At 71.6% G+C, this 54,814-nt stretch carries 56 protein-coding genes and 1 pseudogene; 30 read left to right on the top strand and 27 right to left on the bottom strand.

Translation table 11 applies throughout. The features are described 5' to 3' along the window. Positions 1–148: 148 nt before the first annotated feature. The 3 genes from J7F03_RS07005 to J7F03_RS06995 all read left to right on the top strand — a co-directional run bounded on the left by J7F03_RS07005 (position 149) and on the right by J7F03_RS06995 (position 1,630). Complete coding sequence (locus J7F03_RS07005; RefSeq protein WP_308379189.1) at positions 149–634, top strand: ATP-binding protein; 486 nt, start codon at positions 149–151, stop codon at positions 632–634. 321 nt (positions 635–955) lie between these two features. Beyond that, the gene (locus J7F03_RS07000; protein WP_214947778.1) at positions 956–1,204 is read left to right on the top strand and encodes a hypothetical protein; all 249 of its coding nucleotides are present in this window, start codon (positions 956–958) and stop codon (positions 1,202–1,204) included. A 72-nt stretch (positions 1,205–1,276) separates the two neighbouring features. Next, positions 1,277–1,630 carry a hypothetical protein gene (locus J7F03_RS06995; protein WP_214947777.1) on the top strand — a complete coding sequence of 118 codons (354 nt, stop codon included), beginning with the start codon at positions 1,277–1,279 and terminating at the stop codon, positions 1,628–1,630. A gap of 98 nt (positions 1,631–1,728) precedes the next feature. Here the strand turns inward: J7F03_RS06995 and J7F03_RS06990 are convergent, their stop codons facing one another. Beyond that, entirely contained in the window at positions 1,729–2,310 is a 582-nt protein-coding gene (locus J7F03_RS06990) for an HD family hydrolase (protein ID WP_214947776.1), read from the bottom strand. Positions 2,311–2,328: 18 nt separating this feature from the next. Then, a complete protein-coding gene (locus tag J7F03_RS06985) occupies positions 2,329–3,408 on the bottom strand; it encodes a DNA-binding transcriptional regulator (RefSeq protein ID WP_214947775.1) in 1,080 nt (359 codons plus the stop codon). A 201-nt stretch (positions 3,409–3,609) separates the two neighbouring features. Here J7F03_RS06985 and J7F03_RS06980 point away from each other — a divergent pair, with 201 nt between their 5' ends. From J7F03_RS06980 to J7F03_RS06955, 6 genes are all read left to right on the top strand, one after another. After that, complete coding sequence (locus J7F03_RS06980) at positions 3,610–3,768, top strand: hypothetical protein (protein ID WP_214947774.1); 159 nt, start codon at positions 3,610–3,612, stop codon at positions 3,766–3,768. A 204-nt stretch (positions 3,769–3,972) separates the two neighbouring features. Beyond that, the gene (locus J7F03_RS06975; RefSeq protein ID WP_214947773.1) at positions 3,973–4,992 is read left to right on the top strand and encodes a radical SAM protein; all 1,020 of its coding nucleotides are present in this window, start codon (positions 3,973–3,975) and stop codon (positions 4,990–4,992) included. Continuing rightward, positions 4,989–5,636 (top strand): thymidylate kinase, encoded by a 648-nt coding sequence (locus J7F03_RS06970; RefSeq protein WP_308379186.1) that lies wholly within the window; start codon positions 4,989–4,991, stop codon positions 5,634–5,636. Before J7F03_RS06975 ends, J7F03_RS06970 begins: the two co-directional genes overlap by 4 nt. After that, positions 5,629–6,108, top strand: a complete 480-nt coding sequence (locus J7F03_RS06965; RefSeq protein ID WP_214947772.1) for a hypothetical protein — start codon at positions 5,629–5,631, stop codon at positions 6,106–6,108. Before J7F03_RS06970 ends, J7F03_RS06965 begins: the two co-directional genes overlap by 8 nt. Then, positions 6,105–6,896 (top strand): STM4013/SEN3800 family hydrolase, encoded by a 792-nt coding sequence (locus J7F03_RS06960; protein WP_214947771.1) that lies wholly within the window; start codon positions 6,105–6,107, stop codon positions 6,894–6,896. Before J7F03_RS06965 ends, J7F03_RS06960 begins: the two co-directional genes overlap by 4 nt. A gap of 20 nt (positions 6,897–6,916) precedes the next feature. Beyond that, a complete protein-coding gene (locus J7F03_RS06955; protein ID WP_251071536.1) occupies positions 6,917–7,354 on the top strand; it encodes an NUDIX hydrolase in 438 nt (145 codons plus the stop codon). 195 nt (positions 7,355–7,549) lie between these two features. Here J7F03_RS06955 and J7F03_RS06950 read toward each other — a convergent pair whose 3' ends face one another. After that, positions 7,550–8,476 (bottom strand): cyclase family protein, encoded by a 927-nt coding sequence (locus tag J7F03_RS06950; RefSeq protein ID WP_214947817.1) that lies wholly within the window; start codon positions 8,474–8,476, stop codon positions 7,550–7,552. Positions 8,477–8,608: 132 nt separating this feature from the next. Here J7F03_RS06950 and J7F03_RS06945 point away from each other — a divergent pair, with 132 nt between their 5' ends. From J7F03_RS06945 to J7F03_RS06935, 3 genes are read left to right on the top strand one after another with little or no spacing between them, the layout of a single operon-like run. Then, entirely contained in the window at positions 8,609–9,529 is a 921-nt protein-coding gene (locus J7F03_RS06945) for an SDR family oxidoreductase (RefSeq protein WP_214947770.1), read from the top strand. Positions 9,530–9,582: 53 nt separating this feature from the next. After that, entirely contained in the window at positions 9,583–10,785 is a 1,203-nt protein-coding gene (locus J7F03_RS06940; protein ID WP_214947769.1) for an acyl-CoA dehydrogenase family protein, read from the top strand. Continuing rightward, positions 10,782–11,849, top strand: a complete 1,068-nt coding sequence (locus J7F03_RS06935) for a Zn-dependent alcohol dehydrogenase (RefSeq protein WP_214947768.1) — start codon at positions 10,782–10,784, stop codon at positions 11,847–11,849. The genes J7F03_RS06940 and J7F03_RS06935 overlap by 4 nt, the downstream gene beginning before the upstream one ends. 308 nt (positions 11,850–12,157) lie before the next feature. Here J7F03_RS06935 and J7F03_RS06930 read toward each other — a convergent pair whose 3' ends face one another. After that, positions 12,158–12,775, bottom strand: coding sequence for a flavin reductase family protein (locus J7F03_RS06930; protein ID WP_214947816.1), 618 nt, complete (start codon positions 12,773–12,775; stop codon positions 12,158–12,160). 113 nt (positions 12,776–12,888) lie between these two features. On the opposite strand from J7F03_RS06930, the gene J7F03_RS06925 reads away from it, so the two are divergent. Beyond that, complete coding sequence (locus J7F03_RS06925) at positions 12,889–13,770, top strand: hypothetical protein (RefSeq protein ID WP_214947767.1); 882 nt, start codon at positions 12,889–12,891, stop codon at positions 13,768–13,770. Between the two features lie 140 nt (positions 13,771–13,910). After that, complete coding sequence (locus tag J7F03_RS06920) at positions 13,911–14,687, top strand: VOC family protein (RefSeq protein WP_214947766.1); 777 nt, start codon at positions 13,911–13,913, stop codon at positions 14,685–14,687. A gap of 40 nt (positions 14,688–14,727) precedes the next feature. On the opposite strand, the gene J7F03_RS06915 is transcribed toward J7F03_RS06920, so the two are convergent. The 4 genes from J7F03_RS06915 to J7F03_RS06900 form a co-directional block, all read right to left on the bottom strand. Beyond that, positions 14,728–15,528, bottom strand: coding sequence for an enoyl-CoA hydratase/isomerase family protein (locus J7F03_RS06915; protein ID WP_214947765.1), 801 nt, complete (start codon positions 15,526–15,528; stop codon positions 14,728–14,730). A 128-nt stretch (positions 15,529–15,656) separates the two neighbouring features. Further along, a complete protein-coding gene (locus J7F03_RS06910) occupies positions 15,657–17,891 on the bottom strand; it encodes an acetate--CoA ligase family protein (RefSeq protein ID WP_214947764.1) in 2,235 nt (744 codons plus the stop codon). Positions 17,892–18,175: 284 nt separating this feature from the next. Further along, positions 18,176–18,517, bottom strand: coding sequence for a DUF5713 family protein (locus J7F03_RS06905; protein WP_214947763.1), 342 nt, complete (start codon positions 18,515–18,517; stop codon positions 18,176–18,178). A gap of 92 nt (positions 18,518–18,609) precedes the next feature. Continuing rightward, positions 18,610–19,881: an NAD(P)/FAD-dependent oxidoreductase gene (locus J7F03_RS06900; protein ID WP_214947762.1), complete on the bottom strand. Its 1,272-nt coding sequence runs from the start codon at positions 19,879–19,881 to the stop codon at positions 18,610–18,612. A 283-nt stretch (positions 19,882–20,164) separates the two neighbouring features. On the opposite strand from J7F03_RS06900, the gene J7F03_RS06895 reads away from it, so the two are divergent. Continuing rightward, positions 20,165–20,575, top strand: a complete 411-nt coding sequence (locus tag J7F03_RS06895; RefSeq protein WP_308379200.1) for a Zn-ribbon domain-containing OB-fold protein — start codon at positions 20,165–20,167, stop codon at positions 20,573–20,575. A 123-nt stretch (positions 20,576–20,698) separates the two neighbouring features. Here the strand turns inward: J7F03_RS06895 and J7F03_RS06890 are convergent, their stop codons facing one another. Together J7F03_RS06890 and J7F03_RS06885 are read right to left on the bottom strand one after the other, a co-directional pair. Continuing rightward, positions 20,699–21,409: a pyridoxal 5'-phosphate synthase gene (locus tag J7F03_RS06890; protein ID WP_214947760.1), complete on the bottom strand. Its 711-nt coding sequence runs from the start codon at positions 21,407–21,409 to the stop codon at positions 20,699–20,701. Positions 21,410–21,571: 162 nt separating this feature from the next. Then, entirely contained in the window at positions 21,572–22,822 is a 1,251-nt protein-coding gene (locus J7F03_RS06885; protein ID WP_251071535.1) for an acetyl-CoA acetyltransferase, read from the bottom strand. 139 nt (positions 22,823–22,961) lie between these two features. Between J7F03_RS06885 and J7F03_RS06880 the strand changes: the two genes are divergently transcribed. Then, on the top strand, positions 22,962–24,167 hold the full coding sequence (locus J7F03_RS06880) for an acyl-CoA dehydrogenase family protein (RefSeq protein WP_214947759.1): 1,206 nt from the start codon (positions 22,962–22,964) through the stop codon (positions 24,165–24,167). Then, positions 24,167–24,652 carry a nitroreductase family deazaflavin-dependent oxidoreductase gene (locus J7F03_RS06875; protein WP_214947758.1) on the top strand — a complete coding sequence of 162 codons (486 nt, stop codon included), beginning with the start codon at positions 24,167–24,169 and terminating at the stop codon, positions 24,650–24,652. Before J7F03_RS06880 ends, J7F03_RS06875 begins: the two co-directional genes overlap by 1 nt. 119 nt (positions 24,653–24,771) lie before the next feature. Here J7F03_RS06875 and J7F03_RS06870 read toward each other — a convergent pair whose 3' ends face one another. Then, positions 24,772–25,419: a TetR family transcriptional regulator gene (locus J7F03_RS06870; RefSeq protein ID WP_214947757.1), complete on the bottom strand. Its 648-nt coding sequence runs from the start codon at positions 25,417–25,419 to the stop codon at positions 24,772–24,774. A gap of 281 nt (positions 25,420–25,700) precedes the next feature. Between J7F03_RS06870 and J7F03_RS06865 the strand changes: the two genes are divergently transcribed. The 3 genes from J7F03_RS06865 (at position 25,701) to J7F03_RS06855 (ending at position 29,819) form a co-directional block, all read left to right on the top strand. Further along, positions 25,701–26,510 carry a VOC family protein gene (locus J7F03_RS06865; RefSeq protein WP_214947756.1) on the top strand — a complete coding sequence of 270 codons (810 nt, stop codon included), beginning with the start codon at positions 25,701–25,703 and terminating at the stop codon, positions 26,508–26,510. Between the two features lie 252 nt (positions 26,511–26,762). Further along, on the top strand, positions 26,763–29,210 hold the full coding sequence (locus tag J7F03_RS06860; protein WP_214947755.1) for a serine/threonine-protein kinase: 2,448 nt from the start codon (positions 26,763–26,765) through the stop codon (positions 29,208–29,210). Positions 29,211–29,324: 114 nt separating this feature from the next. Beyond that, positions 29,325–29,819, top strand: coding sequence for a peptidylprolyl isomerase (locus tag J7F03_RS06855; RefSeq protein WP_214947754.1), 495 nt, complete (start codon positions 29,325–29,327; stop codon positions 29,817–29,819). 89 nt (positions 29,820–29,908) lie between these two features. Here J7F03_RS06855 and J7F03_RS06850 read toward each other — a convergent pair whose 3' ends face one another. Beyond that, positions 29,909–30,427, bottom strand: coding sequence for a hypothetical protein (locus J7F03_RS06850; RefSeq protein WP_251071534.1), 519 nt, complete (start codon positions 30,425–30,427; stop codon positions 29,909–29,911). A 191-nt stretch (positions 30,428–30,618) separates the two neighbouring features. Here J7F03_RS06850 and J7F03_RS06845 point away from each other — a divergent pair, with 191 nt between their 5' ends. Next, positions 30,619–31,545, top strand: a complete 927-nt coding sequence (locus J7F03_RS06845; protein ID WP_251071533.1) for an endonuclease/exonuclease/phosphatase family protein — start codon at positions 30,619–30,621, stop codon at positions 31,543–31,545. A gap of 109 nt (positions 31,546–31,654) precedes the next feature. Here the strand turns inward: J7F03_RS06845 and J7F03_RS06840 are convergent, their stop codons facing one another. Further along, complete coding sequence (locus tag J7F03_RS06840; protein WP_214947753.1) at positions 31,655–31,870, bottom strand: DUF6243 family protein; 216 nt, start codon at positions 31,868–31,870, stop codon at positions 31,655–31,657. 421 nt (positions 31,871–32,291) lie between these two features. Here J7F03_RS06840 and J7F03_RS06835 point away from each other — a divergent pair, with 421 nt between their 5' ends. Then, positions 32,292–32,801 (top strand): hypothetical protein, encoded by a 510-nt coding sequence (locus tag J7F03_RS06835; RefSeq protein WP_214947752.1) that lies wholly within the window; start codon positions 32,292–32,294, stop codon positions 32,799–32,801. Between the two features lie 136 nt (positions 32,802–32,937). Here the strand turns inward: J7F03_RS06835 and J7F03_RS06830 are convergent, their stop codons facing one another. From J7F03_RS06830 to J7F03_RS06820, 3 genes are read right to left on the bottom strand one after another with little or no spacing between them, the layout of a single operon-like run. Then, entirely contained in the window at positions 32,938–33,726 is a 789-nt protein-coding gene (locus tag J7F03_RS06830) for an enoyl-CoA hydratase/isomerase family protein (RefSeq protein ID WP_214947751.1), read from the bottom strand. After that, complete coding sequence (locus J7F03_RS06825; RefSeq protein ID WP_214947750.1) at positions 33,723–34,187, bottom strand: Zn-ribbon domain-containing OB-fold protein; 465 nt, start codon at positions 34,185–34,187, stop codon at positions 33,723–33,725. Before J7F03_RS06825 ends, J7F03_RS06830 begins: the two co-directional genes overlap by 4 nt. A gap of 13 nt (positions 34,188–34,200) precedes the next feature. Next, the gene (locus J7F03_RS06820; protein WP_214947749.1) at positions 34,201–35,352 is read right to left on the bottom strand and encodes a lipid-transfer protein; all 1,152 of its coding nucleotides are present in this window, start codon (positions 35,350–35,352) and stop codon (positions 34,201–34,203) included. Between the two features lie 95 nt (positions 35,353–35,447). Here J7F03_RS06820 and J7F03_RS06815 point away from each other — a divergent pair, with 95 nt between their 5' ends. Further along, positions 35,448–37,139 carry a FadD3 family acyl-CoA ligase gene (locus tag J7F03_RS06815; protein ID WP_214947748.1) on the top strand — a complete coding sequence of 564 codons (1,692 nt, stop codon included), beginning with the start codon at positions 35,448–35,450 and terminating at the stop codon, positions 37,137–37,139. Between the two features lie 160 nt (positions 37,140–37,299). On the opposite strand, the gene J7F03_RS06810 is transcribed toward J7F03_RS06815, so the two are convergent. From J7F03_RS06810 to J7F03_RS06790, 5 genes and pseudogenes are all read right to left on the bottom strand, one after another. Further along, positions 37,300–38,220, bottom strand: coding sequence for a helix-turn-helix domain-containing protein (locus J7F03_RS06810; RefSeq protein ID WP_251071556.1), 921 nt, complete (start codon positions 38,218–38,220; stop codon positions 37,300–37,302). 544 nt (positions 38,221–38,764) lie between these two features. After that, a complete protein-coding gene (locus tag J7F03_RS06805) occupies positions 38,765–39,232 on the bottom strand; it encodes an NUDIX hydrolase (protein ID WP_214947747.1) in 468 nt (155 codons plus the stop codon). Continuing rightward, positions 39,219–39,980, bottom strand: a complete 762-nt coding sequence (locus J7F03_RS06800; RefSeq protein ID WP_214947746.1) for a helix-turn-helix domain-containing protein — start codon at positions 39,978–39,980, stop codon at positions 39,219–39,221. Before J7F03_RS06800 ends, J7F03_RS06805 begins: the two co-directional genes overlap by 14 nt. Before the next feature lie 511 nt (positions 39,981–40,491). Then, positions 40,492–41,346: pseudogene (locus J7F03_RS06795) on the bottom strand (IS982 family transposase); the annotation flags it as partial. A 32-nt stretch (positions 41,347–41,378) separates the two neighbouring features. After that, positions 41,379–41,933, bottom strand: coding sequence for an ABATE domain-containing protein (locus J7F03_RS06790; protein ID WP_214947745.1), 555 nt, complete (start codon positions 41,931–41,933; stop codon positions 41,379–41,381). Positions 41,934–42,037: 104 nt separating this feature from the next. On the opposite strand from J7F03_RS06790, the gene J7F03_RS06785 reads away from it, so the two are divergent. The 3 genes from J7F03_RS06785 (at position 42,038) to J7F03_RS06775 (ending at position 43,750) form a co-directional block, all read left to right on the top strand. Beyond that, positions 42,038–42,331 carry a hypothetical protein gene (locus J7F03_RS06785; protein WP_214947744.1) on the top strand — a complete coding sequence of 98 codons (294 nt, stop codon included), beginning with the start codon at positions 42,038–42,040 and terminating at the stop codon, positions 42,329–42,331. 26 nt (positions 42,332–42,357) lie between these two features. Next, positions 42,358–43,443 (top strand): DNA alkylation repair protein, encoded by a 1,086-nt coding sequence (locus J7F03_RS06780; protein WP_214947743.1) that lies wholly within the window; start codon positions 42,358–42,360, stop codon positions 43,441–43,443. Between the two features lie 148 nt (positions 43,444–43,591). Next, positions 43,592–43,750, top strand: a complete 159-nt coding sequence (locus J7F03_RS06775) for a hypothetical protein (protein ID WP_214947742.1) — start codon at positions 43,592–43,594, stop codon at positions 43,748–43,750. A gap of 78 nt (positions 43,751–43,828) precedes the next feature. On the opposite strand, the gene sigJ is transcribed toward J7F03_RS06775, so the two are convergent. Next, positions 43,829–44,686 (bottom strand): RNA polymerase sigma factor SigJ, encoded by an 858-nt coding sequence (gene sigJ, locus J7F03_RS06770; protein ID WP_251071532.1) that lies wholly within the window; start codon positions 44,684–44,686, stop codon positions 43,829–43,831. 210 nt (positions 44,687–44,896) lie between these two features. Between sigJ and J7F03_RS06765 the strand changes: the two genes are divergently transcribed. Then, on the top strand, positions 44,897–45,301 hold the full coding sequence (locus tag J7F03_RS06765) for a hypothetical protein (protein WP_214947741.1): 405 nt from the start codon (positions 44,897–44,899) through the stop codon (positions 45,299–45,301). 37 nt (positions 45,302–45,338) lie between these two features. Here the strand turns inward: J7F03_RS06765 and J7F03_RS06760 are convergent, their stop codons facing one another. Next, positions 45,339–46,067, bottom strand: coding sequence for a class I SAM-dependent methyltransferase (locus J7F03_RS06760; protein ID WP_214947740.1), 729 nt, complete (start codon positions 46,065–46,067; stop codon positions 45,339–45,341). Positions 46,068–46,205: 138 nt separating this feature from the next. On the opposite strand from J7F03_RS06760, the gene J7F03_RS40870 reads away from it, so the two are divergent. Further along, complete coding sequence (locus tag J7F03_RS40870; protein ID WP_214947739.1) at positions 46,206–46,787, top strand: IclR family transcriptional regulator; 582 nt, start codon at positions 46,206–46,208, stop codon at positions 46,785–46,787. A gap of 237 nt (positions 46,788–47,024) precedes the next feature. Here the strand turns inward: J7F03_RS40870 and J7F03_RS06750 are convergent, their stop codons facing one another. Together J7F03_RS06750 and J7F03_RS06745 are read right to left on the bottom strand one after the other, a co-directional pair. Continuing rightward, positions 47,025–47,213 carry a hypothetical protein gene (locus J7F03_RS06750; RefSeq protein WP_214947738.1) on the bottom strand — a complete coding sequence of 63 codons (189 nt, stop codon included), beginning with the start codon at positions 47,211–47,213 and terminating at the stop codon, positions 47,025–47,027. 187 nt (positions 47,214–47,400) lie between these two features. Next, positions 47,401–50,475, bottom strand: a complete 3,075-nt coding sequence (locus tag J7F03_RS06745; RefSeq protein WP_214947737.1) for a BTAD domain-containing putative transcriptional regulator — start codon at positions 50,473–50,475, stop codon at positions 47,401–47,403. A 153-nt stretch (positions 50,476–50,628) separates the two neighbouring features. Between J7F03_RS06745 and J7F03_RS06740 the strand changes: the two genes are divergently transcribed. Next, positions 50,629–51,849 (top strand): amidohydrolase family protein, encoded by a 1,221-nt coding sequence (locus J7F03_RS06740; RefSeq protein WP_214947736.1) that lies wholly within the window; start codon positions 50,629–50,631, stop codon positions 51,847–51,849. A gap of 112 nt (positions 51,850–51,961) precedes the next feature. Here J7F03_RS06740 and J7F03_RS06735 read toward each other — a convergent pair whose 3' ends face one another. Beyond that, positions 51,962–53,056 (bottom strand): alpha/beta hydrolase, encoded by a 1,095-nt coding sequence (locus J7F03_RS06735; protein ID WP_308379180.1) that lies wholly within the window; start codon positions 53,054–53,056, stop codon positions 51,962–51,964. Between the two features lie 235 nt (positions 53,057–53,291). On the opposite strand from J7F03_RS06735, the gene J7F03_RS06730 reads away from it, so the two are divergent. Then, complete coding sequence (locus J7F03_RS06730; protein WP_214947735.1) at positions 53,292–54,152, top strand: serine protease; 861 nt, start codon at positions 53,292–53,294, stop codon at positions 54,150–54,152. Between the two features lie 115 nt (positions 54,153–54,267). Here J7F03_RS06730 and J7F03_RS06725 read toward each other — a convergent pair whose 3' ends face one another. Next, complete coding sequence (locus J7F03_RS06725) at positions 54,268–54,708, bottom strand: NUDIX hydrolase (RefSeq protein ID WP_214947734.1); 441 nt, start codon at positions 54,706–54,708, stop codon at positions 54,268–54,270. Positions 54,709–54,814: the final 106 nt, after the last annotated feature.

Below are 54,814 nucleotides of genomic sequence, written 5' to 3'. Positions count from 1 at the left end.
CACCACGCCTACTCCTTCACGCTGGAATATGCCCGAAGCGCTTGTTGTCGTGACTGTATGTCAACCATGCTGCTCCTCAAGGGGGTCACGCTCGGTGACCCCGTCCTGTCGCGAGGCGAAGTGTCCGCCGGTTCGGATGGTGTGAGCGGTGCAGGGGCTTCAGGTGCAGCTGGAGGTAGGACCGGATCCCGCCGAGGTCGGGCGGGCCCGGCGGTGGGCCCGCTCGCGGCTGGCGGGGTCCGGCATAGGGGATGACGAGCCGCTCGCCGAGACGCTGATCCTGCTGATCTCCGAGCTGGTCACCAACGCCGTCGTGCACACCGGCTGTCCGGCCGTGCTGCGCATGCTGTTCGGGGAGCCGGGGGTCCGGGTCGAGGTCGCCGACGCGAGCGACCGGGCTCCGGCCCGGCGGCGGGCCGCCGGGGACGATACGGGCGGGCGCGGCCTGGAGCTGGTGGACGGGCTGGCGGACCGGTGGGGCTGGCAGCCCGAGGGCGCGGGGAAACGGATCTGGTGCGAGGTGGACCGCGCGGAGAAGGCGGCGTCGGGCCTGGCGGCGGACGGAGTCACGGACGGGCCGGAAAACCATGACCCGATCCATAACCCGAGCCGGGAACCGCACGTGTACCTCTAACGAGGTGTTGACGGTTCGTCAACTAGTGATCACCCTTGTCCTAGCGATTCGTCGCGAGGGGACGCCAAGGGTCCTGCCTTGACGAGTGCGGGTCGCGGGGTGGCGGCTGCCGTGCCGCGCTCGGGGCGTGCATGCGCGCACGCCGCCACCCGCAGAACCGGAGGTCCCGAGGCGCCGCAGACTGTGCCTGCGGAGCAGCCCTGGGCGTGCAGGGCTGTGACCTGGGACTTCTCGACGGCAGCCTCGGTCGGCCGGGCCGGGAAGACGAGTGCGCGCTCTGTCGACTCGGCGAGTCTCCCCGTAGCCGCTTACCGTCGAGGTATGAGCGGGATTGTCGTGGTGTACGAGATGTCGGGTGACGACGAACGGTCCGTCCTGCGTGTGCACGCGGCGCCTGCCGCCCCGGGAATGACCACGGTCCCGGGCCCGAGGACCTTCTGCGGCAAGGACACCTTCGCCATGGAAGCGGCCTCGTGGACGCCGTCCGCAGACCCCGGTTCCCCGTGGTGCGCCCCGGAGGACGAGAGCCGGCGATGCCCCGCCTGCGATGACGCGGTCGGCAGCGGCTGAGCACCACCCCTGAACCAGCTGCTTGCCGGAGATGGCGACGGAGGGGCGGGCGTCACGGAAAAGAGGATCGTGATGAGCAATGAGGTCCTGAGGATCGACAGCCTTCTCTGCGAACGGTCCAGCGTGGATACCGGCGATGAAGTGTTGTTGCGCGTCGACGGAGATCGGGTCTGGCCGGGCGTCGGTGAACGCACGTACGTATTGAAGAGCGGGCAGGAGATCGGGTTGTTGAAGGACGTCCTGTTCCACACGTACGCACACGTGGTCGTCACCCTCTACGACCAGGACGATCTCAGCGCCGACGACGATCTCGGCAGCGTCAGCATCCCCGCCGTCGAGGCGGGCACGGGGCAGCACACCCGGGACATCCTCGGCCCCGATTCGCACTACAAGCTGACCTACCGGGTCGGGAAGATCCAGTTCTGAGGTTCGCGGGTGCGCGGCCGTCCTGGGGGCGGGTCGCTCAGAGGATGGCCACCGGGGCCACCGGGGCCACCGGGGTCTGCGGGGCGCAGCCCTGCCCGCTACTGCCCCAGGAAGGTCTTTCGCCATTCCAGCGGCGACATGGTCAGCGCGGCCTCCGCGAGGGCCTGCGCCGACGCGGTCTTGAGGCTGTTCAAGGACGTGTCGATCCAGTCCTGTACGAGGGTGTAGCCCTGGGCTCGGTACTCCACCGCCTGTACCAGGCACTCCAGCTTGTCCGCGTCCTTCGCCACGATCGCCTCGGGGGTGTCGCCGCTCTCGTACTCGCCCACCACCCGCTTCACCCCGGCCCTGACCGCCGGGTGTGCGGCGGAGACCTGGTCGGCCGTGACGGTCTCGTTCGTGGCCGCGTCGATGTAGCGGCGGCCGATGTGCGGGATGTCCCCGATCCGGGTCTCCTGTGTGTCGTGGAACAGGCACATCAAGGCGACCTTGGCGGGGTCCACCCCCTCCATCATGGCCAGGACGGCGCCGACGATTCCGACGCGGAACGAGTGCTCGGCGATGCTCTCCGGGTTGTTGTTCCCGGTGAACCACCAGCCGGTTCGCTTCGCGTTCTTGAGCACACCCATCTCGAAGAGGAACCCGGCCGTTCCCTGCGCGTTCGCCGTCTCGTCTGCCATGTGGTGACCTCCGGTCTGTCAGGTTCGATCACGAAGAAGGTAATGCACGCTGGCGAGTTCGCGGCGGGATCTTTCGGAGATGCCGCCGCCGTCCAGCAGGCGCTCGGTACGCTCCACCAGGTCCCGGACGAGAAGGCCCGACGCCTGTGGCAGCCATGGGTGGGCCGTCATCAGGGCCCACATGGTGTGGGCGTACAGGTCGACGTACCCAGGGGCGTGGTGCAGGCCGTAGGTCAGCCCGCGCAGCAGCGTGACGGGGTCCCATCCGGTCAGCCGCCGGTCCCGCATGAACCGGTCATCGGACTGCGGCAGAGGGGTCCCACCCAACCAGTACGCCCAGTAATTCAGGTTGGCGGCCTCGCCCGTGTCGTCGTCAACCATCGCCCGCTCGATGAAGTCCAGCAACGGCACGGGGTCGCCGAGCCGTGCGAGGGCAGTAGCCGTCGAACGCGCCTCGGCCCATTGTGGTGTCCACCCCCGCCGGGCGAGCAGGCCCCGCCGGGTGTGCAGGGCTTGCGCCGTCCACGCCACGGCTTCCGGGTTCTTGTCGTACGAGGTCAGATACAGCGCCTGCCGGTGCAGGAGCACACCCTGAGTGTCGTTCCGAGGTGCCGCTTCCGCCGTGGTCCGCAGCTGTTCGAAGAACATCGCGCGGTCCTGTGCAGGCAGGAGCGGAGACGCTGCTGCTGGGCCCCTCCTGCGCGGGGAGGGGAACCCGGCAAGGGACGGCGGCCGAGTCCCCGTAAGTGCCCAGGCAAGCATGTGGGCGGTGTCCCGGGTGTGCACCCACTCGGCCAGTGGGTGCACACCTTCGGTACAGGTGAGGGTGGCACCGATGATCCGGTCCGCGTCCATCGCAGCGTCGAGTAGGGCGACGATCGCCGCGTCCGCGCCGAGGCTGGCCAACCGCCGCCGCAGACCGAGCAGATCCACCGCCTTCATGTTCGCGACCGGACGCCGACCCGACTCCCAGCCCTGCACCGTGGCCAGGTCCACCCCGAGCGCCTCGGCCATCGCCACCTGCGTATGCGGGACCGACTCCCGTGCCGTACGCAGCACAAACCCTGTGATCGTGCCGGTGGTTGGTCGCGTAGTCATTGAGCGCTCCCCGGTGCGGCCTCTTACGTAACCCGTACCCGCAGTCAGTCCTACCGCACTCAGCGCGACCGTAGGTTCGTCACACGGAATCAACCGACCCGTACGTGGGACCAGTGTTGACGTCACTCCCCCGTACCAGCTGGCCGCAGCCGCCCCAGGTCCCCTGCGGCCAGCTGCTCCCTTCAGCCCTAGGAGTTCGCCATGACCGAGCCACTGCCTTGCCGCCGTCCGCTGGCCCGTCAGCTCCAGGACCAGCCCGCGTATGGCAGCTTGAGCCCGCGCCTGCGGGAGGTCGCCGAAGAGGGGTGGGAGAAGTTCCTGGAGGGACTGGACGACGGCGCCCGGCAGCCTGACCGGTGAGCCCGCTAGGCGGATGGCACCAGCGGCTGGCGGTCCTTGTCTACGTCGGACTCGTCAGCGCGCTGGTCGTCACGCTCGCCCTGGCCGGCGCGTCCAGCTGATCCCCCACGGGCTCCCCGCCCCCGGACGTGCAGAACCACTCCGGCGGCGGGGTTTCCACGGCTGCGCTCTAGCCCCAATCGAACCGAACGAGAGGCGCACGACATGCTGTTAACCATCCCGCCCGCCGTCCGTACGGACTGGACCGCGCTGCACAATTTCGTTGCTCTGCGGGGACAGTTCCGCGTCTCCCTCACCCCCAAATGCAACGTGGCCTGCTGGTTCTGCCACAACGAGGCCGACGTCCCCCCGCCCCTCACCCGCCGCGACCGGACCCAGCAGCCGCGTACCCGCCACTACGGGGCCGCCGAGTTCCTGACCGTCATCAACGCGGTGATGGACTCTGGGATGAAGCGCGTGTTCTTCACCGGCGGTGAGCCACTGACCTCACCTCTCACCCGTAGTGTCCTGACCGGACTGCGGCCGAGCGGCCCCGACGGCTCGTACACGCTGATCACCAACGGCACCCGGGTCCGCACCCATCAGGAGTGGTTGTCGAAGACCCCACTCGACACCGTGAAGGTGTCGCTGCACTACTTCTCCGACGAGTCGTTCAAGGCCATCGCCGGCACCCGAATCGGCATCGAGTGCGTCCTGGACGGCATCGAGGCGGCCCGCGAGATTTTCGACAACGTCGAGTTGAACTGTCTCCTCCAAAAGGAGAACGCGCACGAGATCCGCGACATCCTTACCTTCGCGCTCGACCGCCGCATGCCCGTCCAGTTCATCGAGCTGGTGAGCACCGACTTCAACGAAGCCCGCGCCGCGTCCGCCGTCCCCGCCGACGACATCATCAACCACCTGCGGACCCTGACCAGCGACGAGCGGACCGAGATCGCCGGAGTCGGCCAGGGCCGCCGCATCTTCCGCGTGGATGGGGTGGAGATCGACGTCATCCACCGCGACCTCGGCCGCCACCACGTCGGCCAGTGCGGCACATGCCCCGTCCGCCCGAAGTGCGTCGAAGGGTTCTGGGCCCTGCGCGCCGACCACGCCGGCGGCCTACAGCCCTGCCTCCTGCGCGACGACCTCCGCCTGGACATCAAGCACCTCCTGGACGACCCGGCCCGCCTCGCCGAGGCCGTTGCCGGACACGTCACGGCCTTCACCGAGGGGATCTTGTGAACCGCGCTGTGATCCTGCCTGCCGCCTTCCAGCCCATCCCGTACGACGAGCACCACGACAACCCGTTCGGCGTCCTCGAAGGCGTCTCCGGCATCGGGAAATCCACCCTGGCCGCGCTCCTCGCCCACCGCATCAACGGCACCAGCCTGCACACTCTCGCCCCGCCTCACTCCGGCTGGTCGGACGAGGCCCATCGCATGAGCCCGCTGCCCAACCTGGCGTTCTACCTCTCCGGACTCCTGCACGTATCCGACCGCGTCCGCCGAGCCCTGGCCCTCGGCCCCGTCATCGCCGACCGGTACGCACCCTCGGTGACCGCTTGCCAGGCCGCCATCCACGGCGTCGACACGGCGGACGTGGACCGGCTCCTTGCCCCGTTCCGCTCCTACCTCGCAGTTCCCACCCACACCTTCTACCTGCGGTGCTCGGAGGCCACCTTGCGCGAACGGATGGCCGTCAAGAACGACACCAAGCAGGACGACACCGGCCTGTTCGGCGTCCCGGGCCGCCTCAAGCAGCTCATGACGAACTTCGAGAGGGAAGCCGCGAACGACCCCACCGCGATCGTCCTCGACACCGACGGGCTGACTCCCTACGACCTCGCCGACACCATCGCCGCCCACCTGGAGAACTCGCGTGCCTAATCCCATCGACACCGACGCGGTCATCCGCGACGGCGGCGCCACTGGACACTTTCCCCACGAGATCCACACAGGCGTCGCCTGGTGGATGGCTGCCTGCTACGTCGTTACCGCCCGAGCCGACCGGCTCGTGGTCGCTTACGACGGGCAGTCGGCCACCGCCGAGCTCTTCGACCGCATGTGTCTGGGCGCCATCAATGCCCAGCACTACGCCTGTCTGGTCCTCGACCGGGGCGTGGCCGACCGGGACGACCTCTTGGCCGCGATGAAGGAGCTGGGTTGCGTCCCCGGCATGTACGCCGCCACCCGCAACGGCACCGCCACGCTCACCCTCTACGACGGTGATGGAGCGCCCCTGACCGATCGCACAGGCCTCCACCTCATCCGCCGCATGATCGCCGAGGATCGCGTCCCGATCCCCGTCAACACCGGATCCAAAGGACGCATCCGGCGCTATGAGGAGGCGACCCGGTGATCAATGCCGCAGACATCATCGACTCGGGCACCAGCATCCTCTTCGTCACCCTCGACTCCCTCCGGTATGACGTCGCCCGTGCCACCACCCATGCCGGAGGAACCCCGTACCTCGCCAAGCTGCTCCCCGGCGGCCAGTGGGAGGAACGCCGTACCCCGGGCACCTTCACCCTCCCCGCGCACATGGCGTTCTTCTCAGGCTTCCTCCCCAAGACTCCGCAGCCCAAGCAGCCCCCGCGCCTGTGGGAATGCCGCCCGCCGGCCTTCAAGGAAGTCGACCCCGGCACCTTCGTGTTCGACGCCCCCAACCTCCTCACCGGGCTTGTCCAACATGGGTACCGCACCGTGTGCGTCGGCGGCGTCACCTACTTCTCCCGTGAGACCCCGCTGGGCTCCGTCCTCCCGGACCTGTTCGAAGAGGACCACTGGCGCCCGGAGTTCTGTTCCCCTGAACCTGACTCCGCCCGCCACCAGGTAGATGCAGCCCTCAGCCTCGCCCAGAAGTACGAGGACCGACCGCTGTTCCTTTTCGTCAACGTCTCCGCCACCCACGTCCCCCATGGCCACTACCTCGGCGACAGCGTGGACAGCTGGGCCTCCCAGAGCGCGGCCCTCGCCTACGTGGACGGACACCTCGGCCGACTGATCACCGGCCTCACCCACACGAAACGCTGGCTCGTGATCGTCTGCGCCGACCACGGCGACGCCTTCGGCGAAGACGGTTACCACGGACGCGGCATCGCCCACCCGACGGTGATGAATGTGCCGTTCGCCGCCATGCACCTCTAGCGGCTCACTACGCTCACAGCATGGACGCACACCCCGAAGAAATGCGCTCCGCCGCTGTGGTGGTCGCCCGCGACGGGAACGGCCTGGTCGCGCTGCTCACCTCCCGCTTCCCCCGCCACGGCGGCGACTTCCTGTTCCTGCCCGGCGGACGCATGGAGCCGGGCGAAGACCCCGAGACGTGCGCCTGCCGTGAGCTGCGCGAGGAGGCCGGGGTCACCGCCACCTCCTGGCGCCCGCTCGGTGCGTACGCCATCACCCTAGGGGCCACCGCCCGCGTCCACCTCTACCTCGCCGAAGGGCTGAGCCTCGGTCCGCAGGAGTTGGAGCCCTCCGAAGCCGACTTCAAACTCACGTGGTGGCCGATGGCCGACGCCATCAGCGCGGCCACTGAAGGCCGCTTCCTCCTCCAAGGCGGCCCTCTCGCGCTCCTCCTCGCCGACCGGACGGCACAGGCCTGACGCTCCATCCGGTTGCCGAGCCGGATGCACTCGATGTCCGGCGTGCGGTAGTGGGTCGGGAGTCGGCGGCGGAGCGCGATCGCCGGATGCGCGATCAGGAGTGGCGACCCGTACGTCGTTGCCCCGCCCAGCGCCATCTGGAGCGGGACGTACGCATGTCCTCAGGGCGTGCGCGGGTGCGCCCGGCCCGGCCCGTCAGAGGATGGCGACCGGGGCCACCGGGGTGCCCACGGCGCCGACGAAGGGCTCGGGCATGGCGGAGAGCAGGAAGGCGTAGCGGCTTTCTTCTGCACAGGCTGTGGACAACTTTTCGAGGTTCCAGTTCTGGCCCTGGTGCATGCCCATCTCGACCAGGTCCAGCGCGTGCACGGGCAGCCACAGGTCCTCGATCTCCGGCGGGAAGATCTCGAAGGTCAGGGTGTCGTTGGCGACGGCCGCCACGTCCCGTGCGTGGAACCACTCGGGGGTGCGGACGGACAGGCCGGGCGAGGGGAAGCCGTAGCCGTGCTTGTCGCCCGCCAGGTAGACCTGGACCTGTCCGGTGCGGACCAGCACGATATCGCCGGCGCGGACGGTGACGCCCCCGAACTCCTCCGCCTCCTCCAGGTCCTCGGGGGTCACCGCGTGGCCCCCGGGGAGCCGGTCCAGGCCCTTGGCGCGGGCCACGTCCAGCAGGACGCCGCGCGAGACGATGTGCCCGGCCTTGTCGATTCCGCTGAACTCGGCGCGGCCGTGCGCCGTGATGGTGCCGGCCGGGCGGCCGTTGTAGATCTTCCCCGAGTGCGAGACGTGCGTGAGCGCGTCCCAGTGGGTCCCGGCCTGGAGTCCGAAGGTCACCGCGTCGTCGCTGCAGGCCACCGTGCCGGGGCCGAAGATCTCCTGGTTGATCTGCACCATCGTGTGCAGGGGGTTGATCCGGCCGGGGATCATGCCGGCCTGCACCCCGTCCTCCTTGAGCGGCAGCGCGAGCGGGATCCGGCGGCCGGTGTGGATCTCGGCCGCGGCAGCCCGTACGACCTCGTCGGTGACGAGGTTCAGGGTGCCGATCTCGTCGCCGGCGCCCCAGCGGCCCCAGTTGTTGACGCGCTTGGCGATGTTGTGGAACTCGGCGGGCATGCCCATGGATCTCATCAGCTCCTCGTAGCGAAACGAACTGCGGAAACGAACTGCGAAAACGAACTGGGGCTTGTGCTGGCGCATCTGACTGCCCATAGAATCTAACGGTCCGTCAGAAACAGCGGGAAGGGGCCGGGCATGGGGAACTTCTTGGCAGGCAAAGTCGTCGCCGTCACGGGCGCGGGCCGGGGCATCGGCCGGGCCGTGGCACTCGCCGCGGCCGCCGAGGGCGCCAAGGTCGTCGTCAACGACTACGGCGTCGGCATCGAGGGCGGGGAACCGACCAGCGAGATCGCCGAATCGGTCGTGAAGGAGATCATCGCGGCGGGCGGCGAAGCCGTCGCCGTCGCCGACGACATCTCCACCATGGCGGGCGGCCAGCGCATCGTCGACACCGCGCTCGCCCAGTACGGACGCATCGACGGAGTCGTGTGCGTCGCCGGCATCCTGCGCGAGCGGATGCTGTTCAACATGTCCGAGGAGGAGTGGGACCCGGTGGTCGCCACCCACCTCAAGGGCACCTTCACCGTCTTCCGCGCCGCCTCCGCCGTCATGCGCCGGCAGGGCACGGGCACCCTGATCGGCTTCACCAGCGGCAACCACCAGGGCTCGGTCGCCCAGGCCAACTACAGCGCGGCCAAGGGCGGGATCATCTCCCTCGTCCGCTCCGCCGCGCTGGGCCTGGCCAAGTACGGGGTCACGTCCAACGCCGTCGCGCCCGTCGCGCGGACCCGGATGTCGGCCAACGTGCCCATGGAGCTCAAGGAGATCGGCGAGCCCGAGGACGTGGCGGCGCTCGTCACCTACCTGCTCTCCGACAAGGCCGTCGCCGTCGGCGGCGAGAAGATCACCGGGCAGGTCTACACGATCGCCGGCCCGAAGATCGCCGTCTGGGCGCAGCCGCGCGAATTGCGCGCCGGCTACGCCGAGGGCTCCTGGACCCCCGAGAAGATCGCCGACTTCCTGCCCGGAACGGTCGGCACCGACCCGATGCCGATGCTCGCGCAGCTGGAAGCCATGGCCAAGGCGGCGGCCGCCAAGGACCGCCCCAACCAGTAAGACCACGCGAGCCCGGCCTGATCGGCCGGACAGGATCCAAGGGGGCACCGACCATGGACTTCGGCTTCGGCGAGGAGGACGAGGAACTGCGCGGCCGCGCCCGGGCGTGGCTGGCGGAGCACCTCGCGGGACCGTACGAGGAGGCCGTCGGCCTCGGCGGGCCGGGCAGTGAGCACGAGGGGGTCGAGCTCCGCCGCGCCTGGGAGCACGAGTTGGGGCGCGGCGGCTGGATCGGCCAGGGCTGGGACACCCCGGACGGGGCGTACGGAAACCGGCGGCTCTCCCTCACCGGGCAGGTGGTGTGGGCCGAGGAGTACGCGGCGGCGCGCGCCCCCGCCCGGGTCGGCCACATCGGCGAGAACCTCCTCGCGCCGACGCTGATCGCCTACGGCTCCCCGGAGCAGCAGGCACGCTTCCTCCCCGGGATCGCCCTCGGCGAGGAGCTGTGGTGCCAGGGGTACTCCGAACCGGGCGCCGGCTCCGACCTCGCGGGAATCCGTACGACCGCCGTACGGGACCCGGGTGACGGCCTGCACCGCGTCACCGGGCAGAAGATCTGGACCTCCCTCGCCCAGGACGCCGACTGGTGCTTCGTCCTGGCCCGCACGGAACCCGGGTCCAAACGGCACCGGGGGCTGTCCTTCCTCCTCGTACGGATGGACCAGCCGGGACGGGTCGACGTACGGCCCATCCGGCAGATGTCGGGGACCTCCGAGTTCAACGAGGTCTTCTTCGACGGGGCCGTCGCCGCCGAGGTCGTCGGCGGGGAGGGCAACGGCTGGTCCGTGGCCATGGGACTGCTCGCCCTGGAACGGGGGGTCTCCACCCTCGTCCAGCAGATCGGCTTCGCCGCGGAGCTGGAGCGCGTGGTCGGCGCGTACGTGGCTGCGGGCGCGTGCGATCCCGTCCTGCGCGAACGCCTCGTACGTCAGTGGGCCGAGCTGCGCACCATGCGGTGGAACGCCCTGCGGACGCTGGGCTCCGCCGACGGGGACCCGGGCGCTCCGAGCGTGGCCAAGCTGCTGTGGGGCGGCTGGCACCGGCGGCTCGGCGAGCTGGCGGTGGCCGTCCGGGGCGGGGCGGCCACCGCCGGGCCGGCGGACTGGGCGCAGGAGACCCCGTACGAACTCGGACTCGACGAGGAGCAGCGGCTGTTCCTGTTCACCCGTGCCGACACGATCTACGGCGGCTCGGACGAGATCCAGCGCAACATCATCGCCGAGCGCGTGCTCGGCCTGCCAAAGGAGTCCAGGTGAGAGGCGTCGTATTCGACGGCAAGCAGGCCCAGGTGGTCGACGACCTGGAGATCCGCGACCCGGGGCCGGGGGAGGTGCTGGTCGCGATATCGGCGGCCGGGCTGTGCCACAGCGACTTGTCGGTGATCGACGGGACGATCCCCTTCCCGCCGCCGGTGGTGCTCGGGCACGAGGGCGCCGGCGTGGTGGAGGCGGTCGGGTCCGGGGTGACGCACGTCGCGGCCGGCGACCACGTCGCGCTGTCCACGCTCGCCAACTGCGGGGCGTGCGCCGACTGCGACCGCGGCCGGCCCACCATGTGCCGCAAGGCGATCGGGATGCCCGGGCAGCCGTTCTCCCGGGGCGGGCAGCCGCTCTTCCAGTTCGCGTCCAACTCCGCCTTCGCGGAGCGGACCATCGTCAAGGCCGTGCAGGCCGTGAAGATCCCCAAGGACATCCCGCTGACCTCGGCCGCGCTGATCGGCTGTGGCGTCCTGACGGGCGTGGGCGCCGTACTGAACCGGGCGAAGGTCGACCGGGGCGAGACGGTCGTCGTCATCGGCACGGGCGGCATCGGGCTCAACGTCCTGCAGGGTGCCCGGATCGCGGGCGCCACGACCATCGTCGCGGTCGACGCGAACCCGGCGAAGGAGGCGGTGGCCCGGCAGTTCGGCGCCACGCACTTCATCGACGCGTCGGCGGTCCCCGACTCCTCGGCGGCCGTCCGCGACATCCTGCCGACGGGCGCGGACCACGCCTTCGAGTGCGTGGGCAGCGTCAAGCTGATCCGCCAGGCGATCGACCTCCTGGACCGCCGCGGTCAGGCGATCCTGCTCGGCGTGCCCGGCTTCAAGGAGGAGGCGTCCTTCCAAGTCTCCTCCATGTACCTGGACAAGACGATCATGGGCTGCCGGTACGGGTCCTCGCGCCCGCAGCGCGACATCGCCCTCTACGCGGAGCTCTACCGGCAGGGCAGGCTGCTGCTGGACGAGCTGGTGACGGAGGTCTACCCGATCGAGGACTTCGCCAAGGCCGCGGACGACGCCCACCACGGGCGGGTGGCGCGCGGAGTACTCACGTTCTGAGCCCTTCGCGTCCGAGGCCGGCCCTGCGCACCTGGAGCAGGGCCGGCCTCGGCGTGAGCGTCGGCACGGGCTCACACGCGTGCGGCGTGAGTGTTCACGGCAAGATCCGAAAGAGACGGCGCAGGCGGCCGGCCCGGGCCCGGTACGAGGCCACGGCCCGGTAGCAGGCGAGGAACGCGGAGGCGCCGGCGAACGACGGCTCGGCCTTCAGGGGCGGGTGCGGGGACACCGGGGTCAGCGCGCGGACGATCGCGCCGAGCGGGAGACGTGGGGCGCCCGGGGCGCCCGGGCTGCCCGGGGCGTCGGGGTCAGTCGGCGAAGCGGCCGAAGCGGCCCTTGTGGAAGAGGAGGGGTTCGCCCTCGCCGGCCGCGCCCATGGCCTCGACCTTGCCCACGACGATGAGGTGGTCCCCGCCGGTGTGCACGGCGTGGATCCGGCAGTCGATCCAGGCGGGCACCGCGTCCAGCTGCGGTGACCCGGTGGCGGGGGCGGGGGAGTGCTCGACCCCGGCGAACTTGTCGGCGCCGCTGACGGCGAACGCCCGGCACAGCGCTCCCTGCTCGGCGCCGAGGATGTTGACGCAGAACACCCCGGCGCGCGCGATGCGGGGCCAGGTGGTCGACGTACGGGCCACCATGAAGGTGACCAGCGGCGGGTCGAGGGAGAGCGAGGCGAAGGACTGGCAGGCGAAGCCGGCCGGGCCGTCGTCGTCCTCGCCGGGCGGGGCGGTGATGATCGTGACCCCGCTGGCGAAGTTCCCCAGTACGGCCCGGAACTCGGCGGGGCTGACGGGCGCGCGCTCGTCCTCGCCGACGGCCCGCAGGTCGGGGCGCGGCAGTGCGTCGACGGGCTCGGCCCCGGGCTCCGCCGTGGCGGAGGTGGGGGAGCCGACTGACCTGAGGTATCGGACGACGGTGGCCGCCATCCCTGCGTGTCCCATCACAGGACCGATTGAAGCTGACGGTGCGTCAGATGGGAAGGGGGGTGTAGGGCTCACATCAATTGAACGTGTTCAATAGACGTCGAAGGGGGCTCACCGTGTCGAACCACGTGGGCACGGCGGAACGGCGCCGCGAGGCCTGGAGCGGCATCGCGCCGGGCGCCGAGGCAGTGGGCGGAGTGCAGCTCCTGTGTGCGCTGCTGTACGCGCAGCTGAACGCGCTCGCGCAGGAGCCCTACGGCCGGGGCTTCGGCGGCGGCATCGCCGTGCTCTTCTGGCTGTTCGTCATGGTCGTCGGCAGTCCGTTCGTCGTGATCCTGCTGGGCTACGTGCACAGCGTGCTCTTCACCACGCCGGTGATGGAGCTCTCGAACGCAGCGGGCATGCGCACCCGGGTCTCCGCACCGTGGTGGGCCCTGCCGATGACGGGTGCGCTCGCGGTCCTGTACTCGATACCCGTCTCCCTGCTGGCCGGCCCCTCGTACGCCGCCACCTGCGGCTGGATCGCGGCCGCGGGGGTGCTGCCCGTGGGGGTGGCGGTGCTCGCGCGGATGCGGCAGGTGCCCAGGGGCAAGGTGCGGAAGTGGATGATCCTGCCGGGCGTGGCCGCGGTGATCACCACCTTCTACTTCGGAGCCACCGCGCCGGTGTACGAGCCTCCGGTCCTGGGCCGCGCCGAGTACGTCGGCGAGTGGTCGGGCGACGGCGTCCGCCTGGAACTCACCGCGCAGGGCGAAGCGGCGGCGAACTGGCTGCCGGTGGACGACGGGCTCGATGTCGTGGGCCACTGCACGGCGCGCGGGACGTGGAAGCCCGAGGAGGCGGCCTACGGCAGAGGGGCGGGCGTGGCCCTGACCGTCCCCGACTGCAAGGACGCGCAGCTGAGGTGGGAGGTCGCGGGGACGGCGAAGCGGCCGGAGCTGTTCGTGCTGATCGGCGATCCGGACGCCGGGGACATGCGCGTGCTGCGGAAGCGGTAGTCGTACGGCCTACGGGCCGGCGCGCAGCCCCGTAGGCCGTACGGGTGAACCCCGCGACCGGTCGAGCCCCGTGGCCCGCAGGCCCCGTACCGGCTCGGCATCGTGTCGGGGGACCGCGTCACGGACCACAGGAGGACCACATGCTCGGCACCGATTTCCGCAAGGGATCACCCAACTGGCTCGACCTCGGGAGCCCCGACACCGACGCCGCCATCTCCTTCTACACCGGGGTCTTCGGCTGGGACTTCGTCTCCCTCGGGCCCGAGGCGGGCGGCTACGGCTTCTTCCAGATCGACGGCAAGACCGTCGCCGCGCTCGGGCCGCTCACCGAGGAGGGCGCCAAGTCCGCCTGGATGCTGCACTTCGACACCCCCAACATCCAGGCCACCGTGGACGCCGTCAAGGCGGGCGGCGGAGCGGTGCGCATGGAGCCGATGGACGTCATGGGGGAGGGCTGGCTGGCGCAGGCCACGGACCCGCAGGGTGCGGAGTTCGCGCTGTGGCAGCCCGGGAAGACCGCCGGGCTCGGGCTGACCTCCGTCGAGAACACACTCGTCTGGGCGGAGCTGCACGTACCGGACCCGGCCGCGGACATCGCCTTCTACGCCGGACTGTTCGGCTGGCGCTCCGCCGACATGGAGGCGCCCGGGATGACGTACCGGGTGCTGAGCATCGCCGACGGCGACCAGGAGGACGCCTCCTTCGGCGGAGTCGCCCCCTCCGAGGGTGGCGGGCCCAAGGGCTGGGTGCCGTACTTCAACGTCGCGGACGTCGACGCCACCGTCGGCGCGGCCAAGGCGGGGGGCGGTTCCGTGCTGATGCCGGCGGCGGACGTCCCGGACGTCGGTCGGATCGCCTTCCTGGCGGACCCGGCGGGAGCGATGTTCGCGCTGCTGAAGCCGGACCCGCGGATGTGACCTCCGGCCGCCCCGGATCCGTTTCGGTTTCCGGTTCCGGCTAGCGTCCCAGGTACTTGGGCGTGCGGCGCTCCACGAAGCTCGCCACTCCCTCGTTCGCGTCGGCGGTGGTCATGTTCAGCTCCTGGGCGGTGGCCTCGGCGGCGAGTGCGGTCGCCCGGTCACCGTCCAGGGAGGCGTTGACCAGCTGCTTCGTCATGGCAAGGGCGCGGGTGGGGCCCTGCGCGAGGCGCTCGGCCCACGCCCGGGCGGTCTCCTCCAGCTCTTCGGCCGGGACCACCTTGTTGACCAGGCCCAGGCGCTCGGCCTCGGCGGCCGGGACGGCGTCGCCGAAGAACATCAGCTCCTTCGCCTTCTGCGGGCCGACCAGCCGGGGCAGCAGGTACGCGCCGCCGCCGTCCGGGACCAGGCCGCGACGTACGAACACCTCGATGAAACGGGCCGGTTCGGCGGCGATGACCAGATCGCAGGCGAGCGCGAGGTGCGCGCCGATGCCGGCCGCCGTGCCGTTGACGGCGGCGATGACCGGCTTCTCGCAGTCGAGCACGGCGGTGATCAGGCGCTGCGCGCCGAGCCGGATCATGCGGGCCACGTCGCCGGCGACCCGCTCGCCGGTGGCGGGCGCGCCGCGCAGGTCGGCGCCCGCGCAGAAGCCCTTGCCGGTGGCGGTGACGACGACGGCCCGCACGGCCGGATCGGCGGACGCCTCGGCGAGCAGCCCGATGACGCGCTCGCGCTGGTCCCAGGTGACGGCGTTCATCGCCTCGGGACGGTTGAGGGTGATCCACGAGACGCCGTTGTCGATGCGGTGGAGGACTTCGTCCTCGGGGGTGGGGTTCATGAGGCTCCCGTTCGGGGTGGGTGGGTGGTGGGTGGGCGACACCCCGGACCCCCGCGGGTCTGGGGCGGAGCCCCAGGGGGCCCGGGCGGAGCCCGGGGCCCCGGACCCGGATCGCACCGAATCAGGGCCTAGCGGCAGATCGCGAGCGCGTCCAGTGCCACCGCCCCCTGCCCGCGCGGAAGCACCATCAGCGGGTTGATGTCCAGCTCGGAGAGCTCGTCGCCCAGTTCCAGTGCCATCCGCTGGACCCGGAGGATGACCTCCACCAGCGCGTCGACGTCGGCCGGCGGAGCCCCCCGTACGCCTTCCAGCAGCGCATGCCCGCGCAGCTCGGTCAGCATCGCCCGCGCCTGGTCCTCCCCGAAGGGCGGCACCCGGACCGCCGCGTCGTGCAGGATCTCCACCAGCACGCCGCCGAGTCCCACCGTCACGGTCGGGCCGAAGAGGTCGTCCTGCGTGACCCCGACGACCATCTCGACTCCGCGCTCCACCATCTGGCAGACGAGGATCCCGTCGAGCGGGACGTTCTCGTAGCGCGCGATGTCGGTCAACTCCCGGTAGGCGTCGCGGATCTGGCTCGCCGACGTCAGGCCGACCTTCACCAGCCCCAGCTCCGTCTTGTGCGCGAGCTGCGGGCCCGAGGCCTTCATGACCACCGGGTACCCCACCAGTCCGGCCGCCCGTACGGCGGCGGCCGCGCTGGTCACCAGCTGCTCCCTGGGCACTCGTATCCCGTAGGCGCGCAGGAGCTGCTTCGCCGAGTGCTCGCTCAGCTGCTGGCCCGGGCGCATGAGCGCCTGCGCTTTGCGGAAGGAGGGCGACGGGGTGCGCGGGGCGTCCTCGAAGGGGGAGCGGTAGGCGGCGGTGAAGCGGTGGTGGCCGAGGTAGGCGCGGACGGCGGTGATGCAGTTGCCGAAGGTGCGGAAGGTCGCGACCCGGGAGGAGCCGAGGAGCGTGGTGCGGTAGGCCTCCTCGGTGCCGACCGGGGAGCCCCAGATCACGCAGATCAGCTTGTCGGTCTGCTCGGCGGCGTCCACCAGGTCCTGTGCGAGTTTGTCGCTCATGGGCGGGAAGGGCCCGGTGATCGGGCAGATCAGGACGCCCACGGACGGGTCGGCGAGGATCGCGTCGATGATCTTGCGGCCGCGCCAGTCGCCGACCGGGTGACCGCCGTTGTCGACGGGGTTGGAGACGCCGAGGTACTCCGGGATCCACTGGTGGAGCTCGTCCTGCTTGGCCTGGGTGAGCGTGGGCAGGCTGAGCCCCGCCTCCGTCGCCAGGTCGGAGAAGTGGGCGCCGGTGCCGCCGGAGATGGAGTAGACGACGACCCCGTCGGCGAGCGGCTTGCGCGCCCGGGCCAGCAGCGCGGCGGTGTCCTGGAGCTCGTCGAGGCCGTCGACGCGGATGACCCCGAACTGCCGCATGGCGGCGTCGACGACGGTGTCCGCGCCGGTCAGCTTCCCGGTGTGGGAGGCGGCCATGCGGGCACCGGTCTCGGTGCGGCCGACCTTGACGGCGACGACGGGTACGCCGTTGCGGGCGGCCCGGTCGGCGGCGAGGAGGAACTGCCGGCCGTCCTTGAGGCCTTCGACGTAGCAGGCGATGGCCCCGACCTCGGGCTGCTCGGCGAAGTAGGAGATGAAGTCGGAGGTCTCCAGGTCCGCTTCGTTGCCCGTGGGGGCCCAGTGCGAGAGCCGGATGCCCAGCTCCTGGAGGGTGTAGAGGGGCCGGCCCTGGTGGCCGGACTGGGTGATCAGCGCGATGGCCGGGCCGTCGAGGTCGTCGCGGAACTTCTCGAAGGCGTTGAGGTTCGTGTTGGGGCCCAGGAGGCGAAGGCCCGATCGCCGGACGGCGGCCCCCAGGCGGGCCTGCGCGGCGGCGCCCTCGTCGCCGGTCTCGGCGAAGCCGGAGGCGAAGGCGACGGCGAACTTCACCTTGGCCTCGGCCAGCTCCTCGATGACGGGGAGCGGGTCGGCGACGAGGAGGACGGCGAGGTCCACCTGCTCGGGCAGGTCGGCCACGGATGCGTGGCACGGCAGCCCGAAGACGGTGGTGCGGGTGGGGTGGACGGGGTGCAGCCTGGCCCCGACCCGTTCCGCCCAGGCGATGAGCTGCCGGGTGATGCCGGTGTTGGGTCTGCCGTCGGCGTCCGAGGCGCCGATGACGGCCACGGACTCGGGCCGGAAGAACCGGTCCAGGTCGGGAGCGTCGGCGTGCAGGGGCCGACCGCTGACGTCCAGCGCGACCGTGTCCTCGGCGGAGGGAGCCGCCGTGGAGTGGACGGCCGTCCTGGGGGTCTCCCCGCAGGCCTCGACACGTGCGCGGAAGTCGGTGGTGAGGGTGCCGTGAGTAGATCCAAGCATCGTTCCGCCCGCTCCTGCTCGATGAACCTCGACGAATCTCAATAGCTGACGCGTAGTCAGATTACTGAACTGACGTGCCGTCAGGAACAGGGCTGCGCAGGAAAGCTGGTGGAGGTGATGTGTGGAACGGTCTCAGATCCCCTCGGGACGGGTCCAGACCACTATTCGGCCGAGGTCGGGGTGGTGCGTGGGGCGAGAGTGATGGTGGGGCGATCCGTCCGGGCATGGGTGATCCGTCCCGGCGCGGGACCCCGGGGCCGGCGGGCCCCCGCGATGGCGTCGCGTCACCAGTCCCGGGGGGCGATCAGATCCTCCACGTCCGCGTCCGTGAAGCCGTACGCCGAGGCCACGAACCAGAAGTCCTCGGCTATCTCCTCGCGCGCGACGGTCTCGATCCCGCTCCCCGCCTCCTCGAACTCCGCCTCCAGGAGATTGAACTCCTCCGTCGCCGCCCCGGTCAGCACGTACAGCGCCGCCAGATCGGCGGGCCGTTCCGCCTCGATCCGGGCGCACAGCGCGCGCAGGATCGCGCAGCCCTTGTCGAGGACGTGATCGGGGAAGTACGCGTCCCGGTAGAGCTGCCGAAGGAAGGCGCGGTCCGCCACCTGCTGGTTGGTGATCGACACGATGATGCCCCGTCTTTCCTCGAAGAGCCGACGTGCCGATGCTGCACCACGCCACTGACAAGGGCCGCGCGGCCGGGGACCGGCGGCCGTTCCTACGCGCGCAGGTCCCGGGCGACGGCCTTGGCGATCTTCTCGGCGTCCAGGGCCAGTTCGCGGAACATGCCGCTGATGGGATTGGTGAAACCGGTGAAGTAGAGCCCGGGGGAGTCCGGCGGGGTGTGGGCGCCGTGGGCGCGCGGGCGGCCCCGGTCGTCCAGTACGCCGAGACCGCCGACCAGGCCCTCCAGGGCGCGCCGGTAGCCGGTGGCCGCGATCACCGCGTCCGGGGTGATCCGCGAGCCGTCCGCGAGGAGCACCTCGGCGCCGTCGAAGGACTCGACCGCGGCGACCGGCTCGACGCGGCCGGCACGGATCGCATCGATCAGGCCGACGTCCTGGACCGGGATCGACCCCTGCTTGACCCTGCTGTACAGGCCGCTGGTGGGGCGCGGCAGTCCGTACGCCGACAGGTCCGGGACCGAGGCCTTGCCGACGATCGCACCGAGCCGGTCGACGAGCCCCACGGGGAGCCTGCGGACCAGGATCCCGGTGCGCTGGGCCGGCCAGCCGGCGGTGGAGCGGCGCAGGATGTGCGGGGCGGTGCGCACGGCGAGGCGGACCCGCGCGGCGCCGCCGTCGGCCAGGTCGACGGCTATCTCGGCACCGGTGTTGCCGACGCCGACGACGAGCACGTCCTGGCCGGCGTAGGGGGCGGGGTTGCGGTAGTCGGCGGCGTGCGCGAGGGAGCCCTCGTACGCGTCCCGGCCGGGCCAGTCGGGGATGACGGGGGTGTGGTTGAACCCGGTGGCGACCACGACCGCCCCGGCGGCCATGGCGCGGCCGCCGGTGGCGTGCAGGGTCCAGCCGGGGCCGTCGGCGGTGGATCCGTCGGAGGCGCCGGCGCTGTCGGAGACGCGCTCGATGCCGTCGGCCCCGTCGATGCCGTCCGCCCCGTCGGAGGAGTCGGCCCGGGCGGGTACGCGCTCGATGCGGGTCACCTCGACGCCCGTGATGAGCTCCAGCTCGTGGAACTCGGCGTACTTCTCCAGGTACCGCACGACGTTCTCGCGCGCGACCCAGCGTCCGAAGCGCCGCGGCATGGCCAGGCCCGGGAGGGCGGAGAGGCGGCGCGTGGTGTGCAGGTGGAGCCGGTCGTAGTGGCGGCGCCAGGAGGCGCCGACGGACTCGGACTTCTCCACGACCACCGCGCGGACCCCGCGGGCGCGCAGCGCGGCGGCGACGGCGAGGCCGCCGGGACCGGCGCCGATCACGTAGACCGGGCGGGGCTGGGTGGACATGTCGGGTGCTGAAGGGACTCCGGGCATGAAGTGTGAGCGTATCGCCGTGCGGGCGCGGTGGGTCTCGGACGAGGAGGGAATCGATTGCGGATCGATCACGGGGGCGTCACGGGGGCCCGGTGGGGCCTTGTGGGATGCGGCGGGATCCGGTGAACTGACGATACGTCAGAAATGGCGTACTCCCTCCCCTGGACGTTCGGCGAAGAGGACTGCTGCTGTGAGTACGAGTAGGAGTACGAGTACGAGTGCGGGTACGGGCGCGGGCGCGGGCGCGGGCGCGGGCGCGGGCGCGACTGCGACTGCGGCTGCGGTGCGCTTCGACCTGCCGGAGATCGACGACTTCACCCGTCCCTACTGGGACGCGGCGGCGCAGGGGCGCCTGCTGCTGCGCCGCTGCGGGGCGTGCGGCAAGGCGCACCACTACCCGCGGGAGTTCTGCCCGGCGTGCTGGGCGGGTGAGGACCGCGTGACGTGGGAGACCGCGACCGGCCGGGCCGCGCTGTACACGTGGTCGGTGATCCACCGCAACGACCTCCCGCCGTTCGGGACCCGGGTGCCGTACGTGGCCGCGGTGGTCGACCTGGCGGAGGGTCCCCGCATGATGACCGAGGTCGTCGACTGCGAGGAGGCGGACCTGCGCATCGGCATGAACCTGTCGGTGACCTTCCGCGAGGCGGCGGAGGGCATCTGGGTGGCGGTGTTCTCGCCGACGGGGTCGTGAGGGGGGCCGCGCCCGAGGTGCGTGTGGGACCCGGGTGCCCTGACGGGCCGTCAATAAAGGAGCATTTCCAGGCATCCGGCTGCACCTGACCGTCTGGCCCTAAGCCCCGGCCCGCCGGGCGGGCTACGGCCAGAGGAGGTGGCGGGTCCACGGGTCGGTGGGGGTGGCGCGGGTGTACCGGAGGCGGGTGTGGCTGCGCGCGGCGTCGCCCTGGAAGAACTCGACCTCGGTCGCGGCGAGTACGTACCGCGTCCAGGTCGGCGCGGGCGCGTCCGGCTCGGCACCCGCGCGGTCCCACGCCGCCGCCGAGGCGCGCACCAGCTCCTCGACGGATCCCAGCACCTCGCTCTGCCGGCCCGTCAGCGCCGCGGCGAGCGCGCCGCGCGAGCGGACCGCCAGGTCCGCGCGGCTCTCCGTCGCGTCGCATGCCGTGACGCGGCCCCGGATGCGGATCTGCCGGGCCACGCTCGGCCAGTAGAACCCGAGCGCCGCGTCCGGGTGCGCGGCCAGCTGCCGGCCCTTGGCACTGGTGGAGTGCGAGGCGAAGTGCCAGCCGCGCTCGTCGGCGTCGTGCAGCATCAGCGTGCGTACGTCGGGCCGCCCGTCGGTGTCCACGGTCGCCAGGCTCATCGTGTGCGGCTCCGGCTGCCCCGCCCCGGCGGCGTGCGTGAACCACTCGCGGAACAGCGCCAGCGGCTCGCGCGGCGCGGTGGCCGGGTCGAACACGGGCAGCGGGCCGTCCCATACGCGCAGCGAGTGCAGGGTGGCGTGGAAGTCGTCGGGCCGGCCGGCGGGGCCGCCGTCGCTTGCGGGGCCGTCTTGGCTGCTGGTCATGCGGCCATGGAACACCACGCGCGGGGGCGGTCGGCGAGGTGGGGTGGTCGGTCGCCATGGCCGGGGAGCGCGTGGCGATCTGGGCGCCCGGTGTCCCGCCGGGATCACCCAGCCGCCGTCAGGGGCAGGCTGGGCCCGTCTTCTCCCCGCCCGCTCCACCCCTCATCCGCGCCCCAGGATCACCGTCCCCGACGAGCAGAACCAGCCGCCCGTGCCCGACGCGAGGGCCACCTCGGGGAGGGCTCCGCCGCGTTTGCGGACCTGGCCTTCGCCCGCCTCTCCGCGTAGTTGGCGGACCGCCTCGACCAGGAGGAACAGGCCGCGCATGCCCGGGTGGCAGGCCGAGAGGCCGCCGCCGTCGGTGTTGACCGGGAGTTCCCCGTCCCGTAGGAGGCGGCCCTTCTCCACGAAGGCGCCGCCTTCGCCCTTCGCGCAGAAGCCGAGGTCCTCCAGCGTCACCAGGGTCATGTAGGTGAACGCGTCGTAGATCTCGGCGAGGTCCACGTCAGCCGGCGTCAGGCCCGCGCGGGCGAAGGCCAGGCGGCCCGAGACGGCCGCCGGGGAGACCGTGAAGTCCTCCCACTCCGACATCGTGGTGTGCGAGACCGAGGTGCCGGAGCCCAGGATCCAGACCGGTTCCTTCGCGGTGTCCGGTACGTAGTCCTCCGCCGCCAGCAGGACCGCGCAGCCGCCGTCCGAGCGGATGCAGCAGTTCAGCTTCGTGAACGGGTCCGCGATCATGCCGGAGTCCAGGACGTCCTCGACGGTTATCGGGTCGCGGAACATCGCGTCGGGGTTGGTGGCGGCGTTGGCCCGCGCCTGGACCGCGACCTCGGCGAGCTGTTCCAGCGTCGTGCCGTACTCGTGCATGTGGCGGCGCGCGGCCATCGCGTACTTGGAGACCAGCGTGTGCCCGTACGGGACCTCGAACTGCAGGGGTCCCCGCGCGCCGAAGGAGAGGTTCGAGGTCCGGCGGCGGGCCTTGATGTCGGCGCGCGCGGTGGATCCGTAGACGAGGAGGACCGCGTTGGCGTGGCCGGCGGCGATGGCGTCGGCGGCGTGGGCGGCCATGACCTCCCAGGTGGAGCCGCCGACCGAGGTGGAGTCGACCCAGGTGGGGCGCAGGCCCAGGTACTCGGCCACTTCGACCGGCGCGAGGATGCCGAGGCCTGCCGAGGCGAAGCCGTCGATGACCGAGCGGTCCAGGCCGGAGTCGGCCAGCGCGCGGCGGGCGGCCTGCGCGTGCAGGGCGTACGGGGTGGGGCCGTCGACCCGGCCGCAGTCCGAGAGGGCGACGCCGACGACGGCGACCCGGCGGCGGGGCGCGGAGGGACGGGGCGCGGAGGGGCGGGGCGCGGACGGGGAGGGCGGAGTCGCGGGCCCGCTCAGGGGGCCGGGCTTGGGTCCGGGCATGGCCCGACGGTACATCTGACGGCCAGTCAGTTTCTAGCCCGTGGGGCACTGCCCGTGCACTGGGGCCCGCCGCCCCCTGTGCATCTGGCGCCACCCGCCCTAACATGACGGCCCGTCAGATACGGGGAGGAGCCCGACGATGGATGCCGCCTTCACCGCGGAGCAGGACGAGATGCGCCGTACCCTGCGCGAGGTCCTGGGCAAACGCTGCGGCCCGGACGAGGTCAAAGCCGCCGTCCGCACCGCCGCCGGATACGACCGCGAGCTGTGGCAGCAGCTCGCCCAGCAGCTCGGACTGCCCGGCATCGCCGTGGCCGAGGAGCACGGCGGTGTCGGCTGCACCCCCGCCGACCTGGCCCTGGCCTGCGAGGAGACCGGGCGGGTGCTGCTGCCCTCGCCGCTGCTGGCCACCGCCGTGCTCGCCGCGCCGCTGGTCACCGCCCTGGGCACCGCCACCCAGCGCTCCAGCCTGCTCCCGCCGCTCGCGGCCGGCGGGCTCACCGCCGCCCTCGCCGTGCCCGGCCCGGCCCTGGCCACCGCCCTCGCGCTCACCGGGGACGGCGCCCTGGGCGAGTGGGCCGGCGGCGGCCGCGCCGGAGGGGTGCAGGCCCGCGCCGTGGACGGCGGCTGGCGGCTGTACGGGGAGGTCGCCCAGGTGCTCGACGGGCACAGCGCCGCGCTGCTGCTCGTCGCCGCGCACGCGGGGGGATTCGCCCGCAGCCGCACGCTGCTCTTCCTCGTACGGGAGGACGCGCCCGGCCTCGTACGGGCGCGGCAGGCCACCCTCGACGAGACCCGCCCGCAGGGCCGTATCCAACTCCGGGACGTCGAAGCCGAGTTGCTCGGAGAGGGTGGTGTGGAAGCCGGTGCGGACGTGCTCGGTGCCCTCGCCGCCGCCGGCCGCGGCGCCGCCGCCGTCCTGGCCGCCGAGGCGGTCGGCGCGGCCGGGCAGGCGCTCGCCCGCACCGTGGAGTACGTACGCCAGCGCGAGCAGTTCGGCCGGGCCATCGGCTCGTTCCAGGCGGTCAAACACCGGCTCGCCGACCTCTACGTACAGGTCCAGGCGGCCCGCTCCGCCGCCTACTACGCCGCCTGGGACCCCCGGCAGGGCGGCCTCGCCCTCGCCCAGGCCCTCGAAGCCCTGCGGACCACCGCCGGCGAGGCGATCCAGCTGCACGGCGGCATCGGCTTCACCTGGGAGCACGACGCCCACCTCTACTTCAAGCGGGCGGCCGCCGACGAACTGCTCTTCGGCCCCGTCCACCGGCTGCGCGCCCACGCCGCCGACGCCGCCGGCCTGTTCACTCCCGCCCCCCGGAACGAAACGAAGAAGGTGGCCGTCTGATGGCTGTGGCTCCCGGCGTCGGCGTCAAGCTGATGCAGAAGGTCTCCTCGACCATGCTGTTCGCCAAGATCGCCCCGCACTTCATCCCCGCCATGGACAAGGCGGTGCACAAACTGACCCGGGGCAAGGTCATCCTCAGCGCCCAGATGCTCCCCGGCGTGATCCTCACCGCCAAGGGCGCCAAGACCGGCGAGCCGCGCACCACCCCGCTCGCGTGCATGCCGGAGGACGACGGCGTGAGCTGGCTGTTGATCGGCTCGAACTTCGGCCGCCCCGGACACCCGGCGTGGACCGGGAACCTGCTCAAGAATCCTGACGCGGACGTGAGTTGGAGGGGTCAGGACATCGCCGTACGCGCCCGCCTGCTGGCGGACGAGGAACGCGCGGCTGCCTGGCAGGCGGTGCTGAAGTTCTGGCCGCCGTACGCGACGTACCAGGCGCGCATCGAGCGCGAGATCCGGTTGTTCCGCCTGGAGCGTCGCTGATCCGGGCGGAAGCCGAAGCGGCTACGGCCACCGAAAGGGCTACGGCCGCCGATGCGGCTACGGCCACCGAATCGGCCACGGCCGCCGAAGGGGCGGCGGACCCGGTGGGGGTCCGCCGCTTACTTCGTGGGCTTCTTGCCCGTGATGCCCAGGTGCACCAGGAGCGCCAGGTTCGGCTTCAGTTCGGCCTGCTTGACGCCCCAGGTCTGGAAGCCCTTCTGGTGCGAGGCGACCGCGGCCAGCATCGCGACCAGCGAACCGGCCATCGCGGCCGGGCTGACGTCCTTGTCGACCTTGCCCTTGGCCTGGAGCTCCTTCATCGACTCCGTGAGGGAGTTGGTGACGGAGTTGAGGATCTTCATACGGATCTTGTAGAACCGCTTGTCGCCCTCGGCCGCGCCGAGGTCGACGACCCGCAGGATGGCGTCGTTGCGCCGCCAGAAGTCCAGGAATCCCTCGACCAGTTCCTCGGCCGCGGCCCACCCGGCCTTGCCGACCCACGCGCGTCCCTCGACCAACGAGGTCAGCTGCGCACCCTCGTTGGCCATGCGCTCGGCGATCTCCAGGACGGCGCCCTCGACGTCCGGGAAGTACTGGTAGAAGGTCGCGGGGGAGGTGCCGGCCTTGCGGGCGACGTCGATCACTTTGACGTCGCGGTACGGCGAGGAGCTGAGCATCTCGCTGAGGCAGTCGAGCAGCTTCTGCCTCGTCGCCTGACCGCGCCGGCCGGCAACGCGGCCGTCGACGGTGCGTACTTGTCCTGTCATGCCGTCAGCTTACCGAGGGGTGATCGGGGCGCGATTCGGCCGCCTGCAAATGGGGTTACGAGGCGCCTGGCCTGGGCGTACACCTGTCCGGGCCGGGGTGGGCGGTCTCTTTCGGCCGAGCGGGCGCCCCGGGCGCGCCATTCGACTTGGGGACCTATCCCCCGAATAGTCTTATCAACAGGCTGTGGACAAGTTTTCGGGCACATCATGATCCGGAGGTACATGGCTGGGCGAGTACGGCGGAGGGTACACACCTCCGCACAACGGAAGGAACCGGGCTCATGGCCGCATTCGCGGAAGGCGCTCCCTGCTGGGTCGACGCCTCCCTGCCGGACGTCGAGGCGGGCAAGCGCTTCTACGGTGAGCTCTTCGGGTGGACCTTCGCCGACAGCGCCGGGGCCCAGTACGGCCACTACACGCAGGCCTACAGCCGCGGCCGCAACGTCGCCGCCCTCGCCCCCAAACCCGACGGGCGCATGCCGACCGTCTGGGGGGTGTACCTCTACACGACCGACGCGTACGCCTGCGCCCAGCGCATCCGCGCCGCCGGCGGCCAGCTGGTGATGGACCCGATGCCGGTCGGCCCGTACGGGACCGCCGCGATGGCCGCCGACCCCGGCGGGGCCGTCTTCGGACTGTGGCAGCCCGGCACCCACCACGGCTTCGACGCCCAGCAGGAGCCCTACACGTACTGCTGGACCGAGGTCTACACCCGTGCCCGCGACGCCGTGGACGTCTTCTACGCCAAGGTCTTCGGCTATGTCCCCCAGGACCAGGACGCCTCCGGCGACGTCGAATACCGCATCTGGTCTCCGCCCGGCAGCGCGCCCGGCCCGGACAGCGCCGTCATGGGCCGCAGCCTCATCACCGACGCCTTTCCGGACATCATGCCCGCGCACTTCCTCGTGTACTTCGCCGTCCCGGACTGCGACCAGTCCGTCGCCATGGTGCAGCGCCTGGGCGGACGGGTGACCGCGGACCCCTTCGACACCCCTTACGGGCGGATCGCGGTCGTCGCGGACAATCAGGGAGCGGTCTTCGGGCTGCTCTCGGAACCCCGCACCAAACCGGGCCCCTGGCCGGGCTCGTAGCGGGGCGCACGGCGGGCGCGCGGGCACGCGCGCACGGCCCCGCCACCGGTCCCCGCACGAACCCGCCCGCGTACCCGGGGCCGGACCCGGCCGGGGCCTGACAGAATCGGGGTTGCGCGACCGCGGGCGGCGCCCCGCGGTGAGACGCCGCACGGGCCGACCGCCTCGTGCCGGCGCGCGTGCTGGTGGCGTGCTTGTGGAAAGAGCGGGCCCGAGAGGGAGCCCGTACGGGGATGGGTGTGGAGGCCAGTGGTGGAGCAGCTGACGCAGCACGACCCGAGACGGATCGGCCCCTTCGAGGTGCTGGGACGGCTCGGAGCCGGCGGCATGGGGCTGGTCTATCTCGCCCGGTCGGCGTCCGGCCGGCGGGTCGCGATCAAGACGGTGCGCACCGAGCTCGCCGAGGACCAGCTGTTCCGCGTGCGCTTCACCCGCGAGGTGGAGGCGGCCCGCGCCGTCTCAGGCTTCTACACCGCGGCCGTCGTCGACGCGGACCCGCGCGCGGCCGTGCCGTGGCTGGCGACCGCCTACGTGCCGGCGCCCTCCCTGGAGGAGATCGTCAACGAGTGCGGGCCCATGCCCGCCCAGGCCGTACGGTGGCTCGCGGCCGGCATCGCCGAGGCCCTGCAGTCCATCCACGGGGCGGGGCTGGTCCACCGCGACCTGAAGCCGTCCAACGTGCTCGTCGTCGAGGACGGCCCGCGCGTGATCGACTTCGGCATCGCCAGCGGCGTCTCCAACACCCGCCTGACCATGACGAACGTCGCCGTCGGCACCCCCGCCTACATGTCGCCCGAACAGGCGAAGGACTCGCGCAGCGTCAAGGGCGCCAGCGACGTCTTCTCGCTCGGCTCGACGCTGGTCTTCGCCGCCACCGGGCACCCGCCGTACCACGGGGCGAACCCGGTGGAGACGGTCTTCATGCTGCTGCGCGAGGGCCCCAACCTGGAGGGGCTCCCCGACGAGCTCCGCCCGCTCATCGAATCCTGTATGCAGATGGACGCCACGCTGCGGCCCACCCCGGCCGACCTGCAGGCGCAGCTCGCCCCGCACCTCTTCGAGGGCGGCGACGAGAGCGGCACCGCCTCGGCGTGGCTGCCCACCCGGGCCGTCGCGATGATCGAGGCCCGCCGGGCGGGCCACCGCAACGCCGCTGCCGCGGCCGCCGTGGCAGCGGCAGCCGCCTCGGCGGCAGCCTCCGCCGCGGCCGCCGTACCGGCGCCCAGCGCCCACGTGCCCGCCCCGGTTCTCGCCCCGGGGCTCGGCTCCGGACCCGCCACGCACCGCCGGCCGCGCGGCGGAGCCGACCCGTGGATGGACCCGAGGACCGGCCAGGCCGTCCCGCAGCGCCCCGAGCACCCCCCGATGGCCCCCTCCGGCGAGCCCGTGCGCCTCGGCGGCTCCCCGGTCCCGATCGGCCCCGGCCCGCAGGCCTCCGCCTCCGCGCCGGCCGCCCACGCCGCCGCCGCGGACTCGGCGACCGGCTGGATCCGCCCGCCCGGCGGCGGCTCGGTGGCGGGCCCCGCGCCCGTGCCCTCCGTACCGGCGCCCGGACCGGCTCCCGACAGCGGGCGCTGGCGGCCCTGGCGCTTCCGCATGTCGAACGAGGTCTGGGGCACCCCGACCGTCGCCGGCGACCTGCTCTACGTCACCTCCTTCGAGGTCCACGCCCTGGACGTGGCCAGCGGCCGCCGCCAGTTCAAGACCCGCGACGTCGCCTGGTCCATGGCCGTCGCCGACGGCCGGATCCACGCCTCCGACGGCCCCTCCCTCTACGCCCTCGACTCCACCGACGGCTCCGAGCGGTGGCGGCTGTCCACCGACGCCTGGGTGTACGCCCTGCGCGCCGACCGGGGCACCGTGATCACCGCCACGCGCGGGGGCGGCGTACAGGCCTGGGAAGCGTCCAGCGGACACAAGCTGTGGGCGCTGACGGGCGCGCAGAGCGACTTCGAGACCGTCGAGGCGGCGCCCGTCCTCGACGACGGCACCGTCTACGTGTGGCAGGACGCGCGGCTGCGCGCCCTGGACGCCCGCTCCGGCCGCGAGTCCTGGTCGTACCCGGTCGGCGACGCCGCCTCCTGCGGAAACGTGCCGGTGCGCGTCGCCCCGGCGCCGGACGGCAACGTGTACGTCTGCGCGGGCACCCGGGTGATCTCCATCGACCGGGCCTCCGGCCGGGTCCGCTGGCACTTCGAGGCCCCCGCCGTGTTCCTGGCGCCCCCGGCCTTCGCGCCCGGCGCGGCCGTCACGGGCGGCGGCGTCTACCTCGCCGACTACCTGGGCACCGTCTACGCCCTGGACGCGGCCACCGGCAAGGACCGCTGGCGCATCGCCACCGAGCCCCGCCCGGCGGCGGACCCGGTCCTGATCGCCGCCGGCAACGTCCACCTGGGCGCGGGCAGCGCCGTGTACACGCTCGACGCGGTCACCGGCACCCCGAAGTGGCGGTTCGCGGCGGGCGGCGAGATCACCGGCTCGCCGGCGGTCGCGGACGGCCGGGTCCACTTCGGGTCGGCCGACCACTGCCTGTACACCCTCGACGCGGCGGGCGGCCAGCTCCGCTGGAAGCTGGCCACGGGCGGGGAGATCACCGGAGCCCCGGTGGCCGAGGCGGGCGTGGTCTACGCGTGCAGCAAGGACCGCTGCGTGTACGCCCTCGACGCCGCCAAGGGCACGGGCACCCGTACGGGCGGCTGAGGCCGCGGCTGAGCTGCGGCTCAGCCGTTCGAGGGACTCGACCGAGCCGTACGGGGGCCGCGTCATGGCCCCCTCCGGGTCGCGCACGGTACTGGGAGTGACAGGATGGACCCCATGAGCAACGTATTCTTCGACATCAACATCGACGGCCAGCCCGTCGGCCGCATCGTCTTCAACCTCTTCGACGAGGTCGTCCCGAAGACCGCCCAGAACTTCCGCGAGCTCGCCACCGGCCAGCACGGCTTCGGCTACGCGGGCTCCCCGTTCCACCGCGTCATCCCGCAGTTCATGCTGCAGGGCGGTGACTTCACCAACCAGAACGGCACGGGCGGCAAGAGCATCTTTGGCGAGAAGTTCGCCGACGAGAACTTCGAGCTGAAGCACACCCGCCCGTACCTGCTGTCGATGGCGAACGCCGGCCGCAACACCAACGGCTCGCAGTTCTTCATCACCACGGTCGTCACCCCGTGGCTCGACGGCAAGCACGTCGTCTTTGGCGAGGTCGTCGAGGGCACGGACATCGTCGACCGGATCGAGAAGCTCGGCACCCCCTCGGGCTCCACGCGCGGCAAGATCGAGGTCGCGGCTTCCGGCGTCGTCGAGGCCTGATCCACACCCCGCCCGCAACGGCTGGCCGGCCCCGCCCCCTCAGGGGGACGGGGCCGCCGTCATGTGCGGGCGCCGGGGGCCGTGCGGCGTTACGGGTGGTCCTGGGGCGGGGGCCAGGCCGGGGGGGCCGGCTCCGGCGCGAGGCCGGCCGGCTCGGGGGAGCGGTCCCGGCGGCGATCGCGGCGTCGCGCTGGGCGGCCGCTCATGACCGCCGCGGCCAGGATCAGGAGGGCGCCCGCGCCGAAGGCGTTGGCGAGTCCGTCGCCCAGGCCCTCGCCGTCACCGCCGACCGAAAGGCTGCCCGCCGCCTGGCCCTGGCGGACCATCCAGAGCACGGTGAAGCCGAGGACCACGATCCCGGCGAGGGCCATGAGCAGACGCGAGCGCAGCACGATCGCGACCAGCGCGAGCAGGGCGGCGAAGAGGAACGGCAGCAGGATCGAGCCCAGCAGGGCGGCCTTGGTGTCGGTGATCCCGGCGGCGGTGAAGAGCTCCTGGATGCGGTAGTCCCGCCCGTGACGGCCGTCGTACCAGGCACGGAAGGGGCTCCAGACGGCGGCCGTCGCTCCGATCAGACCCATCAGCGAGCCGAGTACGTTGCGGATCATGCCCGGCCCTCCGGGGGGAGTGGGTCTGGATCTCGATCCCGACGCTACGCCCGCCCTCCACGTCCCGCACGCGCAGCCCGCCCGTGATCCACCGCCCTGCAGACCGTCCGGGGGCTTGCGGCTAAGATCATCGCGCCGTTGCGTCCGGTGCCCGAGCGGGCGCCCCGCGGCACGACTAGGGGGAATCCGGCATGGGAAGAGCGATATTCAGGGGCTTCGTGCTGAGCGTGGCCTGCGCCGCGGTGGTGCCGTTCGGTTCCGCCCAGGCCGCGGACACCGACGCGCCGCCGCGGACGTACACCGTGTGGCAGTGGAACGTGGCGGGGGACTCGATCCACCACGGCTCGACCACCAACGGAATGGTGGGCCAGGCCGTGGACTCGATCGTCAACCGGGGCGCCGACTTCGCGTCCTTCAACGAGCTGTGTGAGAACCAGTACGCCGAGATCATCAAGGAACTGCGGAATCGGAACTGGCCCGTCGAGGGCAACGACAGCTTCGCCCGGTTCGAGGCCAGCCTCCCGGCCGGCGATGCCGGGCTCTGCAGGGGCAGCGCCTTCGGGAACGCCTTGTTCAGCAAGAAGCCGCTCGGTGCCGCCGACCGGGTCACCCTGCCCACCGACGGTGCGGCCGAGCAGCGGAACCTGCTGTGCGCGCCACTGACCGACGGGACCGGCACGGTGTTCTGCACCACCCACATCACCAAGGACCCGGACTTCAAGAGCGTCCAGGTGAAGGCCGTCTTCGACAAGCTGGCGACCTACGGCACGCCGGTCATCGCGGGTGACTTCAACGTCCAGCCGCACCACGCGAAGCTGGACCGCTACTACTCGGCGAACGTGGACACGGACAACAACCGCGGCAACTACGGTGCGTACCGTGAGCTGGACGACGCGGACAACGCCCACTGCGCGGGGCACGGAGAGCCGACGACCGAGGTCCCCGGCACCAGCCCCTGCGGGATCAACGCCAAGGTCGACCTCATCTTCGTCCGCGAGAGCACCCTCGCGGACCCGGTCTCCTACGGTGCGGACTCGCTGGCCATCTCCACGGCGTGCACCGGCGTGACCGCCTGCTCGGACCACCGCATCCTGACGGGCACGGTCACCGTGCGCTAGCCGGCCGCGCCCGGTACGGCAGCAGAGCCCCGATACGGCAGCAGGGCCCGGACCGCGCGTCGCGGTCCGGGCCCTGCCCCGTGCGGTGCCGCCCTGCGGCGGCGGTGCGTCAGCTCTGTGCGGTGTCGTCGCCCGCCTGCCCGGCGCCCTCGGCTGCGTCTGCCTTCTCGCGCATCTTGCGCACCAGCTCCGCCTTCTGGTCGGCGGCACCCTGGCGGTCGAGGTTGCGGTGCGGACCGTTGTTCTGCCGTTCGGCGCGGGACAGCCTCTTGCGCTGGCCGCCGCCCATGCCCACGGGGTTGTTTATGTTCTTGCTCACGGTCACGGGTTCTCCCGGTAATGATGTGAAGTGATCTACGGATTCATCGGTGGGGGACGGGCGCGGCGACGTCGAAGGACGTCAGCAGGGGCCCATCACGCTCTCACTCGTAAATCGGCGTCTGGAAGAACATGACAAAGACGTTACCCGGTTCCGTCGGCCCCGCACACCAAGATTTTCGCCGCCCCGGCATCGGCCGGGCCTTCGGCGAGCGCCGAGCTGAAGGCTGCGGCCAGGGCTGTCCTCGCAGACGCGGCCGTGATCACACGAGCCACATCAAGATCACCTCGCCATGCTCCCGATCACACACCACCGCACCGACAGCCCGCATCCGGTTTCCGGCCGGCGGATCCTGGTCGGCGGGCCGGTTGCCGTGCCGGATCCCCCTGATAGCGTGCCGCCGTTGCTTCGAGGGGGAGGACTGGCCATGGCGGTCACAGGACGGCGGGCCCGGCAGGTCCGGCGGGTCCGGTTCACGGCGGTACTGGTGGGCGTGGTGCTCGCGCTGACGGGCTTCTCGTCGACGGGCGGAAGCGGAAGCAGCGGCAGCAGCAGCGGCAAGAGCAAGAGCGGTGGCGGGGGCGGCTGTTCCAGCTCCAAGAGCAAGCCGAAGAAGAAGAAGAGCATCGGAAGCGGCGGCAGCTCGACGGCCTCGCCCACGCCCACCTCGACCGCGGCGCCCGCGCACGCCGACGTGGTCACCTGCGCCGGCCCGGGCCGCGCGAAGGCCACGCTCAAGGTCACTTCCGACTCGGCCGGCGGGCGCACCTTCCGGGTGCCGCTGACCTTCGAAGGCGCGTCCGGCCGCATCGACTCCGCCTCCGTCGACATCACGCTCAAGGCGGGCGAGAGCCGGACGGTCGACCTGGCGATGGCGGGCGCGGACCGGGCGGGCGACGTACGGCGCTGCGTCGTCGGGCGGATCCAGATCGTCTGACGCCGCCGAACCGACGTCCAAGCGGGCGGTACCCGGCGGGCGGTAGCCGCTTGGGCGGTGCCCGGCGGGCGGTGGCCGGCCGGACGCAGCCCGCCGCCGGCCCGGCAGGCAATGCCCCAGCCGCCCGCCCCGCCCGTCAGCGGACCCGCGGCTCCGGGCCCGCCGCGCGCCGCCCCGCGAACAGCTCCGCCTGCCGCTCCGGCGCCAGGTTGCCCAGCGCCACCAGCCCCGGTGCCTGCGCCAGCGCCTGCTGGAGCGCGGCCTGCTTCGCCGCCCACAGCGACCGTACGGTGCCCTGCACGGCCTCCGTCGGGAAACCGGCCAGGGTCTCGGCCGCCCGCAGCGCCGCCGGGAGCAGCTCGGCGGGTTCGGCCAGCTCGGAGACCAGCCCGATCTCGTACGCCCGCCGCGCGGAGAGGCGTTCCGCCGTGCCCATCAGGGACATCCGGGCGGCCTCGCCGAAGGGCATGCGCTGCGCCATGTAGATCGCCTCGTAGGCGCTGACCATGCCGTAGCTCGTGTGCGGGTCGAAGTACGTCGCCGAGGAGGAGGAGACGATGAACTCGCTCTCGCCCAGCAGGTAGAACGCCCCGCCGCAGGCCATGCCGTTGACGGCGGCGACCACCGGCTTCCACAGGTCGTTCGCCTTCGGGCCGATGGCGACGAGGGGGTCCTCCACCGAGTATGGCGAGGACGGCTGCGGCACGTGAGCGCCCCGGTCGATGCCCGTGCAGAAGGCCGCCTGCCCGGCGCCCGTCAGCACGACCGCCCGCACCTCGTCCTCGTAGCGGAACTCCCGCCACACGGAGGCTAGTTCAGCAGCCGTCTCCAGGTCGATCGCGTTGTGCTTGCGCTCCCGGTCCAGGGTGACGACGGCGACCCCGGTCGCCTTGTCCCGCTCCACCCGCAGCCCCTGGGCCGTCATGACTTCTCCAGCACCCAGCGCGGCACGGCCATCCCGCCCGTCTCGGTGAAGACGACCTGGACCCGGGCGCCGATGCGCAGCCGCGCCGGGTCCACCGAGTTCAGCGGGGCGTCGGCGGAGGTGACGAGGTTCCCGGCGAGGCGGATGTGCGGGGCGTCGACCAGCTCCACGAGGATCACGTTGTACGGGGCCTGCGCGGCGTAGGCGGGCAGCAGCGGCGGGTGCGGCCGCACGTACGACCAGATCCGGCCCCGCCCGCTCGTCAGCCGCCACTCGGACTCGAAGGACCGGCAGTGCGGGCAGCAGGGCCGGGGCGGGAAGCGGAGCTGGCCGCAGGCGGGCTCGGCGCAGGCCTGGACACGGAGTTCGCCTTGGGCGGCGTACTCCCAGAAGGGCGCTCCGTCCTCGTCGGGGACGGGCAGGAGCAGTTCGTCCGAAGCGGCGGCGGTCGCGGTGGTCATGGTCCCCAGCTCCTCAGGCTCGCAGCAGGATGGCGGACGTCGGGACACCCTCGCCCGCCGTCACCAGGCAGGTCGCGGCGTCCGGCACCTGGGCGGTGGAGATGCCGCGCAGCTGCTTGACGCCCTCGTTGATCAGGTTGAAGCCGTGGACGTAGGCCTCGGAGAGTCCCCCGCCACCGGTGTTGATGGGCAGCCGGCCGCCGATCTCCAGGGCCCCGCCCTCGGTGAAGGAGGCGCCCTCGCCGCGCCCGCAGAAGCCGTAGCCCTCCAGGGAGAGCGGGATCAGCGGGGTGAAGGCGTCGTAGATCTGGGCGACGTCCACGTCCTGCGGTCCGAAGTCGGCCCGCTTCCACAGGTGTCGGGCGGCGGTCCAGGCGGGGCCGGACAGCGGGTCGTCGTTCCAGTAGTTGACCATGCCGTGATGCTGGGCGGGCAGGCCCTGGGCCACGGAGTGGACGTACACGGGCTTCTGGCGGCAGTCGCGGGCGCGCTCGGCGCTGACGATGACGCAGGCCAACGCCCCGTCCGTCTCCAGGCAGTTGTCGAAGAGGCAGAGCGGGTCGCTGATCATCCGGGAGGTCATGTACATCTCGCGGGTCAGCGGGCGCTCGTACATCATCGCGGCCGGGTTCTCGTTGGCCCGGTTGCGGCAGGCCATCGCGACGTTGAAGAGGTGGTCGCGGGTGGCCCCGTACTCGTGCATGTAGCGGCGGGCCAGCATCCCGATCTCGTCCGCCGGGCGCAGCAGCCCGAAGGGGCGCGTCCACTGGCCGGGGGTGGGGAGCTGGACGGCGGTGTTCTTCCACGGGCGGGGGCCGGAGCCGCGTTTGCGCGAGCGCCAGGCGACGCCGACGCTCGCCTGGCCGGTGGCGACGGCGGCGGCCAGGTGGCCGACGGTGGCGCAGGAGCCGCCGCCGCCGTAGCCGATCTTGGAGAAGAAGGTGACGTCGCCGGCGCCGATGGCCTTGGCGACTTCGACCTCGTCGGTCTCCTCCATCGTGTAGGAGGAGAAGGCGTCGACCTCGGAGGGGTCTATGCCGGCGTCGGCGAGTGCCGCCAGAATGGCCCGGCAGGCCAGTTCCTTCTCGGACTGCGGCAGTTGTTTGGCAAAGGCGGTCTGGCCGATGCCGACTATCGCCGTAGCGTCCTTGAGCGTTGCCGCCATCGCCACCTCCGGGGTGCGCACCAGTACTGACAGCCGCGAAGGCTACAGCTAATCTGACGGATAGTCAGCTACTGGTATCCAGGGAGGGGCGGACGATGGACGAGGACGAGGACGGACGCGGGGTCGCGGACGCGACGGAGAACGGGGCCGGGGGCGCCGCGGCCGCCGGCGGCGACGCGCCCGGCGGGCACCTGGACGACCTGCCCTGGGAGAGCATCGGCGGGCTCGTGCGGCACGCCGCGGCGCGGTACGCCGGCCGCGAGGCCGTCGTCGACGGCCGCGTCCGCATCGACTACGCGCAGCTCGGCGAACGCGTCGAGCGTGCCGCCGCCGCCTGCATGGCCGCCGGCATCGAACCGGGGGACCGGGTCGCCGTCTGGGCGCCCAACACCCTCGAATGGATCGTCTCCGCACTCGGCGCCGTCTCCGCCGGAGCCGTACTCGTCCCCCTCAACACCCGTTTCAAGGGCTCCGAGGCCGCATACGTCCTCCAGCGCAGCCGCGCCCGGCTCCTCTTCGTCACCGGCACCTTCCTCGGTACCTCCTACGTCGCCTCGCTGCGCCGCGCCGCCGCCGAGGGCCCCGGCTCCGGACCGCTGCCCGGCCTGCCCCACCTGGAGCAGGTCGTCGTCCTGGCCGAGGACGCCCCGGACTCCTTCCGCACCTGGAAGGACTTCCTGACCGGCGGAGACTCCGTACCCGCCGACGCGGTCGCCGCCCGTACCGAATCGATCCGCGCCGACTCCCCGTCCGACATCATCTTCACCTCGGGCACCACCGGCAGCCCCAAGGGCGCCGTCATCACCCACGCCCAGTCCCTGCGCTGCTACGAGGTGTGGAGCGAGCTCGCCGGGCTGCGCGAGGGCGACCGCTACCTGATCGTGAACCCCTTCTTCCACACCTTCGGCTACAAGGCCGGCATCCTCGCCTGCCTGACGCGCGGGGCCACGATGATCCCCCAGCCCGTCTTCAACGTCGACACCGTCCTCGCCAACGTCGCCGCCGAGCGGATCTCCGTACTCCCCGGTCCGCCCACCCTCCACCAGTCGATCCTCGACCACCCCCAGCGCGACCACCACGACCTCTCCGCCCTGCGCCTGGTCGTCACCGGCGCCGCCGTCGTACCGCTCCAGCTCGTCGAACGCCTCCGCGGAGAGCTGCGCATAGGAGTCGTCCTCACCGCGTACGGACTCTCCGAGGCCAGCGGCATCGTCACCATGTGCCGGCGCGGCGACCCGGCGCAGATCATCGCGGCCACCTCCGGGCGGGCCATCCCCGGTACGGAACTGCGCATCACCGGCGCCGACGGGCAGGCGCTGCCCACCGGGGAAGCCGGCGAGGTGTGGGTACGCGGACACAACGTCATGCAGGGCTACTTCGAGGACCCCGCCGAGACCGCCGAGGCCATCACCCCCGACGGCTGGCTGCGCACCGGCGACGTAGGGGTCCTCGACGCCGCCGGGAACCTGCGCATCACCGACCGGATCAAGGACATGTTCATCGTCGGCGGCTTCAACGCCTACCCCGCGGAGATCGAGCAACTCCTCGGCCTGCACCCGGACATCGCCGACGTCGCCGTGATCGGCATCCCCGACGCCCGGCTGGGCGAGGTCGGCAAGGCGTATGTGGTCCGCCGCCCGAGCGCGGTCCTCACCTCCGACGACCTGATCGCGTGGTCGCGCCGCGAGATGGCCAACTACAAGGTCCCGCGCGAGGTGGAGTTCGTAGCCGAACTCCCGCGCAACGCCGGCGGCAAGGTCCTCAAACGCGAACTCCGGGCCCGCTGACACCCGCCGCTCGGCGGCCGCTACGGCCGCCGGCCGGCACGGTCAGTGGCGGTAGTACTCCTCGGCCACGGCCCGCACTTCGTCGAGCGGACCGGATACATGGCCCTGGCAGCGGTCCGGCCGAATGGTCCGGGAACCCGCCACGAGCCGCTGCACCGGCTCACCGGTCGCAGCCCTTGCAGAACCCGGGGGCGGGGCCGCGGAAGGCGCGGTCGCATTCCGGGCAGTTCTGGAGGGGATCCGGCGGTACGAAGGCGGGGGCGCGGGCGATCGGCACCAGGGGCGGTGGCAGCTGGACCGCGAGGCGGTGGGCGATGAGCCCGGCCGGGTTGTGGAGCGGTGCCGGGAGCTTCGCCGTCAGGACGCCGACCAGCGCGTGCACGTCGGCCCCGCGCTCCAACCAGGCCTCGACGCCGCCCGCGAGGTACCGGATGTCCCGCTCGCCGAGCAGCAGCCGGGGGTTGCTCCGGCGGAGCTCCGCGAGGACCTCGAGGGCGAGCCGGTGCCGGGCCGGGTTGTCGCGGCCCCGGGGTACGGGGAGGCTGTCGGCGGATGCCGTGGTCGAGGCGGGGGAGGTATCCGGTTCCGGCTCCGGTTCCGGCTTCGGGGCGGGCTCCGTTTCCGGCTTTGCGGCGGGTTCCGGCCCCGATTCCGGTTCTGCGTCGGGCTCTGACGCGGGCTGGGGATCCACCGGCGGCGGCACTTGTGGCGGCGCCGCCACGGGAGGGTCCGCCGGGGGTGGTGGCGGGGCGGGAGGGTCCGCCGGAGGTGAGGGCGGCGGTGGCGGTGCTGACGGCGGCGCCGTAGGGCCGCCGGGAAGGGTGACGGCCGCCCGCGGATGGTTGTAGGACACCGTGCGGGTGACGATCCGACCGCCCGGCAGGCTCTCCAGGGACCGTTCCAGGTACCCGAACGCCACCAGCTCCCGCAGCCCGTTGCCGATCGAGATCTCCCCGAGCGGAAGCCGCTTGACCAGGTCCTTGATGCCGATGGGGGTCCCGGCGGGCAGCGACTGGATGAAGATCCCCAGGATCCGCGCGACCGCCGACATCTCGGGATGCTGAATGAGGTCGTTGCTCACGACCGTGAACCGCCCGGTGAGGCGGATGTTGGCGTGCCGAACGCCGTATGTCGCGCGCGTGGGCGGGGTAAAGTGCACCGAAGCCATCAGGAAGCGCTACTTCCTCGTTGGTCAGGCCCTCGATCGGGATTCGCAGTCCCGGCGGGGGCCGTCTCATGTCTGAGTTGTCGGGGCGAGCATATGCCAGACAACCACCTCGAAATCCAGCCCAGTGGGACGATTCACCCGTGCGAGTGAGTAGCCCTGCCGCGGGAGGCTGGAGGGGTCTGGACTGAGTTCTTTCTCTGGGTACTTCCAAGCAAAAGAAGCATCGTTGGTCACCGGGTCGCGGCCGGCCACGACCCGGCAAAGCACCGCTCCAGCACGCGAGTTCGACGCGAATCGGCACTGTCGGCTGCGACCGAATGGCGGCCCGAGACCGGGTGCGCGGAGAGAGTCCGCCGCAGAGGTGGAAACGTGTCCCGGCCGTCGCATCAGCCAGACCTCTTGGCCGCGGTCGGCCGGGGGCGCTCGTTGTCACGCTGACTGGAACGAGGCCCGCGATTCAGCGAATGGCGGGGCCGCGCCCGGCCCTCCAGTCGTCGATGCGCCTGCGGATGGCGGGCACCATCGGGAGATCATCCACGGCCTCCGGCGTGAACCACGCCACCTCGAACGACTCGTCCGACACGCGCAGGCTTCCTCCGGTCGGCCGGGCAAGGAGGCAGATGGAAAACTCCTGCCGCACTTCGCCGTCGTCGTAGGAGAAGACGTGGCCCGGGTTGGTGTACGTCCCGACGATTCCGGTGATCTCAACCGTCACGCCCGTCTCCTCGAACGTCTCCCGGACGGCACAGTCCCCGAGAGATTCGCCAAGCTCCATCTTCCCGCCGGGGAGGGCCCACATCCCGTTGTCGGTGCGGCGCTGCAGGAGGACGCGTCCGCCTTCGTCCACGACCACGGCCGAGGCGGCAGGTACGAGACTGTTCGCCTTGGGGGCTTGGGGATCGTCCTCGTAGTCACGTCTGGGCATCTTGGCCTACCTCCCGAATGTCGCGTCCTCGGCTCCACAACTCCTCGACGTGAGCGGAGAACCGGTCGAACATGCCGTCCGTCTGGCGGCGTCGCAAGTGCATCATCGGTGAGTCGTGCCCAACGCGGCGAGCCAGGATCGGCGTCACGATCATCTCGTCATCGAACCGGAAGACGGACAGGTTGACGTGGCCGGTCTCGAAGCGCCCTTCGATGCCGTCCACGTCTTGAAGCTTCGTCAGTTCGTTCAACGTCACGGCGATACGAGTGGACAGTGTGAGTGGTACTCCCTCGTCGGCTTCTCGCGCCGCTGTGATCGGGCTGTTCGGGTCCCCGACCAAGAACCGGACCCGGCAGCCGGCCTCCGCCTTGCGGCGAAGCGCGCCGGCCAGGTTGGCCTGCTCAAGCCACAGGAAGTAATTGGTGTATCCGGCGAAGACCAGCTCACGCCGTGCCTTCGTCACCAGGCCGCGCCACAAGCCTGCTGGCGCGGCTGACCGGTAGGGGAAGACTTGCACGATCTCCTTGTCCGGCCCGGTTGTGAGTGCCGACCGGATGGCGTTTGGCCACAAGGCTGTTTCCTCCTCGCCTAATGCCTCGCAGGCAGCCCATCGATGGCGGGCGTGGGGGACACGGTTCGGCTCGGTGATCCATCGGCCGACCGTCTTGGGATCAATCCCGCATGCCTCGGCGAGCTGCGTTTCGGTCATCTTGGCTTTCGCCATCGCACGGCGCAGAGCGTGATTCACCGTTCGCCTCCACGGGACGCTCGGGACGGAACGAACCGTAGTCACGAACCGTCCCAAACGTCCTGGAAACGGGGTGGCAACGCCCTGACGAGCGACGGAGTATCTGTGCATGTCACCCCAACCACGCTGAGAGGGAGATCGGTTATGCATCCTCATGGCGCTTGGTGTTTCACCAGGGGACCGATGTGATCCCGGGCTTGGGCGGTGGTGAGCCGCGTGTGTTGATGACTCTGCGGGTGTCGCGGGATGCGGGGCGGACATGGGGCCAGGAGTCTGTGGTGCGTGAGGGTGACCCGGTGGCCGTCCTGTCCGACCCGGGCCGATACCCGCCGTGTGGATGTGGCAGTTGCCTGGGACGCCGGACCGTGTCGGCCCGGTCGCTGTGGCCGACCTCGTGAAGCCCATGCGCTGCGCGCGTTGGCATCGGTTGTCGCGGCAGAACGAAGCGGCGGCACTGCCCCTCATCCCCGCAGGCTTCCGGCCGGTGCGCTCCGTGCAATGCATGCTTCTCGACCACGGTCCGAGTGACCACTTTGCGCTGCATGACGCGGGCGGTGACCCCGCCGGGCGTGCGTCCTCGATGCTGTTCGAGATCGAGCTGTCCCTTGAAGGTCTCGTTGACTGACTCGATGACCTGCCGCAGCGGTTTGAACAGGGGTGCTCCTGGCCGCTCCGGCTCGCCCTTGCGGGCTGGCCGCAGTAGCCGGATGTCCTGCTCAGCCAGTTGATGTTCGAAGTCACGGCCGAAATAGTTCTTGTCGCCGATCAGAGTCTGGCCGGGTCGGTTGGCGAGGAGGTGCGGTTCGGCGGCGAACAGGTCCAGCAGGGTCTCGCGCTCGTCGGCCTTGGCTCCGGTCAGGGCGAAGGCGATGGGCAGGCCCTGGAGGGTGCACACCAGGTGCAGCCGAAGGCCCCAGAAGAAGCGGCTGTGGCTGGCGCAGTACCCGTACTCGGCCCATCCAGCCAGGTCGGAACGTTTGACGGTCTCGCGTGAGCGGCCACACTCCACCGGCGTGGAGTCCACGATCCACACGTTGTCGCTCCACACGGTGGTCTCGGTGGCCAGCAGCCGGGTGACCCGGCGGAGCAGCTCGGCCGCCTTGCGCAGGCGCTTGTTGTAGCCGGGCTGCTTGGGCAGGTACGGGCAGAGATGCCGCAGGTGGGAGCGCGCATGGCGGAGCCACCGGGCCTCGGAGGTGAAGCCGAGCATGGCCTGCATCATCGCGAGCGTGACCAGCTCGGCGTCGGTGAGCTTCGGGGCGATACCCACCGCTGGCCGCCACGGAGCAAGCTGCGGCGAACCCTTCAGCAGGTCGTCGGTCTCCGCATGGAGTGCGGTCGCGAGGGAGTCCAAGTCTGGTGTCACAACACAACCTGATTTTGGGTTCCCCTGTCTCATCAGCTGGGGGTTCCCGTTTCTCGTGGCTGGCGCCGGGTGGACCTCGCCCGGTTGCCGCAGCCGAGGGAACACCATGCCTGGTCGCGGCGCCTGGCCAGGAAGAACATGCCGCAACTGGGGGCGTGGCAGCGCCGCACCCGCTGACGGTCTGGACCCGCGGCCAGGACGAGCGTCTCGCGGGCGACGACGGCGTCGGCGCCGCCGCCCTGTTCCTGCTGTGCGAGCAGGCCGTCGCCGGTCATCCGGAAGACGACGGGGGCGGACGAGGCGAGTTCGTTCAGGCGGGTCCGCAGGCTGTCGGTGAGCGGCCGCTGTCCGGCTGTCGCGTCCAGCGCGTCGCGGACCAACCCACGCAGCCGCTCCAGCTCCTCCAAGGAGAGGGCGGCCAATCTGCGGTCGGCGGCGCGGGCGCGCCATCGCCTGGTGAGTTCCTGATCGGCGAGGAAGTCGATGTCGCCGCGCCCCGGGCCTGCGCCGACGACGACGGTGTTGGCCAGGTCGAGGACCGGGTCCTCGCCGATCCACGGCATTTCCTGCAGGTCCCGGATGGTCATGCCCCTCAATCTACTGGATTCAGGTCAGCGAACCCGTGATAAGTTCGACTCACGGATTTGATCCATCAAATCCGTGAGTCAAATGGTCGACGAAGGGTGATGCCATGAGCGCAACCATCGAGTACGTCAGGTTCGACACCGACGACCCCGCCGCCCTCACGGCCCACCGAGAGCAGCTCGTCGAACTACTCAAGGAGCAGTACGGCGACGGCTTTCAGGGCGCCCACCTCGCCCAGTTCGACGACGGCACCGTCCTGGACTTCATCATCTGGTCGTCCGCCGCCGTCGCTGAGCGCGCGGCCAAGGAAATGCCGACCGACCCCCGGGCACAGGGCTTCTTCAGCCGAATCGGCACAGTGCACGAGATGCGGCACGCCCAGGTACTGCACACCACATAGCCCCCGAGCTCAAGGAGAATGACGCCGTGCCCTCGGCAGACGAACTACTCAGCGCGGACACCGTCGCCGATCTCGCCCGATGCCTTGCGCGAGCCGGTGACGGGATCACGGCGCATGAGACCCGGGGGTGCGGCGCCGTGCTGGACGGGCTGAGCTTCACCGAGCGTGTCGCCCTGATCAGAAATGCCGTCCTGGCTGATCTTCCGGCGGACTACCCGGCCTTCGCGAACGTGTTGCGCGCCGCCCTGCGAGACAGCGATTTCACCGGATGGATGATCTTCCCTGTCACCGAGGCCGTCGCCGAACGGGGCCAGGACGCCTTCGAACCGGCGCTCGCCCTGCTGACAGAACTCACCCCGCGCCTGACCGCGGAGATCGCCGTCCGGCCCTTCCTCCGTGCCGACCTGGAACGCGCGCTCCGGGTCATGACGCGGTGGACCGCGCATCCCGACCTCCACGTCCGTCGACTGGCCAGTGAAGGCACGCGGCCAAGACTCCCCTGGGCGCCCCAGCTTCCGGAGCTGATCGCGGATCCGGCACCCGCACTGCCCCTCCTCGACGCGCTGTACCGGGATGACTCCGAGTACGTCCGCAGATCAGTGGCCAACCACCTCAACGACATCAGCCGTGACCACCCCGACATCGCCACTGGTGTCGCGGCGCGCTGGCTGAGCGACCCAGCGCCGACGACGACCCGATTGGTACGGCACGGCCTTCGGACCCTGATCAAGTCCGGCCACGCCGGGGCACTTACGCTGCTCGGCCACTTCCCGGACAGTCCCGTCGCCGTCGAGGGCCCGCACGTCCACGCCTCAGAGATCCGGGTCGGCGACTATCTGCTGTTCGACTACTCGGTGACGAACACTCACGATCAGACCGCTCACCTCGTCATCGACTACGTCGTCCTCCACATGAAGGCCAACGGGACCCGCACCCCCAAGGTCTTCAAACTCACCACGCGGTCCCTGGCTCCCGGCGAGACGTGGAGCGCGACCCGCAGACACTCCTTCAAGCCGATCAGCACGCGGCGCTACCACCCGGGTGTCCATCTGGTGCAGCTCCAGGTCAACGGCCGATCCCACGGGGAAACTTCGTTCACGCTGCACTGCTGAGGGCAACCGCCTCGCATCCCGCTTCGGTGGCGTAGCCGCCATCGCGCCGCCACCCCAATGAGGCTTCCGCCACCAGAAACGGGAACCTGCATCCGCGCAGCTATCCCTTGGAATCGATCACCTAGTGGACTCCCTGAGATCCGATGGCATGGCCGCTCTCTGGGTGAGCTGGAAGGGGGACGGCGACGACGGCCGCTTGGTGGAGTTCCCGGACTGCACCGAGCTGGGACCTGGCGAGGTAGAGGACGCGTGCATGCTGTTCCTCGGTCACATGGGTGAACACACCTTCCTGGAGGGCGCTGCGTGAAGGGTGTCGCGTCCCACCCGAGTTCGACCCGAACCGGCACTGCCGGCCGGGCCGCGTGATCCGATGTGCGGCGCCGGGTCAGTTCTGTCCGCTCTCCGTCCACGCACGGAGTTTCTCCGGGTTGCGGACCGCCCAGATACGAGCAATGCGGTCGCCGTCCAGACTGAACGCCGCCACCGTCACGGTGACGCCGCCGTGCTGGGCGACCAGGCCGGGCAGGCCGTTGACCGTCCGCTCCAGGAGTGTCAGCCCGGGGGCCTTGTCGGCGATGTGGATCAGGTACTGGGCGATGCGTTCGCTGCCCTCGACCGGGCGCAGGACCGTGCCGACGAGGCCGCCGCCGTCGGCGGCCATCGTGGCGTCGGGGTCGAGGAGGCCGACGAGGGCCCGGATGTCCTTGGCCTCCCACGCCACCTTGAAATCCCGTACCAGACCGGCCTGCCCGGCCGTCGGAGCTGCCGGAGTCCGGGCGGCGCGCGTACGTCGACGGGCCGAGGACGCCAGCTGCCGGCAGGCCGCGGGCGTGCGGCCGACGATCTCGGCGACTTCGGCGAAGGGGTACCGGAAGACGTCGTGCAGGATGAACGCCACGCGTTCGGCCGGCGTCATCGACTCCAGCACGACGAGGAAGGCCATGTTCACCGACTCGTCCAGGGTGATCCGGTCGGCGGGGTCGGCCGGCTCCGCCCTGCCGTCGCCCGCCGGCCCGCCGGACCACTCCGTACGGTCGGGCAGCGGCTCGGGTATCCACGCGCCGACGTAGCGCTCGCGCCGGGCCCGCGCCGATCCGAGGACGTCCAGGCAGATGCGGCTGGCCACCGTCGTCAGCCAGGCGCCGGGCGACTCGACGGCGTCCTGTCGCTGCCGCGACATCGCGTACCAGCGGGTGTACGTCTCCTGCACGGCGTCCTCGGCCTCGGCCAGCGAACCGAGCATCCGGTAGGCGAGGTTGATCAGCCGGCGCCGCTCGTCGACGACCGCGCCCAGGCTCGGCGCTGACGGGTCGTGCCCCTGCTCGGTCGGGGTGCTCGTGATCGCGATCGCTCCCTGTTTCTCCGCGTCGCCTCACATTTCGCGGGCCTGCGTCGTCGGACTACCGAGACAGTACCGATCCACCGCCGCGAGGCAGATGAGGGGGCCCACGTCATGGCCGTACAGGCGACGCCGGTTCAGGGCAGGTTCACGTTCGTGCAGGTCTCGATAGCCCTGCAGACCTTGGCCATCTTCTTCCAGGCGGCCACCGCCGGACTGCTGCTGTCCTCGTCCCACGGCGAGGCACTGCACGGCGTCGGAGCGCGCGTGATGTACGGCGCGTCGATGCTGTACTTGCTCGCCGCGATCCTGGCATGGCGCCCGGGCGGCGGCTCGCCCCGCCCCATCCTGTACGCGTCCGGCTTCCTCGTACTCGCGTCGGCGCAGGTGCTGCTGGGCATCGCGCACAAGCCGTCGCTCCATGTCCCCCTGGGCGTCCTGATGTTCGGCCTGAGCGTGCTGGACCTGGGCCGGGTGCTCTTCACCCGCTCCTCGAGCCACTCCGCGACCCACCCGTAACCGCCGCGCGGGAGCCGGGTGCGCGGGAGTCGGCGTACTACGCCGCCCGGCGGGCCAGGATCAGGCGCCAGTGTGGGGTGCCGTCCTCGCGGTGGCCGAAGTGGGTCAGGGGGACGGTGTCCACCGTGAAGCCGGCCGCGCGGAGGTCCCTGCGGACGGGGCCGAAGGGGAAGGTGCGGTAGTACATGACGAACGGCGGGCGCCAGACGGCGTTGCGGACGCGCATCGCCGCGTCGAAGCCGGCCGTGGCCCACCAGGCCGGGTGGGTCGGCGGGATCGGTGCGCCGATCGGGAAGGCGAAGACGCCGCCGGGGCGCAGGGCCGTGTGGACCCCGGAGAAGACGGCGGGCCGCTCGGCCGGGAGGAAGTGGCCGAAGGCGCCGAAGCTGACCGCCAGGTCGTACGAGTCCGCCAGCGCGGCCGGCAGGGCCCGCGCGTCGGCGCGCAGGAGGTCCACGCGCTTGTCGGGGTGTGCGAGTCCGGCCTCGGCCAGCATGCCCACGCTCAGATCCACCCCGGTCACCCGGCCCCGGCACAGCCGCTGCAGCATCCCGAGGCCGGCGCCCGTACCGCAGCACACGTCGAGACCGGTGCCGAAGGAGCCCTCGCGGGCCGCGAGGGTCTCCTCGACCGCGTCGAGCATCCGGTCGGGGGTGCGGAAGGGCGTCCGGTCGAACTTGGGCGCCAGCAGGTCGTAGCCCCGCTCGACGGAGGACAGGGCCTGTACGGCCAGTTCGCGCAGGGTCGGGCCCTGTGAGGTAAACACACCGGCCAGCCTAGTGACCGGGTACCCGCGGGCGACGTGTCTTCGGGAGTGTCGTGACGGGCCCTTGGACCCTGGCCGAATCGGGCATCACCCCACGTAAGGTGTGATGACCGTATTTTGCCTATCCTTGGGGATTTCGTGACGAGTGCCATGCGGAACGAGGGCCTGCGGTTGCGCACCCTCGCCGCCCGGATCTCCACCGACCGGCCCGAAGGCATCGTCGAGCTGCTGGAACTGCTCCGCGAGTGCACCGGCCAGGCCGTCCACCTGGCGCTGCGCAGCGGCAACGCGCTCATGTACATCCGCAAGATCGAGAGCGACCAGCCCTTCCGGACCGCCTCGCGCGTCGGCACCCGGATCCCCATGCATGCCACCGCCGTCGGCAAGGCCGTCCTCGCGCACCTGCCGCCGGAGGAGGCCGAGGAGATCCTCCGCGCCGCCGGCATGCCCGCCCTGACCCCGCGGACCCTCACCGACCGGGCCCGGCTCGCGACCGAGCTGAACCGGGTCCGTGCGCACGGCTACGCCGTCGACGACGAGGAGAGCGAGCCCTCGGTCCGCTGCCTGGGCGCACCCGTCTTCGACCGTGACGGGGTCCCGGTGGGCGCCGTGAGCCTGACCGGCGTCACGTTCCTGACCACGCGGGAGGAGCTGGAGCGGTTCTCGCCGACGCTGCTGGAGGCGGCAAGGGGAGTGGAGCGGCTGCTCCGGCTCGGCTGACGCCCGGCTCGGCTGACGCCGACCCACGCCTACAGGCGGGAGGCGACCGTACCCGGACACGGGCATACGGCGGCCGCGGTGGTCCCCCTCCTGGCCACCGCGGCCGCCGTTCCCCCGTGCACCCCCGTTGGTCCCCCGTGACCCCCGGTCCCCCCGTGGTACGTCCGTGCCGTACGACCCGGTCCCCCGTGTTCCCCCGTGTCCCCCGACACCCGGGCCGTACGCGCTCTGGTGGACTTACAGACCCGGACCCGACGCGTGGTTGTCGAGCGTCACGATGTCCTCGTCCGAGGCGTGGTTGTCGAGAGGCTTGATCTCCACACCCGACGCGTGATTGTCCAGCGGCTTGATCTCGACGCCGGAAGCGTGGTTGTCGAGCGGCTTGATGTCACCGTCGATCGGCAGGATGTTCTCGTTCGTCGTCATCGGATCTCCTGATGGATGGGTCGGGCCCGTTCGGCGATTCCCCCGCGGACCGCCGAACGGGTGGTCCTCCAGCCGACCCGGGTGCCCCCCGACACGTCGAGTCGATGAACACCATCGTGCCGGTCGGCGATAAACGAACGATGAACGCCTCGTTCAGCTCGACGGGCAGCGCACCGCGGACCGCGCCTCAGGCAGCGATCTCGGCCGCCAACAGCGCCCGCACCTCCGCCAGTTCGGCCGACTTGAGCTGCGTGAACACCACCTCGGCGTCCCGCCAGCACACCCGCGCCCGGTCCCGCTGGCCCAACTGCCGCAGCGCCCTGCCCAGTACGGTCAGGACGGTGGCCCGACGCCACTCGCCGCCGATTCCCCGCAGCGCGATGGCCTGTTCGGCGTGCGAGGCGGCCAGCGTCGGCCGGCGCGCGGCCAGGTGGACCTTGGCGAGCCGGAAGTGCGTCACGCCCTCCCACAGCGGCTGCCGGTTCTCGTGGAACAGGGTGAGGGCTTCCGTGAGTTGGGAGTGCGCCTCGGAGAGCCGCTCGGCCTGGGTGAGGGCGATGCCCAGCGCGTACCGGCCGTTGGCCAGGCGCAGGGTGAGCCCCATCCGGTCGTAGATGGAGATGCCCTGCTGGGCCAGGTCGATGGCGCTGGGGAGCCGGCCCAGCTCCACGTGGATGCGGGAGAGGTTGCACAGGGCGCTGGCCTCGCCGACGTAGTTGGCGTCGGCCCGGAAGTTCGCGATGGCCTCCAGCAAGTACCGCTCGCCGTCCGCGTAGCGGCCCTCGTAGAGGGCGATGATGCCCCGATCGTTGGGTGCCCAGCAGCTGGGCAGCGGGTCCCCGGCGGTACGGGCCAGCAGGGTCGCCTGGCGGGCCTCGTCGTCGGCCTCGGCGAAGCGGCCCGCGACCAGGTAGGTGTTGGTCAGCGTGGTCCGGGCGCGCCCCTCGGCGTACGGGTCCTTCGCGGAGTGCGCGGCGTCGCGCAGCGCGGTGGCGGCCGACTCGTACTGCTTGGAGTTGGCGCCCGACTCGGCGAGGTCCTTGGCCGCCCACAGCAGGTCCACGGCCCGGCGCAGCAGGTCTGCCCGCCCGGTCGTGCGTACGGCGGCCTGTCGGACGCACGCGAGCAGCGGGTCGGCCTCCGCGTACAGCCAGTCCTGGGCGGCGCGCGGCTCGGTGAAGGCCAGCCCGGGGTGGCGGGTGGCCGACAGGTGGGCGACGAGCCGGTCGCCGGGCCGCTCCAGGCCGTACACCCCGGCGGCGGTGGCCAGGTAGAAGTCGAGCAACCGGTCCAGGGCGGCGTCGCGCTCGCTCGGCGGCTGCTCGTCGCGCTCGGCGCACGCACGCGCGTAGAGCCGTACGAGATCGTGGAAGCGGTAGCGGCTGGGCGCCGCCGATTCGAGCAGGGAGCAGTCGACTAAAGCCTCGAGGAGGTCCTCGGTGGCGTGCTCCGGGTGGTCGAGTACCGCGGCTGCCGCGGCGAGTGAGATGTCCGGCCCGTCGGCGAGGCCGAGCAGGCGGAAGGCGCGCTGCTGCGCGGGCTCGAGCTGGCCGTAGCCCAGCTCGAAGGTGGCTTTGACGGCGAGGTCGCCCGCCTGGAGCTCGTCCAGGCGGCGGCGCTCGTCGGCGAGTTTGGCGGCGAGGACGGACACCGTCCAGGTGCGGCGGGCGGCGAGCCGGGAGGCGGCGATGCGGATGGCGAGCGGCAGGAAGCCGCAGGCGCCGACCACGTCGAGGGCGGCCTGGCGCTCGGCGCCGACCCGCTCGGCTCCGACGATCCGGGTGAACAGCTGCAGGGCCTCCTCGGGGCTCATCACGTCGAGGTCGACGAGGTGCGCCCCGGCGAGGCCCGCCATCCGGACCCGGCTGGTGACGAGGGCGGCGCAGCCCGCGGTGCCCGGCAGCAGCGGGCGGACCTGGGCGGCGTCGCGGGCGTTGTCGAGGAGGACGAGGACGCGGCGGCCGTCGAGGGTCGAGCGGTAGAGGGCGGCCCGTTCGGCGGGGGAGTCGGGGATCGAGGTGTCGGGGGTGCCGAGGGCGCGCAGGAAGGAGCCGAGGACGGCTTCGGGCTCGGCGGGGCGGGCCTCGGTGCCCTGCAGGTCGACGTAGAGCTGCCCGTCGGGGAAGTGCGGGCGGGCGGCGTGCGCGACGTGCACGGCGAGGGTGGTCTTGCCGACGCCGCCGATGCCGGCGAGCGCGGAGACGGCCATGACCTGGCCCTCGGCGCCGGCGAGGATGTCGCCGAGTTCACCGACGAAGCTGGCGCGACCGGTGAAGTCCGAGACGGTGGCGGGCAATTGGGCTGGCCTCACGTGTACGGGCGCGGCGGCCGGTGCCGGGTCTTCGGCACGGGCGAGTTCGGTGTCGGCGCGCAGGATGCGCTGCTGCAGGTCGGCGAGTTCGGGGCGCGGGTCGACGCCGAGCTCGTCGGCGAGGAGCCGGCGGGTGTCGGCGTAGACAGCGAGGGCCTCGGCCTGCCGGCCGCTGCGGTAGAGCGCGAGCATCAGCAGTTCGCGCAGCCGCTCCCGCAGGGGGTGGGCGGCGGTCAGGGCGGTGAGCTCGGAGACGGCCTCGGCGTGGTGGCCGAGCTCCAGGTCCAGGTCGAGGCGGGTCTCCAGCAGCTGCAGGCGCCACTCGTCGAGCCGGGTGCGCTCGGTGTCGGCGTGCGGCCCGGGTACGCCGGCCAGCGGTTCGCCGTCCCACAGGTTCAGGGTGCGGGCCAGCAGCGTACGGGCGAGCGCGCGGTCCCCCTTCTCCGTGCGCGCGGTCTCGGCGTCGGCGGCGAGGGTGCGGGCGATGCCGAGGTCGAGGGCCTCGGGGTGGGGCAGGCGGATCGCGTAGCCGCCGGACTCGCTGACGAGGAGCCCGGGGTCGAGGATCTTGCGCAGGCGGGAGGCGTAGGTACGGATGGTCGCGAGGGCCTGCTGCGGCGGGTCCTCGCCCCAGATGGCGTCGATGAGCTCGGGCGCGGTGGCGGTGCGGCCGTCGCGGAGCAGGAGCACGGCGAGCAGGGCGCGCTGCTGCGGGGTGCCGGAGGGCAGCGACTCGGCGCCGCGCCAGGCGCGGATGGGGCCGAGGACGGCGAAGCGGTTGCCGGTCCCGGCTCTGGCCTCGGCTCCGGGTCGGACTCCACTCCCGGTTCCGGTTCCGACTCCACTCCCGGCTCCGGTTTCCGCGGTGGCGGCTTCGATTCCGGTTCCCGCGGCAGCGTCACCGGCCTCGGGGTGGTTCCGCTGATGCGGGATGGCCGGTGTGCCGTCCATCTGGCGTCCCCCCTGCCTTCCGTAGGTGTAATGGTCAGTCTGCCCTGTGTTGCGCGTACACGTCAGCCCGTGGCGGACCCAGTCCTACCGGATCGCGAATCCGGCCCCTCCCAACTAGCTGACGGTTCGTCAGATTGGCGCTACCGTGAGGACATGGAGACCTTCCCGAAGATCATCTCGGTGGACGACCACACGGTTGAGCCCCCTCACGTCTGGCGGGACCGGCTCCCGTCCAAGTACCACGACGTCGGCCCCCGCGTCGTCCGCGCCCCCCTGAAGGAAATGACCTTCCTCGGAGGCAAGTTCGCCCCCGTGATGGGAGCCAAGGGCGACGACGGACCGATAGGCGACTGGTGGGTGTACGAGGACCTGCACCGACCCCTCACCCGCCTCGACACGGCCGTCGGCTACGACCGGGACGAGATCAAGCTCGAAGTCATCACGTACGAGCAGATGCGCCCGGGCTCCTTCTCGGTTCCCGAGCGGCTCGCCGACATGGACGTCAACCACGTCCAGTCGGCCCTCTGCTTCCCGACCTTCCCGCGCTTCTGCGGCCAGACCTTCACCGAGGCCAAGGACCGCGAGCTCGGCCTGCTCGGCGTGCGCGCGTACAACGACTGGATGGTGGAGGAGTGGTGCGGCCCCGACGCCGCCGGCCGCCTCATCCCGCTCACCTTGATCCCGCTCTGGGACGCCCGCCTCGCCGCCGCCGAAGTGCGCCGCAATGCGGCGCGCGGGGTCCGCGCGGTCGCCTTCTCGGAGATCCCGCCCCACCTCGGGCTCCCCTCCATCCACACGGACGAGTGGGACCCCTTCCTGGAGGCGTGCAACGAGACCGGCACGGTCATCGCCATGCACATCGGCTCGTCCTCGCGCATGCCCTCCACCTCGGCGGACGCGCCGCCGGCCGTCGGCTCCACCATCACCTTCGCCAACTGCTGCTTCTCGATGGTGGACTGGCTGATGAGCGGCAAGTTCGAGCGCTTCCCGAACCTCAAGATCATGTACGCGGAGGGCCAGATCGGCTGGATCCCGTACATCCTGGAACGCGCCAACGTGGTCTGGGAGGAGAACCGCGGCTGGGGCGGAGTCGCCGACAAGGTGCTGCGCCCGCCGTCGGAGCTCTTCGCCGAGCACGTCTTCGGCTGCTTCTTCGACGACGCCTTCGGCCTGAAGAACCTGGACTCGATCGGCGTCGCCAACGTCCTCTACGAGACCGACTACCCCCACTCGGACTCCACTTGGCCCAAGTCCCGCGAGGTCGGCGAGGCCCAGATGGGCCACCTGGCCCCGGACGTCGTGGACCGCATCGTGCGCGGCAACGCGATCGACCTCCTCGGCCTGACCCCGGACGGCCTCTGGCCGGGGGCGTAGGCCGGGGGGCAGACCGCCCACCCTTCGTGCTGCACAACAGCCCCGGCCGGAGAACTCCGGCCGGGGCTGTGGCATGGCCGCCGACTCCGCCGCGGCAGCTCGGCGGAGCGCGTCAGGACGCCCGGCCCGGGGCGGGCGTGGCCGCGATGGCCGGGGTGACGTGGGTGAGGAGGAGCTCCAGGAAGCGCTCCGGGCGGCGGAACGACGCGAAGTGGCCGCACTCCTCGATCACCGCGAAGTGCTTGACCGGTGCCTCGACCTCGTCGAAGAAGGCCTTCGCAGCCGCCGTCGGGGTGAGCACGTCGTGCTCGCCCTGGAAGACGAAGAAGGGGACCTCGAAGCGCGTCCCGTCGGCCCGGTCGTCGAAGCCGGCCGTTCCCCCGGTGATCCGCTCCGAGAAGGTCTGCCCCTTGAAGAAGTCCCGCAGATCGCGCAGCGAGTGCAGCGGCGACAGCCACATCGAGCCCAGGACCACCTTCTTGATCGTGTCGAGGGTCAGCGGATCGCTCTGCGCGGAGAGCTTGGCGTACGTCGCCTGCTGCCGCGGCGTCCACGCGTACGGGTCCGAGCCGATCGCCTCGACCTGCGCCAGCTGCTTGCCCTTCCCGGCGGCGCGCAGCCGCTCCAGCAGCGCGTCGTAGGCGGAGGTGTCCCGGCCGCCGGTGTGGATGTTCTGGTCGGTGCCGACGTACGCGGAGTACAGCTCGGGGTGCTTGCGGGCCAGCCGCAGCCCGAAGGTGCTGCCGTAGGAATTGGCCAGGAGCACCACCCGGTCCGCGCCCAGCAGGCGCCGGGCGTACCGGGTGACCTCCACGGCGTCTTCGTGGAGCCGCTCGAAGGTGGCCTCGCCCTGGCCCTCCGGGCCGCCCCGGCCGAAGGTCTTGCCGGCGCCGCGCATGTCCCAGCGGACGATCGTGAAGTGCCGCTCCCAGCTCCGGGTGCGCGCCGTGTAGATGGAGTTGGCGGCGCCGGGGCCGCCGTGGATCTCGACGACGACGGGGTTGGCCCGGTCCTCGCCGCGCACCGAGACCCACTGGTCGATGCCGCCGATGCGGACGAAGCCGCGCTCGTCGATGCCGTTCGGGGAGTCGATCCGCAGGGCGGCGGCGGCCTGGGTGCGGCGCAGTGCGCGGTGGGCGAGGAGGCCTGCGGCGGGGGCGGCGAGGGCGGCGGCGGTGAGGCTGGCGGCGGTGAGTGCGGCGATCACTGTGTCCTCCGTAAACTGTTTCTAGTGGATACGGATGAGTGTGGAGGGGGAGCGCGCCGCTGTCAACAGGCGGGGAAGGGGTGTGGCGGGCGTGGTCGGCCATCGCGCCGGTCGGCCCCTCCGGCGCCCCCCGGCCGCATCCCTGGCGGCCTCTCACTCGACACGTCGGCCGGGATGCCCCTTGCGGTAGCCGCTGCAAGCAAGGCATGCTTCGCCACAGCAAAGTGGGGGAGGAATGTCTGTGGTGGACAAGCGGACCGTGGTGACCGCGGTGTTGTGCGCGGTGGCGGCGCTGGGTGCGTCCGCTGCCATGACGAAGGTGGTGCCGGCCGCGGACGGCAAGGCCCCCGCGCACGCGAAGGCGGCATCCCCGACGGCGTCCTCTGCTATCCGGCCGTCGCAGTCGCAATCACCGAAACAGCCTCAGTTGTCCACCAGTCCGAGCCCCAGGCCGTCGGCCTCGCTCCCCAAGCCGGGCGGCCCCGCGGCCATCGCCGGAGCGCTGTTCGAGGGCGATGTGACCGGGGATCACTTCTGCACGGCGACCGTCGTGCACAGCCCCGGGCGGAACCTGATCGTCACCGCGGGCCACTGCCTGCTCGCGGGCCAGGCCGGCGAAGGCGGGGCGGTCTTCGCACCCGCGTACGCGGACGGGCGCGCCCCGTACGGCACCTGGAAGATCGCGGAGGTCTTCGAGGACCCCCACTGGGCCGACGATACGGACGACGACTACGACCTCGCCTTCGCCCGCATCGCCCCCGACGCCTCGGGCCGCAACATCGAGGACGTCACCGGCGCCGCCGTCCTGGACACCACGGGCCGCACGGGCGAGGAGGTCACGGTGACGGGCTACCCGGCGGACCGCAAGGTCGCGCGCACCTGCACGTCCCGCGCGGTCCGGACGAGCGACACGGAACAGCGTTTCGACTGCGCGGACTTCCCCGGCGGTACGAGCGGCAGCGCGTGGATCGCCGCCGACGGCAAGGTCATCGGCATCCTGACGGGCGGGGACACGGACGACGTCTCGACCAGCACGATCCTGTCCGACTACGCGGCGGCGCTGTACGCACGGGCGACGGGCGCGACGACCGGCTGAGGCCCGCCCCTACGGATCCCAGGGCGCGGCCGGCCTCCGGCGGGCCGCCCGGGAGCCGGTCCCGGGCGATGCTCCGCCGAGCCGGGTGGCCCCGCCGGTCCGGGCGGTCCGGGACTCAGGCCAGCAGGCCCAAGTGCACCGGCTCTGCGGGGGCTTCCTCGAGCAACTCGGCGAGCCGCGGGGGCCACAGCGGCTCACCGAGCGTGGCGAGGTTCTGCCGCGACAGCCAGCGCCAGTGGGCATCGGGATACTCCGGGACGGGGTCGCGATGGGGGCCGTCGGTGACGTAGATGTGCTCGTGCTGGCGCACGGGAACGCCTTGGTGCGTGAAGTCGTGCTCCCAGGTGCAGAGCAACCGCTGCGGCTCCAGGTCCGTCCACCCGGTCTCTTCCCGCAGCTCCCGCCGCACGCACTCCTCGGGTGTCTCCCCGGGATCGATCCCACCGCCGGGCGGCAACCAGTGGATGCCGACTTCCACGTTGTTCTCCCGGAACAGGAACACTGACCCGGCGGGGTTGAGGACGACAATTCTTGCTGCCTGCCGTGGAGTTCGCATCAGGCCAGCGTACGACGGGGGGTGCGGGGACGGCAGAGGTCGGCGGGGTCTTCGGTGACGGTCCGGCTGGTGGGGGCTGCGGGGTGGGGGCCTGGGTGCGGGTGGG

This window comes from Streptomyces sp. ISL-43, assembly GCF_018614195.1.
Classification (GTDB): Bacteria; Actinomycetota; Actinomycetes; order Streptomycetales; family Streptomycetaceae; genus Streptomyces.
This window is presented reverse-complemented; position numbering and strand designations above follow the sequence as displayed.

Coding starts and splice junctions, on each gene's coding strand:
- J7F03_RS06790 (WP_214947745.1), bottom strand. CDS start 41,933: ATGACCATCCGGGACCTGCAGGAAATGCCGTGGATCGGCGAGGACCCG.
- J7F03_RS06775 (WP_214947742.1), top strand. CDS start 43,592: ATGGCCGCTCTCTGGGTGAGCTGGAAGGGGGACGGCGACGACGGCCGC.
- J7F03_RS06820 (WP_214947749.1), bottom strand. CDS start 35,352: ATGGCGGCAACGCTCAAGGACGCTACGGCGATAGTCGGCATCGGCCAG.
- J7F03_RS06870 (WP_214947757.1), bottom strand. CDS start 25,419: ATGACAGGACAAGTACGCACCGTCGACGGCCGCGTTGCCGGCCGGCGC.
- J7F03_RS06850 (WP_251071534.1), bottom strand. CDS start 30,427: ATGATCCGCAACGTACTCGGCTCGCTGATGGGTCTGATCGGAGCGACG.
- J7F03_RS06750 (WP_214947738.1), bottom strand. CDS start 47,213: ATGACGACGAACGAGAACATCCTGCCGATCGACGGTGACATCAAGCCG.
- J7F03_RS06930 (WP_214947816.1), bottom strand. CDS start 12,775: ATGGCGGCCACCGTCGTCCGATACCTCAGGTCAGTCGGCTCCCCCACC.
- J7F03_RS06980 (WP_214947774.1), top strand. CDS start 3,610: ATGACCGAGCCACTGCCTTGCCGCCGTCCGCTGGCCCGTCAGCTCCAG.
- J7F03_RS06865 (WP_214947756.1), top strand. CDS start 25,701: ATGGCCGCATTCGCGGAAGGCGCTCCCTGCTGGGTCGACGCCTCCCTG.
- J7F03_RS06745 (WP_214947737.1), bottom strand. CDS start 50,475: ATGGACGGCACACCGGCCATCCCGCATCAGCGGAACCACCCCGAGGCC.
- J7F03_RS06725 (WP_214947734.1), bottom strand. CDS start 54,708: ATGCGAACTCCACGGCAGGCAGCAAGAATTGTCGTCCTCAACCCCGCC.
- J7F03_RS06915 (WP_214947765.1), bottom strand. CDS start 15,528: ATGAACCCCACCCCCGAGGACGAAGTCCTCCACCGCATCGACAACGGC.
- J7F03_RS06900 (WP_214947762.1), bottom strand. CDS start 19,881: ATGCCCGGAGTCCCTTCAGCACCCGACATGTCCACCCAGCCCCGCCCG.
- J7F03_RS07000 (WP_214947778.1), top strand. CDS start 956: ATGAGCGGGATTGTCGTGGTGTACGAGATGTCGGGTGACGACGAACGG.
- J7F03_RS06805 (WP_214947747.1), bottom strand. CDS start 39,232: ATGCCCAGACGTGACTACGAGGACGATCCCCAAGCCCCCAAGGCGAAC.
- J7F03_RS06740 (WP_214947736.1), top strand. CDS start 50,629: ATGGAGACCTTCCCGAAGATCATCTCGGTGGACGACCACACGGTTGAG.
- J7F03_RS06765 (WP_214947741.1), top strand. CDS start 44,897: ATGGCCGTACAGGCGACGCCGGTTCAGGGCAGGTTCACGTTCGTGCAG.
- J7F03_RS06830 (WP_214947751.1), bottom strand. CDS start 33,726: ATGACGGCCCAGGGGCTGCGGGTGGAGCGGGACAAGGCGACCGGGGTC.
- J7F03_RS06825 (WP_214947750.1), bottom strand. CDS start 34,187: ATGACCACCGCGACCGCCGCCGCTTCGGACGAACTGCTCCTGCCCGTC.
- J7F03_RS06845 (WP_251071533.1), top strand. CDS start 30,619: ATGGGAAGAGCGATATTCAGGGGCTTCGTGCTGAGCGTGGCCTGCGCC.
- sigJ (WP_251071532.1), bottom strand. CDS start 44,686: ATGCTCGGTTCGCTGGCCGAGGCCGAGGACGCCGTGCAGGAGACGTAC.
- J7F03_RS06855 (WP_214947754.1), top strand. CDS start 29,325: ATGAGCAACGTATTCTTCGACATCAACATCGACGGCCAGCCCGTCGGC.
- J7F03_RS06785 (WP_214947744.1), top strand. CDS start 42,038: ATGAGCGCAACCATCGAGTACGTCAGGTTCGACACCGACGACCCCGCC.
- J7F03_RS06950 (WP_214947817.1), bottom strand. CDS start 8,476: ATGGGCATGCCCGCCGAGTTCCACAACATCGCCAAGCGCGTCAACAAC.
- J7F03_RS06975 (WP_214947773.1), top strand. CDS start 3,973: ATGCTGTTAACCATCCCGCCCGCCGTCCGTACGGACTGGACCGCGCTG.
- J7F03_RS06875 (WP_214947758.1), top strand. CDS start 24,167: ATGGCTGTGGCTCCCGGCGTCGGCGTCAAGCTGATGCAGAAGGTCTCC.
- J7F03_RS06815 (WP_214947748.1), top strand. CDS start 35,448: ATGGACGAGGACGAGGACGGACGCGGGGTCGCGGACGCGACGGAGAAC.
- J7F03_RS06955 (WP_251071536.1), top strand. CDS start 6,917: ATGGACGCACACCCCGAAGAAATGCGCTCCGCCGCTGTGGTGGTCGCC.
- J7F03_RS06995 (WP_214947777.1), top strand. CDS start 1,277: ATGAGCAATGAGGTCCTGAGGATCGACAGCCTTCTCTGCGAACGGTCC.
- J7F03_RS06920 (WP_214947766.1), top strand. CDS start 13,911: ATGCTCGGCACCGATTTCCGCAAGGGATCACCCAACTGGCTCGACCTC.
- J7F03_RS06880 (WP_214947759.1), top strand. CDS start 22,962: ATGGATGCCGCCTTCACCGCGGAGCAGGACGAGATGCGCCGTACCCTG.
- J7F03_RS06835 (WP_214947752.1), top strand. CDS start 32,292: ATGGCGGTCACAGGACGGCGGGCCCGGCAGGTCCGGCGGGTCCGGTTC.
- J7F03_RS06885 (WP_251071535.1), bottom strand. CDS start 22,822: ATGCCCGGACCCAAGCCCGGCCCCCTGAGCGGGCCCGCGACTCCGCCC.
- J7F03_RS06985 (WP_214947775.1), bottom strand. CDS start 3,408: ATGACTACGCGACCAACCACCGGCACGATCACAGGGTTTGTGCTGCGT.
- J7F03_RS06940 (WP_214947769.1), top strand. CDS start 9,583: ATGGACTTCGGCTTCGGCGAGGAGGACGAGGAACTGCGCGGCCGCGCC.
- J7F03_RS06890 (WP_214947760.1), bottom strand. CDS start 21,409: ATGACCAGCAGCCAAGACGGCCCCGCAAGCGACGGCGGCCCCGCCGGC.
- J7F03_RS06945 (WP_214947770.1), top strand. CDS start 8,609: ATGGGGAACTTCTTGGCAGGCAAAGTCGTCGCCGTCACGGGCGCGGGC.
- J7F03_RS06990 (WP_214947776.1), bottom strand. CDS start 2,310: ATGGCAGACGAGACGGCGAACGCGCAGGGAACGGCCGGGTTCCTCTTC.
- J7F03_RS06910 (WP_214947764.1), bottom strand. CDS start 17,891: ATGCTTGGATCTACTCACGGCACCCTCACCACCGACTTCCGCGCACGT.
- J7F03_RS06730 (WP_214947735.1), top strand. CDS start 53,292: ATGTCTGTGGTGGACAAGCGGACCGTGGTGACCGCGGTGTTGTGCGCG.